At 65.2% G+C, this 52,480-nt stretch carries 56 protein-coding genes, 2 tRNA genes and 1 pseudogene (1 of these 59 only partly in view); 25 read left to right on the forward strand and 34 right to left on the reverse strand.

What is annotated here, in order from left to right:
- Window positions 1-13: the 3' end of an alpha-galactosidase gene (locus AVW09_RS00545; protein WP_063256109.1), read on the forward strand. It extends 2,051 nt beyond the left edge of the window; only the last 13 of its 2,064 coding nucleotides appear in the window; its start codon lies beyond the left edge, outside the window; its stop codon occupies window positions 11-13.
- Window positions 14-83: 70 nt separating this feature from the next.
- Here the strand turns inward: AVW09_RS00545 and AVW09_RS00550 are convergent, their stop codons facing one another.
- Window positions 84-1,031, reverse strand: coding sequence for a phytanoyl-CoA dioxygenase family protein (locus AVW09_RS00550; RefSeq protein WP_063256111.1), 948 nt, complete (start codon window positions 1,029-1,031; stop codon window positions 84-86).
- A 73-nt stretch (window positions 1,032-1,104) separates the two neighbouring features.
- On the opposite strand from AVW09_RS00550, the gene AVW09_RS00555 reads away from it, so the two are divergent.
- On the forward strand, window positions 1,105-1,914 hold the full coding sequence (locus AVW09_RS00555) for a helix-turn-helix domain-containing protein (protein ID WP_197462526.1): 810 nt from the start codon (window positions 1,105-1,107) through the stop codon (window positions 1,912-1,914).
- A gap of 76 nt (window positions 1,915-1,990) precedes the next feature.
- On the opposite strand, the gene AVW09_RS00560 is transcribed toward AVW09_RS00555, so the two are convergent.
- Together AVW09_RS00560 and AVW09_RS00565 are read right to left on the reverse strand one after the other, a co-directional pair.
- Window positions 1,991-2,338, reverse strand: a complete 348-nt coding sequence (locus tag AVW09_RS00560) for a hypothetical protein (protein ID WP_156495896.1) — start codon at window positions 2,336-2,338, stop codon at window positions 1,991-1,993.
- Window positions 2,339-2,432: 94 nt separating this feature from the next.
- Window positions 2,433-2,819, reverse strand: a complete 387-nt coding sequence (locus AVW09_RS00565) for a DUF7882 family protein (protein WP_063256122.1) — start codon at window positions 2,817-2,819, stop codon at window positions 2,433-2,435.
- Window positions 2,820-2,904: 85 nt separating this feature from the next.
- Here AVW09_RS00565 and AVW09_RS00570 point away from each other — a divergent pair, with 85 nt between their 5' ends.
- Entirely contained in the window at window positions 2,905-3,333 is a 429-nt protein-coding gene (locus AVW09_RS00570) for a MarR family winged helix-turn-helix transcriptional regulator (protein ID WP_063256128.1), read from the forward strand.
- On the opposite strand, the gene AVW09_RS00575 is transcribed toward AVW09_RS00570, so the two are convergent.
- Window positions 3,305-4,219 carry a LysR family transcriptional regulator gene (locus AVW09_RS00575; RefSeq protein ID WP_063256131.1) on the reverse strand — a complete coding sequence of 305 codons (915 nt, stop codon included), beginning with the start codon at window positions 4,217-4,219 and terminating at the stop codon, window positions 3,305-3,307. The two genes, AVW09_RS00570 and AVW09_RS00575, sit on opposite strands and share 29 nt — an antisense overlap.
- 99 nt (window positions 4,220-4,318) lie before the next feature.
- Here AVW09_RS00575 and AVW09_RS00580 point away from each other — a divergent pair, with 99 nt between their 5' ends.
- Window positions 4,319-7,753 carry a bifunctional proline dehydrogenase/L-glutamate gamma-semialdehyde dehydrogenase gene (locus AVW09_RS00580; protein ID WP_063256133.1) on the forward strand — a complete coding sequence of 1,145 codons (3,435 nt, stop codon included), beginning with the start codon at window positions 4,319-4,321 and terminating at the stop codon, window positions 7,751-7,753.
- A 23-nt stretch (window positions 7,754-7,776) separates the two neighbouring features.
- On the opposite strand, the gene AVW09_RS00585 is transcribed toward AVW09_RS00580, so the two are convergent.
- Complete coding sequence (locus tag AVW09_RS00585) at window positions 7,777-8,451, reverse strand: pyridoxamine 5'-phosphate oxidase family protein (RefSeq protein ID WP_063256135.1); 675 nt, start codon at window positions 8,449-8,451, stop codon at window positions 7,777-7,779.
- 94 nt (window positions 8,452-8,545) lie between these two features.
- On the opposite strand from AVW09_RS00585, the gene pdxR reads away from it, so the two are divergent.
- Window positions 8,546-9,958 (forward strand): MocR-like pyridoxine biosynthesis transcription factor PdxR, encoded by a 1,413-nt coding sequence (pdxR, locus tag AVW09_RS00590; protein WP_063256137.1) that lies wholly within the window; start codon window positions 8,546-8,548, stop codon window positions 9,956-9,958.
- A 499-nt stretch (window positions 9,959-10,457) separates the two neighbouring features.
- Here the strand turns inward: pdxR and AVW09_RS00595 are convergent, their stop codons facing one another.
- A complete protein-coding gene (locus tag AVW09_RS00595) occupies window positions 10,458-12,023 on the reverse strand; it encodes an HNH endonuclease signature motif containing protein (RefSeq protein ID WP_156495897.1) in 1,566 nt (521 codons plus the stop codon).
- Between the two features lie 63 nt (window positions 12,024-12,086).
- Entirely contained in the window at window positions 12,087-13,757 is a 1,671-nt protein-coding gene (locus AVW09_RS00600; protein WP_063256142.1) for a phytoene desaturase family protein, read from the reverse strand.
- Window positions 13,758-13,822: 65 nt separating this feature from the next.
- On the opposite strand from AVW09_RS00600, the gene AVW09_RS00605 reads away from it, so the two are divergent.
- The 6 genes from AVW09_RS00605 (at window position 13,823) to AVW09_RS00630 (ending at window position 17,498) form a co-directional block, all read left to right on the forward strand.
- Window positions 13,823-14,620 carry an inositol monophosphatase family protein gene (locus AVW09_RS00605; RefSeq protein WP_063256144.1) on the forward strand — a complete coding sequence of 266 codons (798 nt, stop codon included), beginning with the start codon at window positions 13,823-13,825 and terminating at the stop codon, window positions 14,618-14,620.
- Between the two features lie 228 nt (window positions 14,621-14,848).
- Window positions 14,849-16,297, forward strand: a complete 1,449-nt coding sequence (locus AVW09_RS00610; RefSeq protein WP_063256146.1) for a M23 family metallopeptidase — start codon at window positions 14,849-14,851, stop codon at window positions 16,295-16,297.
- A 55-nt stretch (window positions 16,298-16,352) separates the two neighbouring features.
- Window positions 16,353-16,424 (forward strand) — tRNA-Thr (locus tag AVW09_RS00615).
- A gap of 30 nt (window positions 16,425-16,454) precedes the next feature.
- Window positions 16,455-16,531: transfer RNA gene (locus tag AVW09_RS00620), tRNA-Met, on the forward strand.
- Between the two features lie 112 nt (window positions 16,532-16,643).
- Window positions 16,644-16,997: a hypothetical protein gene (locus AVW09_RS00625; protein WP_063256148.1), complete on the forward strand. Its 354-nt coding sequence runs from the start codon at window positions 16,644-16,646 to the stop codon at window positions 16,995-16,997.
- 9 nt (window positions 16,998-17,006) lie between these two features.
- Entirely contained in the window at window positions 17,007-17,498 is a 492-nt protein-coding gene (locus tag AVW09_RS00630) for a hypothetical protein (RefSeq protein ID WP_063256150.1), read from the forward strand.
- Here AVW09_RS00630 and AVW09_RS18400 read toward each other — a convergent pair.
- The 11 genes and pseudogenes from AVW09_RS18400 to AVW09_RS00685 form a co-directional block, all read right to left on the reverse strand.
- Window positions 17,391-18,383, reverse strand: a pseudogene (locus AVW09_RS18400) (recombinase family protein); the annotation flags it as partial. The gene AVW09_RS00630 and the pseudogene AVW09_RS18400 overlap by 108 nt on opposite strands.
- 101 nt (window positions 18,384-18,484) lie before the next feature.
- Entirely contained in the window at window positions 18,485-18,631 is a 147-nt protein-coding gene (locus AVW09_RS17435) for a hypothetical protein (protein WP_156495898.1), read from the reverse strand.
- A gap of 5 nt (window positions 18,632-18,636) precedes the next feature.
- Window positions 18,637-18,879, reverse strand: a complete 243-nt coding sequence (locus AVW09_RS00645; protein ID WP_063256156.1) for a hypothetical protein — start codon at window positions 18,877-18,879, stop codon at window positions 18,637-18,639.
- Window positions 18,880-19,022: 143 nt separating this feature from the next.
- Window positions 19,023-19,475: a hypothetical protein gene (locus AVW09_RS00650; protein WP_063256158.1), complete on the reverse strand. Its 453-nt coding sequence runs from the start codon at window positions 19,473-19,475 to the stop codon at window positions 19,023-19,025.
- Window positions 19,472-20,326, reverse strand: coding sequence for a replication-relaxation family protein (locus AVW09_RS00655; protein ID WP_063256160.1), 855 nt, complete (start codon window positions 20,324-20,326; stop codon window positions 19,472-19,474). Before AVW09_RS00655 ends, AVW09_RS00650 begins: the two co-directional genes overlap by 4 nt.
- Window positions 20,327-20,492: 166 nt before the next feature.
- Entirely contained in the window at window positions 20,493-22,649 is a 2,157-nt protein-coding gene (locus AVW09_RS00660) for a type IV secretory system conjugative DNA transfer family protein (protein WP_063256162.1), read from the reverse strand.
- Window positions 22,646-22,867: a hypothetical protein gene (locus AVW09_RS00665; protein WP_063256164.1), complete on the reverse strand. Its 222-nt coding sequence runs from the start codon at window positions 22,865-22,867 to the stop codon at window positions 22,646-22,648. The genes AVW09_RS00660 and AVW09_RS00665 overlap by 4 nt, the downstream gene beginning before the upstream one ends.
- Window positions 22,868-22,877: 10 nt before the next feature.
- Window positions 22,878-23,078: a hypothetical protein gene (locus AVW09_RS00670; protein WP_063256166.1), complete on the reverse strand. Its 201-nt coding sequence runs from the start codon at window positions 23,076-23,078 to the stop codon at window positions 22,878-22,880.
- Window positions 23,079-23,116: 38 nt separating this feature from the next.
- Window positions 23,117-23,767 carry an MT-A70 family methyltransferase gene (locus AVW09_RS00675; RefSeq protein ID WP_082822732.1) on the reverse strand — a complete coding sequence of 217 codons (651 nt, stop codon included), beginning with the start codon at window positions 23,765-23,767 and terminating at the stop codon, window positions 23,117-23,119.
- A gap of 193 nt (window positions 23,768-23,960) precedes the next feature.
- Window positions 23,961-24,233, reverse strand: a complete 273-nt coding sequence (locus AVW09_RS00680) for a hypothetical protein (protein ID WP_063256167.1) — start codon at window positions 24,231-24,233, stop codon at window positions 23,961-23,963.
- Window position 24,234: 1 nt separating this feature from the next.
- Window positions 24,235-24,525 (reverse strand): hypothetical protein, encoded by a 291-nt coding sequence (locus AVW09_RS00685; protein WP_156495899.1) that lies wholly within the window; start codon window positions 24,523-24,525, stop codon window positions 24,235-24,237.
- A gap of 493 nt (window positions 24,526-25,018) precedes the next feature.
- On the opposite strand from AVW09_RS00685, the gene AVW09_RS17075 reads away from it, so the two are divergent.
- Window positions 25,019-27,259 (forward strand): NB-ARC domain-containing protein, encoded by a 2,241-nt coding sequence (locus AVW09_RS17075; RefSeq protein ID WP_197462528.1) that lies wholly within the window; start codon window positions 25,019-25,021, stop codon window positions 27,257-27,259.
- On the opposite strand, the gene AVW09_RS17440 is transcribed toward AVW09_RS17075, so the two are convergent.
- On the reverse strand, window positions 27,256-27,705 hold the full coding sequence (locus AVW09_RS17440; protein WP_156495900.1) for a hypothetical protein: 450 nt from the start codon (window positions 27,703-27,705) through the stop codon (window positions 27,256-27,258). The genes AVW09_RS17075 and AVW09_RS17440 overlap by 4 nt on opposite strands.
- A gap of 989 nt (window positions 27,706-28,694) precedes the next feature.
- Between AVW09_RS17440 and AVW09_RS00695 the strand changes: the two genes are divergently transcribed.
- From AVW09_RS00695 to AVW09_RS18405, 3 genes are all read left to right on the forward strand, one after another.
- Entirely contained in the window at window positions 28,695-29,333 is a 639-nt protein-coding gene (locus tag AVW09_RS00695) for a DUF6875 domain-containing protein (RefSeq protein ID WP_156495901.1), read from the forward strand.
- 20 nt (window positions 29,334-29,353) lie between these two features.
- Window positions 29,354-29,851, forward strand: a complete 498-nt coding sequence (locus tag AVW09_RS17080) for an aminoacyl-tRNA deacylase (protein WP_082822734.1) — start codon at window positions 29,354-29,356, stop codon at window positions 29,849-29,851.
- 152 nt (window positions 29,852-30,003) lie between these two features.
- A complete protein-coding gene (locus AVW09_RS18405) occupies window positions 30,004-30,360 on the forward strand; it encodes a DUF6907 domain-containing protein (protein WP_442922726.1) in 357 nt (118 codons plus the stop codon).
- A gap of 15 nt (window positions 30,361-30,375) precedes the next feature.
- Here the strand turns inward: AVW09_RS18405 and AVW09_RS17085 are convergent, their stop codons facing one another.
- On the reverse strand, window positions 30,376-30,600 hold the full coding sequence (locus tag AVW09_RS17085) for a helix-turn-helix domain-containing protein (protein WP_082822735.1): 225 nt from the start codon (window positions 30,598-30,600) through the stop codon (window positions 30,376-30,378).
- A gap of 129 nt (window positions 30,601-30,729) precedes the next feature.
- Here AVW09_RS17085 and AVW09_RS00710 point away from each other — a divergent pair, with 129 nt between their 5' ends.
- The 3 genes from AVW09_RS00710 to AVW09_RS17090 all read left to right on the forward strand — a co-directional run bounded on the left by AVW09_RS00710 (window position 30,730) and on the right by AVW09_RS17090 (window position 32,855).
- Window positions 30,730-31,944 (forward strand): LPXTG cell wall anchor domain-containing protein, encoded by a 1,215-nt coding sequence (locus AVW09_RS00710; protein WP_063256177.1) that lies wholly within the window; start codon window positions 30,730-30,732, stop codon window positions 31,942-31,944.
- Between the two features lie 44 nt (window positions 31,945-31,988).
- On the forward strand, window positions 31,989-32,429 hold the full coding sequence (locus AVW09_RS00715) for a hypothetical protein (RefSeq protein WP_156495902.1): 441 nt from the start codon (window positions 31,989-31,991) through the stop codon (window positions 32,427-32,429).
- 81 nt (window positions 32,430-32,510) lie between these two features.
- On the forward strand, window positions 32,511-32,855 hold the full coding sequence (locus AVW09_RS17090) for a histone-like nucleoid-structuring protein Lsr2 (RefSeq protein ID WP_082822736.1): 345 nt from the start codon (window positions 32,511-32,513) through the stop codon (window positions 32,853-32,855).
- A gap of 14 nt (window positions 32,856-32,869) precedes the next feature.
- Here AVW09_RS17090 and AVW09_RS00720 read toward each other — a convergent pair whose 3' ends face one another.
- The gene (locus AVW09_RS00720; protein WP_156495903.1) at window positions 32,870-33,175 is read right to left on the reverse strand and encodes a hypothetical protein; all 306 of its coding nucleotides are present in this window, start codon (window positions 33,173-33,175) and stop codon (window positions 32,870-32,872) included.
- Between the two features lie 135 nt (window positions 33,176-33,310).
- Here AVW09_RS00720 and AVW09_RS00725 point away from each other — a divergent pair, with 135 nt between their 5' ends.
- Window positions 33,311-33,598: a DUF7882 family protein gene (locus tag AVW09_RS00725; protein WP_063256206.1), complete on the forward strand. Its 288-nt coding sequence runs from the start codon at window positions 33,311-33,313 to the stop codon at window positions 33,596-33,598.
- Between the two features lie 29 nt (window positions 33,599-33,627).
- Here AVW09_RS00725 and AVW09_RS00730 read toward each other — a convergent pair whose 3' ends face one another.
- The 3 genes from AVW09_RS00730 to AVW09_RS00735 form a co-directional block, all read right to left on the reverse strand.
- A complete protein-coding gene (locus AVW09_RS00730) occupies window positions 33,628-33,810 on the reverse strand; it encodes a hypothetical protein (protein ID WP_063256180.1) in 183 nt (60 codons plus the stop codon).
- 593 nt (window positions 33,811-34,403) lie between these two features.
- Complete coding sequence (locus tag AVW09_RS17445; protein WP_156495904.1) at window positions 34,404-34,886, reverse strand: hypothetical protein; 483 nt, start codon at window positions 34,884-34,886, stop codon at window positions 34,404-34,406.
- A 59-nt stretch (window positions 34,887-34,945) separates the two neighbouring features.
- Complete coding sequence (locus AVW09_RS00735) at window positions 34,946-35,419, reverse strand: hypothetical protein (RefSeq protein WP_156495905.1); 474 nt, start codon at window positions 35,417-35,419, stop codon at window positions 34,946-34,948.
- A 748-nt stretch (window positions 35,420-36,167) separates the two neighbouring features.
- On the opposite strand from AVW09_RS00735, the gene AVW09_RS17450 reads away from it, so the two are divergent.
- The 3 genes from AVW09_RS17450 (at window position 36,168) to AVW09_RS00745 (ending at window position 38,550) form a co-directional block, all read left to right on the forward strand.
- Entirely contained in the window at window positions 36,168-37,055 is an 888-nt protein-coding gene (locus AVW09_RS17450) for a hypothetical protein (protein ID WP_156495906.1), read from the forward strand.
- A gap of 475 nt (window positions 37,056-37,530) precedes the next feature.
- Entirely contained in the window at window positions 37,531-37,878 is a 348-nt protein-coding gene (locus AVW09_RS00740) for a hypothetical protein (protein ID WP_063256182.1), read from the forward strand.
- Window positions 37,879-38,049: 171 nt separating this feature from the next.
- Window positions 38,050-38,550 carry a DUF3846 domain-containing protein gene (locus AVW09_RS00745; protein WP_063256183.1) on the forward strand — a complete coding sequence of 167 codons (501 nt, stop codon included), beginning with the start codon at window positions 38,050-38,052 and terminating at the stop codon, window positions 38,548-38,550.
- A gap of 122 nt (window positions 38,551-38,672) precedes the next feature.
- On the opposite strand, the gene AVW09_RS17455 is transcribed toward AVW09_RS00745, so the two are convergent.
- The 3 genes from AVW09_RS17455 to AVW09_RS00760 all read right to left on the reverse strand — a co-directional run bounded on the left by AVW09_RS17455 (window position 38,673) and on the right by AVW09_RS00760 (window position 41,224).
- Window positions 38,673-39,401, reverse strand: coding sequence for a hypothetical protein (locus tag AVW09_RS17455; protein WP_156495907.1), 729 nt, complete (start codon window positions 39,399-39,401; stop codon window positions 38,673-38,675).
- Between the two features lie 76 nt (window positions 39,402-39,477).
- A complete protein-coding gene (locus AVW09_RS00755; RefSeq protein ID WP_063256185.1) occupies window positions 39,478-40,107 on the reverse strand; it encodes a hypothetical protein in 630 nt (209 codons plus the stop codon).
- A gap of 61 nt (window positions 40,108-40,168) precedes the next feature.
- Window positions 40,169-41,224 carry a hypothetical protein gene (locus AVW09_RS00760; protein ID WP_063256186.1) on the reverse strand — a complete coding sequence of 352 codons (1,056 nt, stop codon included), beginning with the start codon at window positions 41,222-41,224 and terminating at the stop codon, window positions 40,169-40,171.
- A gap of 85 nt (window positions 41,225-41,309) precedes the next feature.
- On the opposite strand from AVW09_RS00760, the gene vsr reads away from it, so the two are divergent.
- Both vsr and AVW09_RS00765 read left to right on the forward strand, forming a co-directional pair.
- Entirely contained in the window at window positions 41,310-43,001 is a 1,692-nt protein-coding gene (gene vsr, locus AVW09_RS17095; RefSeq protein ID WP_082822737.1) for a DNA mismatch endonuclease Vsr, read from the forward strand.
- Window positions 42,994-44,613, forward strand: coding sequence for an Eco57I restriction-modification methylase domain-containing protein (locus AVW09_RS00765; RefSeq protein ID WP_156495908.1), 1,620 nt, complete (start codon window positions 42,994-42,996; stop codon window positions 44,611-44,613). The genes vsr and AVW09_RS00765 overlap by 8 nt, the downstream gene beginning before the upstream one ends.
- A gap of 6 nt (window positions 44,614-44,619) precedes the next feature.
- Here the strand turns inward: AVW09_RS00765 and AVW09_RS17460 are convergent, their stop codons facing one another.
- From AVW09_RS17460 to AVW09_RS00785, 6 genes are all read right to left on the reverse strand, one after another.
- A complete protein-coding gene (locus AVW09_RS17460) occupies window positions 44,620-45,369 on the reverse strand; it encodes a hypothetical protein (protein WP_156495909.1) in 750 nt (249 codons plus the stop codon).
- Window positions 45,366-46,598 (reverse strand): hypothetical protein, encoded by a 1,233-nt coding sequence (locus AVW09_RS17465; protein WP_156495910.1) that lies wholly within the window; start codon window positions 46,596-46,598, stop codon window positions 45,366-45,368. The genes AVW09_RS17460 and AVW09_RS17465 overlap by 4 nt, the downstream gene beginning before the upstream one ends.
- Entirely contained in the window at window positions 46,583-48,916 is a 2,334-nt protein-coding gene (locus AVW09_RS17100) for an ATP-binding protein (protein WP_082822738.1), read from the reverse strand. The genes AVW09_RS17465 and AVW09_RS17100 overlap by 16 nt, the downstream gene beginning before the upstream one ends.
- Window positions 48,917-49,309: 393 nt before the next feature.
- Window positions 49,310-49,675 (reverse strand): helix-turn-helix domain-containing protein, encoded by a 366-nt coding sequence (locus AVW09_RS17470; RefSeq protein ID WP_156495911.1) that lies wholly within the window; start codon window positions 49,673-49,675, stop codon window positions 49,310-49,312.
- A 128-nt stretch (window positions 49,676-49,803) separates the two neighbouring features.
- Window positions 49,804-50,289 carry a GNAT family N-acetyltransferase gene (locus AVW09_RS00780; RefSeq protein ID WP_442922727.1) on the reverse strand — a complete coding sequence of 162 codons (486 nt, stop codon included), beginning with the start codon at window positions 50,287-50,289 and terminating at the stop codon, window positions 49,804-49,806.
- Between the two features lie 20 nt (window positions 50,290-50,309).
- Complete coding sequence (locus AVW09_RS00785; protein ID WP_197462529.1) at window positions 50,310-50,657, reverse strand: ArsR/SmtB family transcription factor; 348 nt, start codon at window positions 50,655-50,657, stop codon at window positions 50,310-50,312.
- 92 nt (window positions 50,658-50,749) lie between these two features.
- Between AVW09_RS00785 and AVW09_RS00790 the strand changes: the two genes are divergently transcribed.
- On the forward strand, window positions 50,750-52,069 hold the full coding sequence (locus AVW09_RS00790; protein WP_063256191.1) for an NAD(P)-binding domain-containing protein: 1,320 nt from the start codon (window positions 50,750-50,752) through the stop codon (window positions 52,067-52,069).
- 56 nt (window positions 52,070-52,125) lie between these two features.
- On the opposite strand, the gene AVW09_RS00795 is transcribed toward AVW09_RS00790, so the two are convergent.
- The coding region (locus tag AVW09_RS00795) for an arsenate-mycothiol transferase ArsC (RefSeq protein ID WP_063256192.1) at window positions 52,126-52,480 on the reverse strand (355 nt) is incomplete at its 5' end.

Below are 52,480 nucleotides of genomic sequence, written 5' to 3' on the forward strand. Positions count from 1 at the left end.
GACGACGGAATGAGATGACAGCGAAAACCCCGCCCCGAGAAAGGGGCGGGGTTTTCCTGTTCCCGGTTCGGTCCTCGTCGGGTTCAGTCCTCGTCGGGGGTGAACGGCACGCTGCCGGCGCTGCAGTACGAGCCGGGGGAGTGCACGAGGTGGGCGATGCGCAGCTCGGCGTCGGCGTCGCCCGACATCTCGGGTCGGAGCTGGGGCGAGGCGTTCCACTGGAACTGCTCCTGACCGGGGAAACGGCGGGCGTGGGCCTCGAGTCCGAGGGGCAGCAGGCGCATGCGACGGTCGACCCACTCGGCATCCCACGGTCCCTCCGCCTGGATCTGCTCGGCGGCGCGGAATTCGTAGTAGATGGTGCGGCGCAGGCGGTTGCCGGTGACGGCCTCGGAACCGTGCACCACCATCACGTCGTGGACGAGCACGTCGCCGGGCTCGAGCTCGACCTGGACGACGCCGGGTGCGTCCCACCCGTACTCGTCCTGCAGCTGGCAGACGTCGACGGGCGCGAGGTGCGAGCCGGGGGCGACGCGGAGGGCGCCTTCGCCGGCCTTGGAGGCGTCGAGGTAGACGTCGACGTTGAAGATGCGGTGCGTGCGGGGGTGCACGGCATCCTGGTGCCAGTCGATCGCCGCGCCGTCGCCGGTGTCCTTGAAGACGAGCGACTCGTAGGTGGGGACGAGGTCGGGACCGGCGAGGCTCTCGGCGATGCCGAGGACGGCGGGCGAGCCGAGCAGCTCCAGGGAGGCCGCGGAGCCTTTGCCGTGGAGGTAGTCGACGCGGAACATGCGCTGCGCGCCGCCGCGGGTGGCCCACTGGTAGTCGGGACCGTCGGGGTGGTCGGGGCCGAGGGCGCGACCGGCGGCGATCCACTCGTCGGCGGCGTCCTGCAGACGCGCGAGCAGGTCGGGCGGGATGCGCCCGGGCAGCACGACGTAACCGTGCGCGTCGAAGTGCTCGATCTGCTCGGGGGTCAGGTGGTACGGGGCGGTGGACACGGAGGTCGGTGTCGGGGTGAGGGTGCTCATGACCTCACCGTACGATCGGATGAACGCCGATTTCCTCCTGCGCAGACGCACATACTTCCGGGATACTCGGATCATGGATGCCACCCCCTCGTCGTTCGATCTCGCGTGTTGGCGGGGCGCCGTGCCGCGGATGTCCGTGGCGCACACCCACGACGACCTGGAGTTCAACACCGCCCCGGTGGAGCTGGAGTACCTCGTCGACGGGCGGCAGGTCGTCATCCCGGCGGGGGCGCTCGCGGTGTTCTGGGCGGCGCGGCCGCATCAGCTCGTGCGCGACTCCGGCGGCAGCGAGCTCACGTGGCTCACGGTGCCGCTCGCTCAGGCGCGCGGGTGGCGCCTGCCGGGGGAGTTCCTCGCGCGGATGTTCGCCGGCGACATCGCGGTGGCGGAAGCGGCTCGCGGGCCGCTCGACCTGGCCGAGCGGGTCGGGTCCTGGGGCGAGGAGCTGCGTCCCGGGCATCCGCTCCGGCGGGCGGCGGTGGGGGAGGTGCAGGCGTTCGTCCTGCGCGCCGCGCAGGCGACCGCGGCGGGGGTGGCCGCGGGGAGTGTCGCGGGAGGGCTGCGGGCCGACGTGGCCGACATGGCGGCGTGGATCGCGGAGCATGCCGCCGAGGACGTCTCGGTCGCCCAGGTCGCCGACCACGTCCACCTGCACCCGCACCACGCGATGACGGTGTTCCGGGCGGCGCTCGGGGTCACGATCGGCGAGTACCTCGCGCAGTGCCGGATCGCCCGCGCACGGGAGCTGCTACTGACGACGGACGAGGCGATCCCCGACATCGCGGTATCCGCGGGATTCGGTTCACTCAGCCAGTTCTACGCGCGCTTTCGCGACCACACGGGCGAAGCCCCGGCGGCCTATCGACGGCGCCACGAGGTGTGAGGTGTGGCCGGCAGGCAGCGAGGAGTCCGCGCGACTTCGTCTCGAGGAACGACGCGGCGCCACGGGGGATGACGTCTCAGCAGGCGGCGAGGAGTTCGCGCGACTTCGTCTCGAGGAACGACACGAGCGCGCCGAGGACGTTCAGCTCGTTGCCGAGGTTGACGATCTCGACGGCCGTGAGCACGATCGTCGTGTCGCGGGCCTCCATGGTCGCCGACCAGCGTCCATCGCTCCCGGCGATCGGCTGCAGGTAGGTGATCGTGGCGGCCTCGCTGAGGTCGACGACGATCAGGCCGCGGTTGACGTCGGTCTCGTCCTGCTGTTCGAGCACGCGGATGTCGCTGCCGGTCAGGTAGCCGAGGCCGCGGAACTCTTCGAGCCACTCCTCGAGCAACTGCATGTCCAGCAGATCACGTACAGGCACAACACACTCCGTCTCGGGCGCGCGACATGCGCTCGAGCCATTATCCCGGCTGCCACCCGGGAAAGGGCGTGTGCGGCGGGCTTATCCGCGGTTTCTATGCGGCGCGCACCGCGCGCACCGCGCGCACGGGGCGACGGGCCGGCGCCTGCGAACTCGACGCGCGCGAGACCAACTGCTCGTCGTTCTCCCACGTGCGCAGGTCGATGACGAGACCGGCGGAGGCGTTCGCCTGGTCGGCCAGCGCGCGGAGGTATTCGCCCACGAGCTGTTCGGGTTCGGTGGAGATGAAGACGAAGCGCATCGGGATGGAGGGGTGCAGCCAGATCGCTGAGCGTCCCGCGGTGTCGGGGTCGCCGGTCCAGGTGAGGGTGAAGGACTCGTTGCGTCGGAGCTTGGTGGCGGTGATCACCTTGACGTAGGCCAGCAGACGGTCGGGGAAGGTCACCGGAGAGGCATCGGTGCCGTAGTAGAGACGGGCCATGTCGCGACCGTAGCACTATTTAAACGAGTTAAATAACCCTCTGAAATATTCACAGGTTTAATCAGCTCTGACTAGGGTGGATGCCATGTCCCCCCGGCCCGCTCTCTCCACGGCGCTCGACGCCTACATCGAGGCGCGGCGCTCCGCCGAGGCCGCCACCCGCGCCGAGCTGCGCCTCAGCGAGACCGAGGTGCGTGCGCTGCTGCGGATCCGCGAGCAGCCCGGCATCCGTCCGTCCGCTTTACGGGATCATCTAGGGGTCACGTCGGCCGGTGTCACGACGCTCGTCGACCGACTCGTCGAGCGCGGCCTTCTGCGCCGCGAACTCGACACCGAGGATCGCCGGGTCAACCACATCCACCTCGAGGTCGACCTGTCCGCGATGCCGTGGGCGCAGCTCGACCGCTTCGCCCGTGACCTCGACGACGCCATCGCGGCGGAACCCGCGGCCGCGGCGAACGCCTTCGCCGAGACGCTGCAGCGGATCACGGGAGAGGTTCTGGCCCGGCACTGATCCCCGGGATGCGGGCGAACGCGTCCTCGAGTGCCGTGCGCACCGCGCGGATGCCGGGCCGGTCGGCCGTCCCCCGCCGCACCGCGGTGAAGATCTCGCGGCGCGGCTGCCCGGGCAGGTCGATCGAGCGGGTCGTGGGTTCGTCGCCGCCGAACACCAGGGCGGGGATCATCCCCACGGCATGGCCGGATGCCACGAGCCGGACGTGCGCGGTGAGATCGGCGAGCTCGAAGCGCACGTCGGGCTCGAATCCGGCGGCGCGGCACTGCTGCGTCGCCCATTGCCGGGCGGCGGTGCCCTCGGGTTCCATCACCCACGCCCGATCGCGGAGGTCGGCGAGCGAACGGGCGGGGTCCCCCGGGCCGACGGCGAGGCGGATGGCATCCCTCCCCAGGGCGCGGCGGTCGAGGAGCGCGCGCTGCTCGCGCGTGTGACCGGGGTACTGCTCGGCGACGGCGAGGTCGAAGCCTCGCGCGGCGACCTCGAACAGCCCCTCCTCGGGTGCGAGCTCGGAGATCTCCACGCGCAGGCGCGGCTCCGACTCGGCGAGAGCGTCGAGGGCGCGCGGAACCAGGCCGTGAGCGGCGGACTGCATGACCGCGAGGCGGACGGGCGCGAGCGAGGGCTGCAGGGACTCGAGTTCGGCCCGTGCTGCCTCGTCGGCGGCGAGCATGCGGGCCGCGTGGGCGGCGAGCGCCTCGCCCTGGGCGGTGAGACGGACGCGGCGGCCGTCGGGTTCGAGCAGAGCGACGCCCGCGTCGCGTTCCAACTGAGCGAGCTGCTGCGAGATCGTCGAGGGGCTGAACGACAGGGCCTCCGCGACGGCGGCGAGGGTGCCGCGCATCGACAGCTCGTGCAGCAGACGCAGACGGCGGAGATCGAACATGGATGCCCCTTCGGTTTCATCGAGCGATACCCGTCACAAATCATCGCTTTTCTCGAATCGTACGCCACCGCACACTGAGGTCATCGAGGAAGGAACGCCATGTCGCTCACCGATGTCACCCGTTCCGAGGTCGCTCCCGCCGACCTCGCCGACGAGGCCGTCGCGCTCGTCCGCCGCTGGCTCGCCGAGAGCCGCGACGAGCCCGTGGATGCCGCCGCCACGCGGTTGGCCGGGGTGCTGCGCGATCCGAACGGACTCGCGTTCACCGTCGGCTTCGTCGACGGGGTCGTACGGCCCGAGGACCTCCGCGTCGCGGCGGCCAACCTCGCGGGGCTCGCGCCGCTCGTGCCGGGCTTCCTCCCACTGCACCTCAAGGCCGCGATCCGCCTCGGGGCGCTGACGGCGCCGCTCCTGCCGCGGGTCGTTGTCCCGGCCGCGCGGGCGGCGCTGCGCTCGATGGTGCGGCATCTCATCGTCGACGCGAGCGACCGCCGGCTCGGCGACGCCATCGCGGCGATCCGCGGGCGCGGTGAGGGGATCCGGCTCAACGTGAACCTCTTGGGTGAGGCCATCCTCGGCAAGAAGGAGGCCGCGCGGAGGCTCGAGGGCACCCGACGGCTGCTCGCCCGCGACGACGTCGACTACGTCTCGATCAAGGTCTCCTCGACGGTCGCGCCCCACACGCCGTGGGCGTTCGACGCGGCCGTCGCCGATGCCGTCTCGGCCCTCCGGCCGCTGTACCGCGTGGCCAAGGAGACCGGCACTTTCCTCAACCTCGACATGGAGGAGTTCAAAGACCTCGACCTGACCCTCGCCGTGTTCGAGACGCTTCTCGGGGAGCCCGAGTTCCACGGGGTCGAGGCGGGGATCGTGCTGCAGGCGTACCTGCCGGACGCCCTCGCCGCCATGATCCGCCTGCAGGAATGGACCGCCGCGCGGGTGGCATCCGGGGGTGCTCCGATCAAGGTCCGCGTCGTCAAGGGTGCGAACCTGCCGATGGAGCGCGTGGATGCCGACGTGCACGACTGGCCGCTCGCGACCTGGCCCTCGAAGCAGGCGACGGATGCCTCGTACAAGGCGGTGCTCGACTACGCGCTGAGGCCCGAGCACACCGCGCACGTGCGTATCGGCGTGGCCGGGCACAACCTCTTCGACGTCGCGCTCGCGTGGCTCCTCGCCGAGCGGCGCGGGGTCACGGGCGGCATCGACGTGGAGATGCTCCTCGGCATGGCGACGGCGCAGCAGGCGGTCGTGCGGCGCACGGTCGGGTCGATCCTGCTGTACACGCCGGTGGTGCACCCGCAGGAATTCGACGTCGCGATCGCGTACCTGATCCGGCGCCTCGAGGAGGGCGCGTCCAGCGAGAACTTCATGTCGGCCGTGTTCGACCTCGGCACGCACGAGGCGCTGTTCGCGCGCGAGCGCGACCGGTTCCTCGCGTCGCTCGCCGATATGCCGACGGGGGTTCCGGCGTCGCACCGCGTGCAGGACCGCACGGCCGCGCCCGAGCCGGCGCCGCGCGACGGATTCCGCAATACGCCCGACTCCGATCCGGCGATCGCGGCGAACCGCGCGTGGGCCGGACGGATCGTGACGCGGATGGCGACCTCACGGCTCGGGGCCGACACGATCGCCGCGCACACGGTGACCGACGAGTCCGTGCTCGATGAGCGGATCCGCGCGGCTGCGGCCGCCGCCGTCGCCTGGCGAGAGCTGGGCGCCGACGCGCGCGCCGAGATCCTGCACCGCGCGGGCGACGCGCTCGAAGCGCGCCGGGCCGAGCTCATCGAGGTCATGGGTGCCGAGTGCGGCAAAGTCGTCGAGCAGAGCGACCCCGAGGTGTCCGAGGCGATCGACTTCGCGCACTATTACGCCGAGCAGGGGGGACGCCTCGAGCGGGTCGACGGCGCCCGGTTCACGCCCGCAGGACTGACGGTGGTGACACCGCCGTGGAACTTCCCCGTCGCGATCCCCGCCGGGTCCACGCTCGCCGCGCTCGCCGCCGGGTCGGCCGTCGTCATCAAGCCCGCGGCGCTCGCCGAACGCTCCGGGGCGGTGATGGTGGAGGCGCTGTGGGAAGCCGGCATCCCGCGCGATGTCCTGACGCTCGTGCAGGTGTCCGAGAACGACCTCGGCCGGCAGTTGCTCACGCACCCGGCGGTCGATCGCGTGGTGCTCACGGGCGCGTACGAGACCGCGGAGCTGTTCCGCTCGTTCCGTCCCGACCTGCCGCTGCTCGCGGAGACGAGCGGCAAGAACGCCGTCATCGTGACCCCGAGCGCCGACCTCGACCTCGCCGCGAAGGACGTCGCCCTGTCGGCGTTCGGCCACGCGGGTCAGAAGTGCTCGGCGGCCTCCCTCGTCGTGCTCGTCGGTTCCGTCGCGACCTCCCGCCGCTTCCGCGACCAGCTCGTCGACGCGGTCGAATCCCTGGAGGTCGGGATGCCGTGGGACGACGCCGCGCGCGTCGGACCGCTCATCGAACCCGCGCAGGGCAAGCTGCTGCGCGCGCTGACGACCCTCGAGCCCGGGCAGCGCTGGGTCGTCGAGCCGCGCCGTCTCGACGAGGACGGGCGCCTGTGGCGTCCCGGCATCCGCGAGGGCGTGCAGCCGGGGAGCGAGTTCCACCGGACCGAGTACTTCGGGCCGGTGCTGGGGATCATGACGGCCGAGACCCTCGACGAGGCGATCGACATCGTCAACGCCATCGAGTACGGCCTGACGTCGGGCCTGCACGCCCTCGACGAGACCGAGATCCAGCGCTGGCTCGCGCGGATCGAGGCCGGCAACGCATACGTCAACCGGGGCACGACCGGGGCGATCGTGCAGCGGCAGCCGTTCGGCGGCTGGAAGAAATCCGCGGTGGGTGCCGGGACCAAGGCCGGCGGCCCGCACTACCTCTTCGGGTTCGGATCGTGGACGGATGCCGAGGCATCGGCGCCGCGGCTCGCCGACGCCCTCGCGGGGCCGGCGTGTGCGGCCGTGCCCGCCGCGGATCGGGAGTGGCTGGCATCCGCCCTCGCCTCCGACGCCGCGGTGTGGGCGTCGGAGTTCTCCGTGGCCCGGGACGTCACGGGGCTGGAGTCGGAGCAGAACGTGCTCCGCTACGGCGCCGTGCCGGTCACGGTGCGGCTCGAGGACGCGGCCGACGTCGCGCTCGTGCGCGTGGTCGCGGCGGGCGTGCGGGCGGGGTCCGCGGTCACCGTGAGCGCCGGCCGCGAGCTGACCCCCGCCGTGCGGGCGTGGCTCGAGGGCGCGGGCGTCGCCTACGACATCGAGGACGCCGCCGCCTGGGCGCGGCGCGCGGCGCGGCTCGCGCGCACCGGCGGCCGGGTGCGGTTGCTCGGGGGCTCGGTCGAGCGCTTCGCCGCGGACACCGCTGGATCTCCCGCGGTGGCGCTGTACGCCGGCGATCCGACCCGAGCCGGGGAAGTGGAGATGCTCCCGTTCCTGCGCGAACAGGCCGTCTCCATTACCGCCCATCGCTTCGGGACGCCCCGCCGGTACGTCGTGCCGTCGTTGGTCAGGGCGTGACCCGGCTCAGGGCCTGACCCGGCTCACGTCGTGCCGCGGGACGCGACCCGTTCCGCGGCACGGCCGACCGACGCAGGAGCCGGGGTTCCCGGAACGGTCTGCGGCGCGGTGACCGGGTCGCCCGCGACGACCCGCAGCGGCAGCTCGCCCGCCCAGACCGCGCGATCCTCGCCGTCGCCGTCCTCCTCGACCTCGGATCCGGCGTTGTCCTTGACGCTGGCCTCCGCGAGCGGCAATCGCAGCACGAGCGTCGCGGCCAGTTCACGGGCGGTCATCGGCCGGACCTCGGCGGCGCGTCCCGGCAGGAGGCGCTCCGACAGGGCGAGCAAGGCATCCTCCTTCTCCTCCGCCGGAACGACGGATGCCACCCCGTAAACGACCGCGCAGCGGTAGCGCATCGAGCTGTCGAACAGCGAGCGGGCGTACTTCAGGCCGAGCAGGTGCGTCACGGTGAGGCACACCGGCGCTCCCGCGGCGATCCGTCGGAAGAAGTCGCTGCCCGTCGATCCGTGGATCAGGACGTCGTCGCCGTCGCGGCCGATCCCGACCGGGAGGGCCACCGGCCGTCCGTCGCGCACGATCGCGAGGGTCGCCGAGAGCGCGCCGTCAATGATGTCGTAGAGGGCTGCACGGTCGGTGACCTGGTACTGCGGCAGTCGCCGGACGCGGGTGAGAGGGGTGACGGGAAGGTCGGTCATGTCCCGATTTCACCGCGCGGAGTGGTCTGATCCATAGGCCGATTCCTGGAGAACCGGGTGGACCAGTTCCCGGGCCGATGGGAGGCTCGCATCCATGATCTCCGTCGGCATCCTGGATCGGTCGTCGCCCGTGCCGCTGCACGCGCAGTTGACGCAGGGGCTTCGCGTCGCCGTCGTGGAAGGGCGACTGGCCGCGGGGGAGACGCTGCCGTCGACGCGCGCGTTCGCCGATGACCTGGGTGTCGCGCGCGGCACCGTCGTCGCCGCCTACGAGACCCTTGTCGGGGAGGGATACCTGCTCGCGCGCCCGGGTGCCCGGACGGTCGTGGCCGAGCTTCCGCGGTCGCCGGTCGTGAGCGCCGAGGTGCCCGCACCGACCGCCGCGGTGGCGTCGTCGGTGGTCGACCTCCGTCCGGGACGGCCGGGATCGCGGGGACTCGCCGACGCCGCGTGGCGGTCGGCGTGGCGGCGGGCCAGCGCCGTCGACCCCGCGTCCGACGTCGAAGACGAGCGAGGCCTGCCGGCGCTGCGGAGCGAGATCGCCCGGCATCTCGGACGCACGCGCGGCGTGACGGTCGACCCCGGCGACGTGATCGTGACCGCGGGGACGAGCGACGCCCTTCTCCTGACGGCGCTCGCGCTGCCCTCGCGACGGTCGGTCGGCGTCCGGCGCGTCGGCGTCGAGAATCCGGGGTATCCGCGGGTGCGCACGATCCTCGGTCGGCTCGGGATCGAGATGATCCCGCTGCCCGTGACCCTCCAGACCGGATGGGACCTGGATGCCATCGAGCAGCACCACGATCTGGATGCCATCGTCGTCACGCCCCACCATCATTACCCGCTCGGAAATCGGTGGGATGCTGCGGCCCGCGCCCGTCTGATCGCCTGGGCCCGCCAACACGGGACCGTCGTCATCGAGGACGACTACGACAGCGAGTTTCCCCACGGTCGCGCGCCGCTGCCGCCGCTGAGACTGCTGGATCCGGGCGGCGTGGTTCTCGTCGGGACCCTGTCCAAGGTGCTGACGCCGGCCCTGCGGTTCGGATGGATCATCGCGTCCGGGGAGATGCGGGAGCGTCTGTGGGCGGCGCGGGCGGATCTCGATTCCTCGGTGTCCTCGGTCACGCAGGAGGCGCTCGCCGTGTACCTCGCCGATGGTTCGCTCGCCCGCCACGTGGCTCGTCGTCGCCGCGACTACCGCCATCGGCGGCACCTCGTGCTCGAGGCGCTCGGGGCGACCGCCGGGGTGACTCTCACGGCTATGAACGGCGGGCTCCACGCCGTCGCGCTCCTGGTGGATGCGTCACCGGATGACGAGTCGCGGATCGTGGCGGAGATCGCGGCGCGGGGAGTGCTCGTCGCCGGGCTCGGCGACTACGCCTTCCCGGGTGTGCCGACGGACCTTCCGCCGGGCATCGTCCTCGGCTACGCCGAGCCGCCCACCGTTCGGCTGACGGAGGCGCTGTCGGTGATTGCCGAGGTGCTCGGACGCCGAGGGAGTCCCTGACGCCCTGTGACTGGGTGATGACGACTGGCGGGGTGATGACGACCTAAAGAGGCAGACGGAGCAGAGCGAACGCCGCGCCAGGACGGCCGCGGTGGGAGGCCCGCAGTGGAAGGGTCGCCGCCGAAGCGGGCCAGGCCACGGAGGGTGCCGCCACGGAGGGTGCCGCCGTGGAGCACGCGGCCGCGGAGCACGCGGCCCCGGCGTACGCGGCCAACGGGGTACGGCCACGGAGTGCGGCTACGGAGTCCAAGGAGGATGCGGCCCCGGAGCACGCGGCCCCGGGGCACGGCCGCGGAGGGTGCGTGCACGGAGTGCGCTGAAGAGTGGCGCTCAAGGGGGAGTGGCGCTGAAGGGGGAGTGGCGCTGCCAAAGGAGTGGTGCTGGAGGGGGTTGGGTACTGCAAAAGGAACGGGCGCTGAAGGGCGGTCGTTCAACAGCGGTCGCACGTTACAGGGGGGCGGACGATCAAACGCAGCGGTCGGACAGCCGAGCCGGTCGATCAGAACGGTGGGGGGTCGGCATCCGGGACGAACATCACTCGCCCCGCGAGCTTCTCGTGGTGGTCCTGCCCGAGTGGACTGTGAAACTTCAGGCTGCCGTCGGGTTCCTGCGTCACCGTCCACTCGGTCTCGGTCTTGAGCGTGTGATGACGCACGCAGAAATAGGAGAGGTTGCTCAGATGGGTCGGCCCACCATCGTGAGCCTCGTGGTTGTGATCGAGCTGGCAGCGGCCGATGGGCGCTCGGCATCCGGGCGCGCGGCAGTGTCGGTCACGGGCGGCGAGGAATCGGCGTTGCGACGTCGTGGGGGAGTAGCGGTCGACTTCGAGCACGGTTCCCGTCACCGGGTCGCACAGCACGCGATCCCATCCAGGGGCCCGAGCCGCGAGATGACGGGCCGTCTGGGGGTCGATCGGTGTCAATCCGTCGAGGCTGGCGCCGACATCGGCGTGACCGATAAGCGTCATCACGGGCACGGTGATCTGCACGTGCCCACGGATCGCCCCCAGCCCTCCGGGACATGTCGCATCGGTGGTCGGGTCGACCGCCGGCACCGCGGTGAGAAGCAGATCCGCGCACAGGTCGGCGCCGATCTGCGCGAGAGTCCGGGTATCGCGCGGAGGGCTCTGCGGGTCCTCCGCCACGGATGGCCCGTCGAGCGCCGTCACTTCGGCCGGAGTGCCGACGGAAACGAAAGCAGCGTGAGCCGGGGCCTCCGGCGTCGCCTCCCCACGCTCGTCGAGGGTGGCGGGTGCGTCCGATCCTGCATCTTCACCGACCGCCGCCGTGCCGTCCATCGTCGTTGGCTCCGTTTCCGCGGCGCGGCCGGTGTGTGCGTCCGAATCCGAGTCGGCCCCGCTTGCCTCCGGTGCTTCTTCGGTCGGTGCCTCCGCGGCCATCGCGCGAATGGCCGCGGCTTGCCGCCGAAGACGGTCACGGATGCCGTAGGCCACCGTCGCCGGGAGGACCACACTCAGCTCCGCCATGCCATCCGCCAGATCTCGGACGCTCACCCCGCGGGTCGCCGCGGCACGCGCGTGCCGCTCGGTCATGCCTACCGGGTGCACGCTCTCGGCGAGCTCGCGCCCGAACGCGCGCACGCGCCCGGGGGAGTCGCGCTCCGCGCGTGCGAGGACCACCTGTTCCCACCCCGCCCGCGTGCCGTCGTCGTCGAGGACGATGCCCGTCTCGAGGATCGCCTGAGCGTGGCGCATGCCGATGCGTCCCTCGCCGAGCGCATCGACCGTCGCGGCGAACTTCTCGGTCAGCGTGTGCGCATCGGAGAGCTCTTTCTGGACGGTGAGGTCGTGACTTTGCGTGGCCACCGCGATCTCGAGCGCGAGAGAACGGACGGGCATCTCCCGTGCTCGCGTGTCACGGGAGCGAACGCGTGCCATCTGGTCGAGCGCGATCCGCAGCGCCTCCGCACGGAGCCTGACGAGCGAGGCCTGCACGCGCGCGACGCGAACCGACTCGTCGCGAATAGCCTCCACGAGCGCCCGCATCCGCTCCGGCTCCCGCTCGTCGGCGGGAGGCTCGGAGTCCGGAGGCGGCTGGGAAGTCACGATTCCAATCTAGAACATAGCTTCGAATGTGCGTTTGATATCTCACCTGTACCAGTCCGTGATTCACCCGATCCGGGAACGCCCGAGAATCTCCAGGGCCGCCATCGCGGCATTCTGGCCGCCGATCCCGCTCACCGCTCCGCCGCGCCGGGCCGACGAGCCGCACACCAGCACGCGCGCGTGCCCGGTCTCGACGCCCCACCGCTCCGCGGGCCCGAAGCCTGAGCCGCCGGCGCCGGCCGCCACCGCACCCTCGGCCGCACCGGTTCCACCACCCGCCCCCGCACCGCGTCCACCGCCGTTCCCCTCGCGCCACGGCCACGACAGTCCGCCGTGGAAGATGTCGCCGCCCAGCATCCCGAGTGACCGCTCCAGGTCGGTCGTCGTGCGGGCCTCGATGCACAGCCGCCCGTCGGGAGCCTCCATGATGCAGTCCCGCAGCGGCTCCGCGAGCACCGAGTCCAGCGATCGCTGCGCCTCCGCGAGAAGACGCGCCCCGGCCGCCACGGGGTCTTCCCCGTCGATCAGTCGGTGCGGCACCTGCAGCCCGAACAGCGTGAGGGTCTGCGCCCCGCTCGCGCGGAGTTCGGCGCCGAGGATCGACGGGTCGGTGAGCGAGTGGCAGTAGATCTCGGCCGGAAGCGGCGCGGGCACGAGACCGGCGGATGCCGCGACGTAGGCGGCATCCAACTGGGTCATCGTCTCGTTGACGTGGAACGTTCCCGAGAACGCGGCCTCGGGAGCGACCGCCGTGTCCCGGAGCCGGGGCAGTCGGGACAGCAGCATGTTGACCTTGATCTGCGCGCCCTCGGGCTCGGGCGCGGTCGTCGGTGCGCCACCCGCGGTGAGCAGCCGCGCCAGGACGGCCCGCCCCACCCCGCTCAGCACGACGTCGCCCACGTACACCTCGGCGCGGCCGGTCACGGCGTGCACCTCACCCGACGGCGAGACCGAGATGACCTCGACGCCGGTGCGGATCTCGGCGCCGGCGTCGCGCGCGGCGCGTTCGAGCTCGGCGGTCACCGCCCCCATCCCGCCGACCGGGACGTCCCAGTGCCCGGTCCCGCCGCCGATGACGTGATAGAGGAAGCATCGGTTCTGCGCGAGCGACGGGTCGTCCGACGACGCGAAGGTCCCGATGAGGCCGTCGGTCAGCGCGATGCCTCGCACGAGATCGCTCTCGAGCGATGCTCTCAGAAGCTCGCCGAGCGGCCGCTCCGTCAGCGCCTCCCACAGCTCGTCGTCGCCGAGCCGCGCCCGCACCTCGTCCGCAGTCGGCAGAGGCTCGGTCATGGTCGGGAAGACCGCGCGTGCGAGCGGGAGGAGACGTTCGCCGAACGCCGCGAACCGCCGCGCCTCCTCGGCGTCGCCGAGCGTCCGCGCGAAGGAGGCGGCGGTCGCCTCGGCATCCGCGGTGTCGATCAGGATGCCGCGCGTCGGATCGGCCGGATCCGGCGTGTACGACGAATACCGCCGACGTCGCAACTCCAGCCGGAGGCCGAGGTCGTCGATGATTCTCCGCGGAAGGAGACTCACGAGATAGGAATACCTCGAAAGGCGGGCATCGACCCCCGGCCACGGTCGCTCGGACACGGCCGCGCCGCCCACGGCATCCTGTTTCTCGAGGATCACGACCGATCGGCCGGCGCGCGCGAGGTACGCCGCAGCGACCAGGGCGTTGTGCCCTCCGCCGACGATGACGACGTCGTATCGAGTGGTCTCCGGGGGGTTCATGCGCCCACGCTAGCCACCCCGTCCGACATCGCCCAGGGGGTGGCATCCCCAGTAGCGTGGATGCCATGACTCTCGCCGCAGATCTGCTCGACATCGCCACCCGCATCGCTCGCGAGGCCGGCGATCTGGCCGCCCGGCGCCGCCGCGAGGGGCTCGAGATCGCCACGAAGTCCGTTGCCGCCGACATCGTCACGGCGGCCGACAAAGAAGTGGAGGCCTTCGTCCGCGCCGAGCTGGAACGGGAACGCCCCGACGACGGCTTCTTCGGCGAGGAGTCCACCGCGCAGGAGAGCCGCAGCGGCGTCACGTGGGTCGTCGATCCGATCGACGGCACGGTCAACTACGCGTACGGCATCCCGGCGTGGGCCGTGAGCATCGCCGCCGTCGAGGGGTCGGACGACCCGGCCACCTGGAGCGCGCTCGCGGGTGTCGTCTACAACCCCGTCTCCGGGGAGATGTTCCGCGCCTCGCGCGGTGGTGGCGCGTGGCTCGGCGACCAGCGGCTCTCGGTCACCCCCGAGGTGGGCGCCGCCGGGGGACTGGTGGCCACCGGCTTCGGCTACGACCCCGCAACCCACGCCCCGACGCTCGAGCGACTCGCCCGCGTCATGCCGATCGCGCGCGACATCCGCCGCATCGGTGCCGCGTCCCTCGACCTGGCATCCGTCGCCGCCGGACGAATGGATGCCTACTACGAGAAGGGCACCAACCCCTGGGATCACGCCGCGGGAGTGCTGCTCGTCGAGGAGGCCGGCGGCATGGTCGGGGGAGCACCGGGCGGGCGTCCGGGCAAGGGAATGGTGATCGCCGCAGGTTCGGGGTTCTACGAGCGTCTCGAGGAAATCCTCGAACCGGAACTGTAAATATCGGACCCCTCATGGCATTCCCAGTGATGCCGGGTTAGGGTAGTTACCCGTTCGTTATTTTCGCGACCCGAACCTGCGGAAATGGCAGAAGCCCGAAAGCCCGAAGCCGTCGCGCCCGCGACATGAACCGAGAGCCCCCGCGCGTTGCCGTCAGAAGCCCCCGAGACTGAGCCCGCCCGAACGCGGCGATCCAGTCGCCCCTCCATTACGACCGCCGCGACCGAGTTGACGCGAGCCGAGCGTCGCCGCCTCTCCGCCTCCGTCGCGGAGACCCCGAATGATGAGCACGGCGAGTCGGTCGCCCCGGTCGACGCGGATGTCGCGTCGCAGCCCGAGATCGTCGAGCAGGTGGCCGCCGCCGTCGTCGAGACCGTGATCGCCGCGACGATCCAGCCGACCCTCCCCGCTCCGCGCCGCCGCTCGTCGCGTGCCGCTGCGAGCTCCGCCACCCCCGCGGTGACGGAGCCCGAAGCGATCGCGACGACCGAGGACGTGGCATCCACGACTCCGGCATCCGATGCCCTCGACGTCACCGTCGTCGATGAGCGTCGCTCCGACGACGATGTGGCCGTCATCCTGCAGAGCGCCGACGCGACCGAGGCGACGACGCCCGTCGCGCTCCCGACCTCGCCGATCACGCTCCCGTCGACGCGCCGCAGCCGCCGTCGCCCCGCGGCGGTCGAGGGCGAGGAGTCGCCGCTCGCGGCCGAAGCGCCCGCCCCCGCTGAGTCGATCGCAGCCGAGACCGCCGCGCCGAACGACACGAGCACCACGGACGAGCTCGCCGACGAGTTCGAGGCCGCCGCGCGCCTGTTCGCCTTCACCGGCGAGAACCCCGTGCAGCAGCCCGCCGCCGAGCCCGTCGCCCCCGCGACGCGTCCGGTCACGCGGGGTCTGCCCGTGGATGCCACGCCCCAGCGCCGCAGCGGGCGTCGCGTTGCCGCCGCTTCGTTCTCCGTCGGTGTCATGGGCCTCGTCGGACTCCTGACCGTAGGGATGACGATGCCGGTGAGCGCCCTCGCCTCCGCGAACGGCACGACCAACGTCGCCGCCCCCGAGACGGCTGTGACGCAGAATCTCGCGGTGGCCGGCGGCGATGCCGGGAACGGCGCCATCCAGGCCTACGTCGCTCCGGCCCAGTCGCAGTCGGCGATCGTCGACCGCGCCGACGGCTACTCCGCGGCCACGTACGCGCAGGTCGCCGCGGACAGCGGCATCCGGTACCCGAGCGACTTCTACAAGAACGACACGTCGGCCGCGATTCAGTGGCCCTTCGCCGTGGGTGTCGGGATCACGTACGGCTTCGGCATGCGCGACGGCGTGATGCACGAGGGCGCCGACTTCGTCCCCGGCGAGGGTGCGCCGATCCAGGCGATCGCCGACGGCGTGGTCCGCACCGCGACCGAGGACGGCGGCGGCTACGGCGTCATGATCATCATCGACCACAAGATCGACGGCCAGCTCGTCTCGAGCCGCTACGCCCACATGCTTCACGGCTCCATGCAGGTCAAGCAGGGCGACGTCGTCCACGTCGGCGAGGTCATCGGCCACACGGGCAACACCGGTCGCTCGTTCGGTGCTCACACGCACTTCGAGATCCTGATGAACGGCACGGTCGCCATCGACCCGATCACCTGGCTCCGCGCGAACGCCGGACGTCACTCGCTCGATTAGAAGAGGCTGCCAAGCTCTGATATTCTCTTCTAGTTGCCCGGAGCGATCCGGGTACGCCCCGATAGCTCAGTGGCAGAGCACTTCCATGGTAAGGAAGGGGTCGTCAGTTCAATCCTGACTCGGGGCTCACAGCATCTCTCTCAAGGGGATGCCGCGCGGCGGGGTAGCTCAGTTGGTGAGAGCGCACGACTCATAATCGTGAGGTCGCGGGTTCAAGCCCCGCTCCCGCTACCAAACTAGTGTTACTCGAACAAATGACCTTGAGATAAAGGTCCAGGCGTTCGGCAGAGGAAGCGTCGGAGATTTCTCCGGCGCTTCTTTCGTTGGTCGTCACGGATAGCGCTGCGTGGCGCACAGCGGCGGGGAGCGGCTGCAGTTCGTGAGCGACGGACATGAGGTGCCCGTCGTCGTCGACCCAGATCCGCTGGAAGAAGGCAGCGAGCAGCTTGCGCTTAACGGAGCCGGGTACCGACGTGAAGAGCGCATCGGGTCGAGCCATCAGATCGAGGTAGCTGAGCACCATCTGGGTGCGCTGCTCAAGAGACTCGACCGTGGTCTCGAGGCTGGCGCGCACCTCGTGCTTCTTGATCTGCAGGTCCCTCAGGCGGGCTCGAAGCTTGTCCGTTGCCAGGGCGCCCTCGGCAGCGAGGTCGACCAGGCGTTCTTCTTGGACATCGAGCTTCTTAAGTTCCTTCTGTAAACGAGCCCGTTGCTGGGCTTGATCCGCGAGTACTCGCTCAAGGGCGGCGCCGACCTCCTGCTTGGCCGTGGCTATGCCCTCGGGGGAGAGGATGACTGTCCGAAACTCCTGCTGGAGCGAGCGCTCGAGTTCGGCAGCCGGAAGGTACGGCAGGTCGCAGAGGCCATCTTGACGGCCGCGGCAGAGGAAGTACTCGTAGATCTCGTCTGCATGGTTCTTGGCTTCGACGAAGATGAGGCGATGTTCTCGCCCTGCCGCGTGGCATCGCCCGCAATGGAGCAGGCCACGCGCGAAGTGGTTGTGGACGCGGTCGCGCTGTCCTCGCTTCACGCGAGCATCGATCACCTGCTGGACTCGGTCGAACAGCTCCGGCGTGATGAGCGGTTCATGGCGTCCCGGATAGACGTGGCCTTTGAAGGTCACCATGCCGATGTAGTACGGATCGCGCAGAATCTGCCCCAACTGACTCCGCGACAGCGGACGCTCCGGCCACTTCGATGACTTCCGAGTCGTCAGCCCCTGCTCCGCGAGGAGTGCAGCCAGTCGGGTGGTGCTGTAGTCGCCAGTGGCGTATTGCTCGAACGCCCAGCGGATCAGCGGGGCGCGAGTTTCGTCGATGCCGATGGTGTTCACGAGTCGACCATCGAAGTCTTTGCGATCGTTGAGATAGCCGAGCTTGGCGCGGCCGACCGTACCGCCGTTCTTCGCCTTGTTGAGCAGCTTCTGCTTGATGTCCTCCCCGCTCTGGCGGACCTGGACCTCGTTCATGATGTCGGTGACGGCTTCCATGGCCTCTGCCATGTATCCGTCGCCAAAATCTTCCTTGGCCGAGATGAGTTTGACTCCCATACCGGCCAGGATGCGTTTCGTGATCGCGGCGTCGCCAGCGTTTCGGAAGGCGCGGGAGCGCATGTAGATCACGACGTAGGCAACCTCAGGGTGTTCCTCGACGTAGCGCAGTAGATCTCGGAACACGGGCCGTTTGCCGATGGACTGCGCCGAGTTACCCGGCTCGAGGAACTCCTTCACTACGGGAGCTTTGGATCGCTTCGCGCGCGCGAGGCACATCTCTCGTTGCGTTGCGATGGAGTTGCCGTCGGCGTCGATGTCGATCGCTGTGAGCATCTGGCGCGGCGTCGATACGCGCAGGTACAGGACCGCTTGGCCCTGAATCCCAAGGTCAAACTCGGGAGGCGCCGAGCCGTCGAGTCCGAGCAGGCTCTCCCAACCAGAGAATGAGGTACGGCGACGCGCCGCTTGTTGTTGAGTCATGAACTCCTCCTTTCTGCCCATCGTTCGGGCGGACTTAGCTCCTTGATTTACGCTCACTTCACCTCTTAAGTCGAGATGTTTTGCGACTCGGATGTGATGTGGAATTTGCATCATCACCTGGGGAAAACTTCCGGCTCCCACTGGTCTCGCTGGTGATGGCGTTGTGGGTGTGGGGCCAGGCCGCTGGCTGCGCGTCTGGCCCCACACGATGACGGTTAGTACTGCTTCCACCGGTCGATGGCGGGGTTGAGCGTGATCTGACTGTTCATGAGCGTCTCCATGAACAGTCGGAAGTCGCTCGGCCGCCGGGCCAGGTACTCTTCGCGGGCGACGAAGAGGTCTGGGACTCCGGTTTCCGACATGAAGGTCACCGCGCTGGTGAAGGCGGGCCGGTACCCCTGTGGTCGCCGTACTCGATGTATTCGGCCGCGATGATCACGCCGGTAGCTCTGGCGGCTTTGGCGATGAGCTCTCGTTGCCGGGCGATCGAGTGGTCGCCGACGTGCCGGGGTGCCCGGTCGTCTTCCTCGTTGCGGGCCCTCAGGTAGGTGACCCCTGTCCGGTAGGTCTCTCCGAGGTAGTGCTCTTTGTAGATTGACGTGATGTGCATGGTGCGCCTCCTTTCGGCTGAAGCACCGAAGCCGTCCCCTACCGTCTAGGAACGTCCCCGGTCTGTTTGGTTGTAGTTCTCCACCTGTGAGGGTGGAGCCTGTGTCGCCTCGCGCGGAGGCGGGGCGAAGTATGTGACTGCGGCTACTTGTTGAAGACGTGCCACCAGCCGTCGAGGTGGACGACGTCGTAGGTGTTGAGGATGTTTTGGTCGACGGCGGCGTGGTTCCAGGTGAGGTGGTCGTCGGGGATGCCTTGCTCGCTCATGACCTTCTCGAGCGCTTGGAGCCAGCCGAGGCCTTCGAGGACGTCGTGGCGGAACTCGGCGAACGTCTCCCACGCGTCGGCGTAGCTGTTGTAGAAGCCCTCGAGGATGTCCGTGGCCGCGAGGTTGGTGTCAGGGAGCAGCAGGTAGGCCGCGAACGAGGCACCGGCTTCTTCGATGCCGTGCAGAATGCGGAGGCCGTCGTCGGGGTCGCGCAGGGTGGAGAGGGAGCGTTCGGCGGAGGCAGCCGCTTCCGGGCCGAACGGCGCCTGCCCGCCCGGGCGTGATGGTTCGTTTTCAGGTTGCGCTGGGGGTGGGGTTTCGGGGCTCATAGTTCCTCCTTCCTGGGTTCGGTTGTTAGCGCGCTATCGGGGTCCGCCATCGTGGCCGGCAGGTCTTTGGGGGTGATGACGGTGAAGAGTCGGTCTGGAAGTCGGGGGTCAGCGCGGATGGCGGCGGTGAGGCGGTCGGCGCGCCGCTGCGTGGGTACGATCCACAGCACCCTGGGGAACACACCGTGTTCGGCTTGGGCGCGACCGGTGGCGCGGTAGGCGGCGTAGGCGGCGCACTTGTCGCGTAGGACCGGGACAACGCTTTCGGTTCCGAGGTCAACTTCGATGTACCAGTGGTCGTCGAAGTCAGGTGTGGAGAGTGTTGCGAACAGGTCTGGCTTGAGAATGGTGGCCGTGCCATGCCGGGTAAGGAAGCTCCTCCAGGCTTCGGTCTCGATCTGGAGCTTCGTGAGGCGCAGGTCGCTGGTCTGGGTGAGTTCGCTCAGAACGAGCGCGGTCTCGGTGATTTGAAGGCAGTGTTCAAGGAACGGCAGGCTCGGGTCGATAAAGCGTCGACGTGGTCCGCCGTCCCGTCGGGTGAGGCGCTCGCCGGCGGCGTCGAGGTGCCAGATGTACGACGCTGAGCCGCGGGTGTGCCCGCCGATCTTTCGCTCCAGCCGGGTCACCAGTCGCTGCTGCAGGAGCCGGTCGAGGACGCGGACGGTCGCACGAGTAGCGGCACTGGGCGTGGCGTGGCCGGTGAAGAACTGGCGCTGCAGCTGCCTAGTGGTGGCGTAGCAGTGGCGGCTCAGGAACCGCAGCAGCGCCCAGTCCCGCTCCGACAAGTCGCTACGGAGCCGTTCCAGCTGGACGGACGTGACGTAGCGGGAGGGCCGGATGGTGGGCGTCATGCCGTCCCCCTGCCGGTGGCGGAGTTGGGGGTGTTGGTTCCCGCCATAGGCGGGACAGTCGATCCCCAAACTGTCTGGGGATCGCAGTTATGACGGGCTATGAGGGCGACACTTCTGCATCGGACAGGTCGGTCGATCGGACAGCCGTTCACTTCTTCGCGTCCGCTCATTTCGGGCTCCGTTTCGTGCGCCCGATAGGCTCGTCATCACCCTCATCACCCCGTCCGTCACCCTCTGCCATCACCCTTGACGAGGACTGGGGAGGTTCCGGGGCGTAGCGGCGGCCATAACGGGCTTCCGCTTCAGCCGTGACCGCCTCGACGGAAGAGACCGCTTTCGGTGGTGGGAGAACTCGGCCGGAGAACCAGCCCGTGCGAGCACCACCGGACTGGAGGCTGGTGTAGATCTCGTAGGGCGGAAGTCGGGTGAAGTCCTCGGGGTCGAGCCCAGTGGTGCGGGCGGCAAGTTTCGCGTCGTCGTCTTCGAGGCCGAAGATGATCTTGTTGCGGGCATTCGCGTCGATGGTGCGAAGGAGCTTGTCTGGCATCTGAGAACGGCTTTGGTGGGCTATGTGCCAGGACGCTGCCAGCGACCTGGACTGCTCGAGCGCTTCGCCGAGGTCGCCGATGTGGAGGAAGTGCTGGGCCTCATCGATGTAGATCGACACCGGCCTGCGCTTCTCGGGCGCTACGGCGGCGCGGGCGAGGATGAGTTGCCACAGATTGCTCACGACGAGGGAGCCGAGCAAACTCGCCGCCTGGGTTCCGAGCATTCCCTTGTTCAGACTGACAATGAGGATGCGAGGCATGGTGAACAGGTCGGCGATGTCGAAAGCGGGATGCGTCTGCTCCAGCACCGCCTTCACGCCGGGGCGGAGCAGGAACTGGCGAAGCCGGGTCATGACCGGCCCGACGGCGGCGGCCTGCTGGCCGGGGCTTTTCGCGTCGTACTGCGCCCAGAAACTTTGCAACGTCGGATCCGAGATTTGAGCGACGACCTTGCGACGGTAGAGGGGATCCGTGAGGAGCTTCGGCAGCGCGGCCAGACTGGCGTCTGGTGTGTAGGTCGCGGTCAAGAACGAGGCATGAAGGGTATCGGCCGTTAATGGGCCGAACGCGTTTGGGAACAGACCACGGAACAGGTCGAGCATGATCTCGGCCACCAGCGGGCGCCGATCATCGCCCTCGGGGCCGGTCAGGCCAGCGAACGGGTTGATGCCGGCCGGGCGCTTGAGGAGCGGGTCGATGATCGCGACCTCACCCATCCGCCTCTCGGGGATGAGACTCAGCACGTCCTGAGCAAGGTCCCGCTTCGGGTCCACGACCACAACCGACCGCCCGGCATCGATGTCGGCTTTGATGAGGTGTAAGAACAGCGTGCTCTTACCCGACCCCGTTGGCCCATAGACATGGCTGTGACGCAGCGCGTCCTCCATCCCGATCCCGATCGCCGCGCTCGAGCCCGGCGCGGTGGCGGTCGCGAACACCCGCTGCTTCGGCGGACGGTACGTCGCGGGAGGGGCCAGGCGGCGCGGGTGCCGGTCCGGCAGGCCCGGCAGGTTACCGTCCTGGATCGGCCAAGCCAGCAGCGGCAGCAGCTCCTCGCTCGTAAGCGCCAGTGGTTGGCGCAGCGGGATGAGACCGGCGTCGAGGTTGGCCGGGTTCTTCGTCGTGAGGGAGATCTTCACGCCGCTGGTCTGCAGGGTGCGGATAGCCGCCAGCAGGCCGTGGACGAGGAGGCGCCGACGCACCGGCGAGGGGCTGGTGACGCCGATGCGGATGACGGCGCGGAACCGGTACTGGGCGAGCTTGTCCTGCATCCGGGAGCGCACCGCCGACGATGCAGGTGGTGCGCCGCGAAGGAGCAGCGCCCCGACTGAGGTCGCGGGGTCCGGCACGGCGCTCTGCAGAAGCTCTGGGGCCAGTGCCCGCCCGAGCACGACCTGGAGCACGAGGACGTCGTCCTTCCCCGTCGCGCCGGATAGGGCTGCGAGCACGGCCCGCAGACTCTGCCCATGCCCGTCGACCGAGAGCGCCAGGTGACGGCCGCTCATGCGGATTCGCCCCGCCCGCTCCACCGAAGCGCGCGGCTCAGCGGGGGTAGCGACGGTGCCGGGGATGAGGCGGCGCAGCGTCGATACGGCGGCCGAGAGGTCGGTGGCGTCGCCGCCGAGGAGGTGGCGGGTCTTCCCGGCTTCGGTGCGGGCCTCCCAGACCAGGCCGCCTCGACCCGGGTCGGCGGCGAGGGCCTGAAGGAATCCGAGGAGTTGCTGCTCGTCGATGGGCGGCTGGAAGTGGAGGTCACGCCAGACGGTGCTGATCATGAAGCGCCTCCTTCCTCGTCCTCAGCGGTCGCGTCCGCGGTGGGCTCATCTTTCAAGGCGGCGTTGGTTTCGCGGCGTTCGCGTTCTTGCATGGCGGCGTGTTCGAGGAGGGCGCGGGCGAGCTTGTCGTAGTCCGCGATCTCACGCCGCTCTCCGCGGACACGGATGCGGTACTCGCGCTTCGGGCGACCGCGACCGCGCCTGCTGGGTGCGCTCATTGACGGCCTCCTATCGAAACCACCGGTCGCGGCAGAACCGGACGACGACCACCGTCACGGTGATTACCCCGGCGAGGACGATGGCGATGAGGAGCCACACCCAGATCTGCTGGATCAGCCAAACGGCCAGCCAGAGCAGGAACGCGGCGACCGCGACCATCGCGCAAGCTGACACGAAACGGCCGAGGATGGTCTTCTCGGATGAGGACATGCGGAACCTCCGAAGGGATGATTGAGAGCTGGATGAGGTCAGGCACGTTCGACCTCCGAGCGCGGATCGAGATCGCGAGGCGGCAGCGAGTCGCTCGGGACGGGGTACCCGGAAATCGTGATGTCGGACTCGACCTCGTTGCCCCAGATGTCCCATCCGTGCGTGGGCCGGCGGGCGAAGAGCTCCAGGTACGGGCCCGGGCTGAGGCGCGGGATCATCGCGCTGACGATCTCCTGCGGTTTCACGGAATGTGCCATTCGGGGCAGCATCGTGAAGGAACGCTGCCCGCGGAACTTCACGGGGAGCTTCCCCTTCACGCCGAGCAGGAGTGTTTCGTGGGCGTGGCGGAAGTACTGGCCGAGGCCCATCTGGTCTTTGCCCCAGACGAACTCGTCCTTGAACTCGAACCCCCACGCACGCATGACGTCTTCGGCGACGTAGCGGGTGGCCGGGTAGCACCAGAGGTAGAGGTGGGCGTTGTCGTCTGCGAGGTCGCCGACGGGCATCGCTTTGATGCGCTCGAGGCTCATTAGGTCGTAGTGGTGCTCGGCGCCGTATTTCCCCTGCTGGCCCGTCGGCCACGGCGGGTCGGCCAGAATCGTGCGGTAGCGGTGAAGGCAGCCGGGCGGAGAGCCCTCGCTGTCCTCGGGTGCGTCGGCGGTGACGCTGATGGTGTTGGTGGTGTGCATGGAACCCTCCTTCCTGCAGCGGTCTTGTTCGTTCGCCGGACGCTCGACTGGCGGCCCGGCGGCTGCCCCATCACGTATGAGGCATGAGAGCGGAATCGCCAAGTGTCCGATCGGGACGACTTGGGGTCGAAGAAGCCCGGGGCGGTGCGTCGGAGGAACGTCCTGACGTCACCGCCCCAGGCGCGGGGTGGGATTAGTCCTTGGGGATCTCGCCGCGGGCGAGGAAGGACTCCCGGATGAGGGCCTTACGAGCCTCGTGAGCACTGCCGTTCAACTGCTCGGACAGGCTCAGAATGGTGGCGCGCAGCTCGGCTTGGGTGCGGTCGAGCTCCGCCTCGATGGCAGCACGCTTCCGCTCCCGTCGGTCGAGGAAGTACCTCACGAGCCACTCGCCTCCCGTGGTAAGGACGGAGATGATCCAGCCGGCGAGCACGAACGGCAGCGCGAGCAGTCCGAGGACGACCATTTCACGACCACCGCCGGATCGCTGCGGAGGCGCCGAGGGTGTAGCTGTCGACGATCTCGCGGTAGCGGGCCTCGCCGAGAGGCGCAACCGTGATCAGGTGCTGCTCGAGTGCGGTCAACGCACCGACGTGCTCGAGCGCGGTGTGCGTCAAGAACGCCCGCCCGTCCTCGGTCAGCTTCGCGATGATCGCGCGGGACTGCACCTGCTCAACCTCCCGCCGCGTCTGACGCTCCACGCCGGTGCTCAGCTGCACCGCCCCGGACGAACCGAAAGCGCTACCGAGGGATCGCATGATGTCTGACATAGTGTTTCCTTTCTTAGAGGGGCGGATCTCCTCCTGTGCGGTGGAGTTGGCCCGAGGTAGTTAGTTCTGGTAGGGCTCGAAGAAGGCCGCGATCACCTCCTCGGGGGTTCCGTATCTGCGGAGGATGGCGATGATGGCCTGGCGTTCCTCGTCAGGTTCCGGTCCGGTCCGGCGCATCTTTGTCTCCTGTCGGGGATTTGGGTGAACTTTGTGCGTACCACCAGCGTCTGCAGCGGACCCGCGCATGGGGACGTGAAACCCGCTTCAGACCCGTGCGGTACCGTCAGGCATGGAACGTGATCACGGAGCGGACACGGTCAGGCTTCTATCGCTCGATCTCGCCAAGGTCCGGACCCGGGGTGTGCGCAAAATCGACGGAGAAGGGCGAGTTCCGCCGGTAAGTGTTCCTGCGCTCGAGGAGTACTTGTCCGTCTCTCCGTGGGGCGGCGGGGAGTTGAGGCGTGCAGAGGCCTTACGTCGGATGCTGCTCGCCACACTGGCGTTCGTCGATGATGATCTACCGGGCGAGCATCGAAGGATGCGGTTACGCCTAAACATCCTGTTTGGTCTCGATGACGCATACCGCCTTTACCAGGCTGGTGCACTGTTCCAGAAGGCGACCGACGACATTCCGCGACTGAGGCGGCAGCCGCACGAAAACTCGAGCATGTGGGAAGGTCGCGAACGACCGTGGCGGCGAAGGGCAATAAGTGCCTTCGCGGAGGCATTGGTGCTTGCGGCCGAGCGTGACTGGGTGTTGCCGAGTCCCGAACCGAAGATCGATCGTGTGTTCGATCTCGATCCTGCCACCAGGGTGCTCGTCGGACGCGATGAGGAGGTGCGTCAGCTCGAAGGCTCGACGCGGCGAGTTCTCCTGATCACCGGCCCGCCTGGGGTTGGGAAAACTGCCCTAGCTCGGACCTTGGCTAATCAAATGGCTGCGAGGTTTGGTGACGGTTGCTTGCAGATTGACTTTCACGCGTATAGCGCCAGCCCTGAGATCTCCGTTGCGGACGGTTTGCGTAGTCTACTTCAGAGGCTTGGCCATCGTGAGGAAGATTTGCCCTATGACGAAGTTCTTCTCACGAGCATGTTTCGCTCAATCGCTGAGGCTCAAGAAATCCTGATATTTGCCGACAACGTTAAGGACAGCCGAACGGTCCTCGCGTTAGCTGGCGGGCGCCGATCAATAGTGATCGTCACGAGTCGTTCAGAGCTTCCCGCCCTTTATGGCGAGATCGATGTCGAGCACGTTGCTTTGGATATCCTGGACCTCGACGAGTGTCTCGATCTGTTTCGAATCTACCTCGAAGAACGTGTTGATCGCGAAGAGGAATACGCCGTCGAACTAGCGAAGATGTGCGGCAGATTGCCCCTTGCACTGACTATCGTTGCCGCATCAACATCAAGGCGAAAGAGGGTTCGGTTATCCACCGTGGTAAACGAGTTACGTGCCTCGCGTGCCGGCGTGCTCGACCTCTCTTTACCCGAGTCCGAGGTGACGATCGCGGCAGTGCTGGGTTGGTCATTGCGGCGATTATCCTTCGATCAAGTACGCCTTCTCGCGAGCCTAGCGATGGCCAAAATGTACCTTATCGAAATTGATGCGGCTTTAGCTCTCCACTTGGGATCGCGGCATGACTTGGACACCTTGGCCGAAGATAAGTTGCTTACCCTTAATGGTGAAACCGAGATCATCGACATAGCCGACCTTACCCTCAACTTCCTCGACGTCTTCCCGGCACTCGAACATGTGCGGGGGCGTTTTGGCGAGCGCAATGAACTGCGCGTGATCGTGAGCGACGTTCGGATCCAAGCTCATGAGGCGCTGAAGTTGATCGATTCCCGCCAAAGAGCCGTGGGGCATTCGCTAGTTTCCGAACCGTGGAAGTTCACGCAAAAGCTGCCGGACCAATTCGAGCGGCACCGTCAAGAGATGACTATCTACAACTTGAGGCACTTCGGACATGTGCAGCAGCGTTGGGGTGGATACGAGGATGCATTTGGCGATCTCCTTCAATCAGCCAACATCGCACGCCGAAGCGGCGCCTTCGACCACTCCGTAGCCGCAATCCGGGATCTGTATGCACTGATTGGCCGGTGGGAGGCCACATCGGAATCTGAACTGCCGGTAATAGGAGGGGTAGACGATCTCGTCGCTCTAGTGTGGGACAGTGTTTGCATGGGTGCAGCTCGCACAGGGTGGCGCCTGAGGTTTGCCCCTTTGATTTCGGACCTTACAGATCTTTCGCGCTCGCGCGAACTCCAACTCGAACGGGACCCCGAGTATTGGGAACAGAACTTCTACGGAAGTGATTCCACCTCGGATTTTCTCGAGATTGTGGCATCGTTTGGCGAGACGGCCCGCCGCAGCTCGGTCGCCGAAGTATCAACTACATGGCTCGAACGAAGAGACTCTCTCCGAGATGCGGAGCGCGAACTTCGATCACACTTTGAAGCCGGTTCTTTCTCGCTATCGCAAGTGGAAGCCTTCCGCGTCGAGGTCGTCGCGCAGGCGCAATCAGTGCCGACAATTGAAGTCTTGTGGAGCGTGGAGCCAACGCTAATTTGGAGCGCCATCAGGTGTCGCGAACTTGGGTCTTTGGAAGTTTCTCACGATCTACTAAGGCTGGCGCACGAGATTTACGTCTCACGCCGCACGTTTATCGGCCATGAGGATGCGGTGCTGGACGTCCTCCAAGAGAGAGCGAGACTTATCTAGAGTGAACGTGACGCTACGTGTTCAAAGAAGGTCTGCCAAGCGATGACGCGTTGCGGTGGAATCTCACGACCGCGTATTGTGACGTCTTCAATTCTTCCTTCGATGTCGCTCGCGGCTTCCATTGCCAACCAGTCGCCGCGTTCATTGAGCTGGCGCCATAGGTCGCTAGCGCCCTGTAAGTCAATCTCGGCTACATACATGGTGAGAACCCCGCCCAGTATGGCAAGGTCTTCGTTTTCCGAGGCGATTAGTAGGGCACTCATGCGCTCAGCGATAGCCGGGCTTTTGGTCAGGGCCTCATGTATTTCTTTAAGACTGAGGAGTGAGAGAAACGCATCCTGGCCGGGGATTGCTTTTAAAATGTCACTTTGCGCGAATATGTCGACCAGCCGTTCGGCGGTTTTCGCTTCGATTCCTGCGGGAGTGTATTCATATTCGCTATTCACTTATATTCTTAGCTTAGCAGGCCTGCTGGTAATTGCAACGCGGTGTGTACCTGGTTAGCAAAGTCGGCGAGAACTTCATTCTGCTACTTTCGTGCAAGATTGGCCGCCCTCGTGAACCGAACGGGATGTGTCGAGTTGCGGGTCAGGCTGATGTTGGACGTCTCCGGCGACGCCTGCGGGCTGGCGTCGCCCCGACGAGCGGTCGGCCCTCAGCCCCGAGTTCGCGTAGACGCGGTCGACCCTCGCGTGGCTCGACATCTTTATGAGCCCAGCGTCGACGCAAGTCGATGACCGGAAGTGAGGCTGGTACTGAGTCGGCTCCGCGGAGCAAGAAGATCGGTAGTGAGCTGTCGAGATTGAGGGTGACGGCTTCACCAGAGCTGTCCTCTGACTTTCCCGTCATCAGCGCGAGACCGGATGCTTCAAGGCGCACGCTGAGACGCACGTACCAGGGTCCCCACGTCAAAGCGAGGTCGTGCTCCCTGCCGACGTTGGTCGTGGTGGGCTTGAGGGCGAGCCATACGATGCCGTCATAGAGGGCGGGCCAGCGAGGCGAGTGCTGAAGGCGGGCGACCCCGTGTTGCTCGTTCCACGGATCCCACGTCGCTCCATAGAGCGACCTCACTGCCAACGACACCCACCCGTTTGCTCGATACAGCTCGTCGAGGTGGTCCGCGTACGGGAGTTTGGGGCGGGATAGCCCAGCTTCGTATCGCTGGAGCTGTGACCTCGAGATGACGACACCTCCTGGAGCCGCTGTTTGCTCGGTTTCCATTGCCCGGAGGCTGGTCTTTCGAAGTTGGCGCAAACCCACGCCGAATTCCGCCCACGTCTTCGGGATTGATGCCAACGGGTTCGTGTCACTGCTCACGGTGTCTCACCTTGTCCCAGCCCGGCTTTCGATCCCGATTGTCTCTCAGGATTGCGGAACGCAGGCACCCTGCCCGCGCTTCCGCCCCATCGGGTGGACCGTACTCGGAAGGAGCATCATGACCAACACATCAGGGCCGGCGGTATCTCTGGCTCCGATCTCAGACGCAGGCGCCTTTGTCGGCATGGCCGCCGAGATGATCCCGACCATTCACGAGTGGGCGATCAGCTTCCTGACCCGCCCGCACGAGATGCTGGGACGCGCGGGTGCCGTGTGCCCGTTCACCAAGCCTTCACTCGACCGCCAGATGTTCTGGGCGGGCGTTGATGACGCGCACTACACGACGCCCGACCAGCTCGTGGGCCTCATGGAGGGGATGGCGGACCAGTTCATCGAACTGCCGGGCGAAGCGGGTAAGGACGCGATCTTCAAGGTCGCTCTCGTCGTCCTGCCGAACGTCACGGACTACGCACTCATCGACAGGGCTCACGCCAGCCTGAAGGATCGGTTCGTCTCGCAGGGATTGATGATCGGTCAGTTCTACCCTGGATGCACCGTCGGTGGTCTATGGAACCCCGAGTTCAAACCACTCGACGCCCCGCTGCCGATGCTGGTCATTCGCCACATGGTCGTGACTGACTTTCCATTCCTTGTCGGCTCGCGCGAATGGATGGACATCTTTCTGCGAAAGTTCGCGCCATCCATTCCTTCGCCGGTGCGCGCGGCGATGGTGCAGCACCTGGCTACTGCCGCATGAATTTGATAAACTAAGGGAAGATGACAAAGAAGATGAATCAGCTTCACCCTCGCGTGGCACGGTCAATCGCTGGTGTTTCTGACGTGGTTATTCATGATCATGCCGCACTCGGCCAGGCAATCCGATCACCTCAAGATTTTTCAGATGCTATCGGTGTCCCGCTCGATCGGATCACAAAGTCGCTGTTTCTTCGAAGCAAAACGGGCGCAGGGCACGCAGTCGTCGTACTCGGGATGAACCACAAGCTGGATTTCGCTGCTGCCAGCGAAGCTGCCGGGGTCGGGCGACTCGAGGTCGGCAAGCCCGAGGAACTCGCCGAAGTTCTCGGCTATCCGCGCAATGGTGTCTCCCCGCTCGGCATCCCGGGCGAAGTTCCCGTCCTCATCGACGCCGAACTACACAACTTCCCGACGATCTTGATCGGCGGTGGGGCAACTGGCATCGAGATCGAGATCGCGCCCGACACGCTCGCGCATCTAACGGGTGCCGTCGTCGTGAGCCTCAGCGCGCTGCCCTAAGCCGCTCACCCGCCCACGAGAACCGCAACGTCATACATCTCGACCGCGCGCGAGGACTTTCGGTAGACCTGACCGTTGCCGGACTGGACTCACAGTTCGGCGGGGCTGACCTGTGCGATCTACCGGCTGGCCCTTCGTTCGATGGGACCGCCATGTCGTTAAAAAACTCTTCCGCCGCTGGCTATGCATGCCCTTTGTGGTGCGCCGCCGATCATGAGGGTCAGGAACACCCCACCGACCGCTATCACGCAACTCCTCACGTTCTCGTGCCCGTTCTCGTGCCCGTTGTCGTTCCGGATCGAAGTCCGAGAGTGGGCAAGGCGGAACGCGCCGGTGAGAGCGTGGAGGCAACCGAGTTCTCGGTGCAGGCATCGCAGCGGGTCTTGGGCGACAGCACAATCTGGGTAACCATCGCCGGCGAGAAGCAGTACATCGACGTCACGGTCGAAAGTGCCGCTCGACTTCACGATGCGTTGTCCCAGCTCTTGGATCGGCTGCGGCGCCCCTAGCCGGAGCGACCTCCGTCAACCCTCCGAAACTTCGCGCAGGAGTTCCAGCGGATCGAGTTCAAGATCTGCTGCCAGGCGTTCGAGTGATCTCAGGCTGAGGTTTCGGAGACCCTGCTCCATCCCGCCGATGTAGGTGCGGTGGTAGCCGAGCCGCTCCGCTAACTGCTCCTGACTGAGCCCGAGCGCATGGCGGTGTGCTCGTAGGTTCTGCCCGAGTCGGCGCTGAAGCTCTCCTTCCACCCCTCAACGGCATCACTTGGCTACTTATCGGTCTACAGACTTATAAGTCGCTTACTGGTGCAGTATGTGCTACTTATGAGTAGCGTTCACGCCTTCCTGCCCGAAATCCTGCCCGTGAGGACCCTCGCCATGCTCCGACTCACTCACCGTCCACGATCGACCGGCCGCTTTCGCGCACGCCTGGCGATCCTCGCCGCCGCGTCGCTCGCCGTGCTGGGTGCGTTCGCTGGAGTGTCCGCAGCATCTGCTGCTGACACGGAACCGCCCACGACGGTGTCGATCAGCGAGGTGAACTGCTCGGGCTCGACGTACACGGTCAACGTCGATGTGCACGACACCAGCGGCTCGTTCGGGTCAGCGAAGGTGACAGTCAACACGGTGGAGGTCAACTCTGCGCCCTACGACAGCGACGATCGCTACCACTACACCGTCGTCTTGCCCGGACCGGGGCAGTACCTCGTCGCGGTCTTCCTCGGCGGCGGATACTTCGCGGGGCAAGAGCACTACACCGTGCCCGAAGACTGCACCGGCCCCACTCCAACGCCGAATCCCACTTCAACTGGGTTCATCAGTCCGACGGGAAGCTTCGGTGACGCCTACTGCACCGACGACGGCGGAGCCGCGGCCGACGTCACCATCTCGACGAGCCCCGCAACCCGCGATGTCCCCACGTACGTCGTCGTCCAGAACGGGAGCAACACCGAGTCCTTCGACGGAGTGACCGGCAGTGACGGCACCTACACCAGCTCGGTTCCCATTCCGAAAGACGGGGTGACCAACGTCACTGCGGGGATCAAGACGGCCAGTGGCGAATCGGTCTACGCGGGGGACCGCGACTACACCTTCCCGGAAAACTGCGCCACGCCGACGCCTACCCCGACACCAACAACCACCTCGAGGCCGGAACCCACCTCGTCACCGACTCCGACGGACACGCCTTCTCCGTCCCCGACTGAGTCCTCGTCGCTGAGCCTGTCGCTCTCGACCAACACGGTGTCGCGAGGCAACCAGGTCACGGTGACGGCGAGCGGTTTCGCTCCCGGAGAGACAGTGGAGATTTGGCTTCACTCCACGCCGATCAAGCTCGTGACGGGCACCGCTGACGAAAATGGCGCGGTCCGCCAGACCGTCACCATTCCGTCTGGCGCGGACATCGGCGCGCACAAGATCGAGGCTCGCGGGGCGACGAGCGGTTCTGTCTACGCCTCCCTCACTGTCACTGACGGCTTGGCCGTGACGGGCTTCGACAGCACCAGCATCGGGGCGGTCGGGATCGGGGCAAGTGTGCTGCTCGTCGGAGGCATCGCCTTCCTGCTGGTGGCGCGCCGGCGGCAAGCAGCATGACCCGGTCAAGCCGTCGTCTCCCACAAGTCCGGGCATTGGCGCTGGTGGCGGTCAGCACATTGCTGCTGGCGGGTTGCGCGGCCCAGGGGCACGGTGCCCCGCCGACGGTCAGTGCAGAGTGCCAGGCGCACATCGACCTGACGGCGAAAGTGCAGGCCCAGTACAACAACACGGTAAAGGCCATGTCCTACAAGGATCTGCCCATCTCGGACCCCATCTTTAATGACCAGACCTGCGTCGCTGCCTATACCGATGACAAGACTGGCGACACCCTCGCCTACGGCGTCGCCATCCCCGAGAGTGTCATCTACTACACGGACGCAGTCGCCGAGATGGATGGCAAGGTCGGAAACGAACTGTCGCACGGCCAGAACTGCGAAGCGACGGTCTTCTGTGGCAAAGATTTCATCCTCACTGTGGCACGGTCCGAAGAGCCGGGTTTCGAGACGCAACTCGTCTTCCAGCTCCAAGGCGGCCGTCGCTGATCATCAGGCTCAGAGGGATATATCCACGCGACACCCATGCAATCAGGCGCTGAGCAGACCATGATCCGTAGAGTAGGCAGTATGGCTACGCGACAGATCTCCCAGGTAATTGACGACCTCGATGGCACCACCCTCGATGAGGGAGAAGGAAAGCAGATCAGCTTCTCTATCGAAGGACGCTCCTACGAAATCGATCTGTCTGCGAAGAACGCGGACAAGTTCTACTCCGCCCTCGCTCCCTACGTTGATGCTGCTCGTCCGATCGGCTCCCCCTCGCGTTCCGGAAGCCCTCGCCGCAGCCGATCAACCAGCCCCGCAGACCTGAACGCCATCCGAGAGTGGGCTCGGGCCAACGGTCACACCGTGAGCGACCGAGGTCGGATCCCGGCGAGCATCGTGGATGCCTACAAGGCGGCGAACGGCTAAGGAAGACGCCGCCTTCAGAGGAGGTCGTACGGCGTCTCGCCTTCGGTAGTCACGTCGAACTCTGGTCGCCACGTCTCTGCGGTGCGGTCGGCCGTCTCGGTAGCTATAACGACGGTCTCGACCGCGATGACGACGGGCGTCGTGGCGGTGATGAGGAAGCTCAGACGCTGCCCAGCGTCGAGCGACACCTCGACGAAATCGCCGCCGGTGCGGACCGCGTGGAGGACGGCACTCTTCAGGTCGCCCGCGTCCTCCAGCGGTGAGAGATGGTGGGTGACACCAGCGACGGTGAGATGCACGCGCTCAATCGTCTGCTGCATGAGGCGACCGTACCCTTGCAACATCCTCCTCGGGGCCGGATCTCGCGTTCCGGCCGTCGGGCGCTGCGTTCCTTCATACGAGTGGTCGTTTCGCGCATGCTCAGGCCAGGCCGCTTGGAGCCCTACAATCACGACATGGGCAGGCTGAACTACGACGCGAGTGCGGCTTTCGACATCGATGACCGCCTTCTCGCGCACCTGCGAATCGTCGCGATGAACAAGCTTCGCCGGGGTGAGAGCTTCATGCTCCAGCTCCCCGGAGCCAACGGCGGGCACCTCTCCATCCTGATCAGCCCTTCGATGCCGCTCGTGCTGCACTTCTATGGCAGCCGACAGCCACAGCTTGACGTTGAACTGCTTAACGACATGATGCGCGCCGCGAACGGGCCCGACGGCCTTACCCTCGCAGCCGCCAGAGTCTGATCACGCTCGTAAGGTGCTGTCCGCCCAACTCAGATCACGCCGAGCGCATGGAGGTACTGCGCCGTGCGCTCATGTTCCTCGGCGCTCACCGGCACCCCGTTGGCGCGCTGAACACTTTCGAGCAGCATCAGCGTCTCTCCGGTCATGCCGAATCGATGCTCGGTGAGCGCGACAACCACGAGGCCCACTCCCGGGACGTTGTAGCGCGTCATGGCCGGAAGCGTAGGCGGCCCGCGAACGGCGAGCAACGCCGCCGTAACGCGGCCTATGCATCTGGCACGTCAAGATCCACAAAGACCGACTTGAGTAGAGCAAGTTCGACGGGCCTCTAGGAGAAGCCGTCGGCCGCAGGGGCATTGGGGGCAGTCTGCGGCCGACGGCGAGCGGGAGATGACGTCACCGCTCAGAGGAACTGTTTCGGGGTGACGGCGCTGATTTGCCCCCGCCCGCCGCGAACAACTCATCGGCTCCCAGCAAACCTGGGCCGTCGTCGGTCGTTACGAACCATCGGGAGCTCAACCCGGTCGTGTGGACACCTGATCTGAGCGGCGAGAGTCGTTTGTGAAGGAGTCATCATGCCTGTAGCACCCCCCGGCATCGCAGTCGTTTGGGTAGCGATGTAGAGACGAGTCCTCGGTCGCTCTCGCCAGGATGACCGAACGGTCTCCCGTTGGATTGCCGCACGGCCGAGATGACCCCTTCGGCTGCCCCGGAAGACACCACCAGGCCTGGATTGCACAACCCGTCGTCTGCGAAAGATGCGCCTCGCAGCGCAGGAACCGCTCCCGCCGTTACTCTCGTCAGGTCAGAAAGAGGGAGGCTGAGTGGTAGCTTCGCGGAGGATCGCGACCGGCGTTGCAGTGCTGCTTCTGACAGGAGCGACGAGCAGTACCACGCCTGCTACCGACAACAGGGCTGCGGTCCAGATCCCATTGCCCGGGATCCCGTCGGCGCTGCCCCATTCGATCCAGAAGGACCCGGGATCGAGGAGCGGGCAGGCGAGCACGGCGGCCAGTCCCGCTATCAGGCCGTAGGGAATGCGAGGCACTGCTCGAAAGAGAACGAGAGCGATCACAAACGCGGTCAGAACAGCCCACAGCTCGACGATTGGCGCTGACGCATACGATGACATCGCCTCAGCGCAGGCCCCGTTCATGTTCGTCCAGTCGGCACCGACGCACGGCGCCCAATAGGTGGCTGAGCGCCACGTCACCCACAGCGAGGCCGTTACGAGCAGTACCGCACAGACGACGAGAAGGAACCGACGAATACGTGCGCGTTGCCCCATGCTCGTGATGCTAGAGGATTCGAGCATGGGGCAACCAGTCCTTCTCGCGAGTTGATCGGTCAGCAGGAGCGCAGGGCGCGGACGTTCGCACCGAGATTGTTTACCTTGTACCAGACGCCGTAGGTGCGAGTGTTTCTGTAGTCGAGGGTGGTGCCCAGACCCGGCCCCACCTTCATGTAGAGGCAGGAGCTCGGCGGGACATAGACGGCATCCCAGTCGTAGAAACGACCGTTGGAGTCCTTGAAGATGTTTGAGTTGCGGTTGCCCGGCAAGGTGGCGGTAACGCCGCTGATCGTGCCGACGTCGGCGCTGTACGTCGGGTGGAAGTTCGTTGCGATGCGAACGTCGACGCCGGAGGTGTTGTAGATGACCCCGCAGTCGATTGCGTTGCTCTGCGTGCATCGCGCATCCGTCGCCTCCGCCGGTGCTGCGCCCAAGACCCCCACCGATGCAGCCACGGTGAGCGCAACAACGGTGGCAACCAGCCGGCCGCGTCGACGACGCGCGATCCCGAGCATTTCCTGTGCAGTCATGATCCCTATCTCCTGTCAGAACGCCGGGGCGGCGCTCACCACGAGCGAAACGCAGGAGCAAGCGGCAATCGAGCGCAATCAAGGCCTTGACGACGGCTGCGATCGTGTGCGGGGTGCCCTTGCGGGACAGGAGCAGGCGCTAGATGCTGGATATGCCGTGAGGCGACGTGCCGGAGTCGGAAGCTCAGGGGGGCATATGGATCGAGAGTTGTGGGGTATCTCAAGTCGGCTGTTTCGTGCCAGGGCGAAGGCAGGCCGCTCGCAGGAGCACGTGGCGCTCGAAGCAAACCTCGCCGTACGCACCTACCGTCGCCTCGAAACCGGGTTCGCGGGGTCCTCACTCGATTCACTGCTCCGGGCGATGACCGTCCTATCGGTGGACCGAATCGACATCCGACGCACACCGAACAGGGCGGACAATGAGACCCCGGGTGTAGCCGGTGAGTGTGCGGCATGCCATCTCCGCAGTCCAGGGCGCGACGCTGTTCACGAGGAGTGAGCTCGCGGGCATCTGTAACAACGGCCAGGAACTATCGCGGCGACTGCGAAGCTAGAGCTCCTGGTCTCCAGGACTGCTTCTTTCGCCTAGCCTGAATACCGCCCCGGTGCCGGCGAACGTACCGCAGAGAAGTGTGGGACCGTCGTGGCGCAACTCGCCTAGCACCTAACGATCTGCCATGCTAAGCAGACGCCACGACGCCCGTACCTGCGAACCGTGCGCCTGGCGAGGGTAATTTCTGGGGGCGACATGGGAATGCGTGAAATTGTCGAAGAATCCGCGCGGCCAATTTTCGTGCGAATCGAAGAAGAGATTCATCGGCAGGGAGCTGTTCGGTTCCTTGGCACTGTAATCGTCGTGAGCCTAGGCCTGTTCGCCGCAATCTCTCCCTTCGGTGTGACTCCGGCATTAGTGAGCGTCGGGTGTTTTCTTGTAGTGGTTCTCTTGATCGTTGCAATTAGCGCGTCCTCCGGCACACGCCAACTCAGAGAACGCGAGCAAGACCTAGTGCGCGAGCTTGCGAAATTTGGAGAGGTGCTTGAGCGCCTGCAGCTCAGCACCGCTCTTATTTTCAAGGAGCAGAACGATGTGATCACTATTGCCAAGAACGGCGATCTTCGTTATGCACGCGTCGTTCGCCTTGGCGCTTCATCTGCCGAAATTCCCCATTACGTCCGATCAGGATTCAGCGCTCAGACCATCATGACCGAGCACTCCCAGCGCAGAGTGAAGATCGTCGCCTACCATCTCTCGGGTTCGACAGAGGGCGTCCGGATCATGCTGACGACATCATGGACTAAATCGACCGATGGTGATCCTATGCTCGTCGCTCATGCATACATCGGCGAGGAGGTGCGGGATGACGACGAAGTCAAGTTTGAGCTCACATGGCCGCGTGCGTGTCGTGATCTCAGGGAAAAGAAGCGCTCCGAGCCGTTTACAATGCGATTCAAGAATCGTGCCTATCCTCTAAAGTATTCTGTGACGCTTGAAGACCAGGCCGTCGCACCGGTGGTCAACGCAATCGGCCCAGCGGCGGTGAACAGTAGACGAGATGGCAACAACTGGGTCTGTGAGTACCTTCACGCCGGCGCGAACGTCGGAGACCGTGTCGGATTCGTCCTGGATCTGCGGTAACGGAGAAGGGGCCGAGGATATCCTCGGCCCCTTCTAAGAATTGTTTGACGGTTAGTTGCCGCCGGATTCAGAGTCCCCCATGCACATACTTGTCCTTTCGCGCCAGCCATGCTGACTGAAGAAGATTATGATACACCCGGGCAGGAGAGTCAATCACCACCGCGCGTGTCGCAGGTGTTCGGATCGTTCGTGTCTGAGCCGTGGGGCACAGTCCGAACATTATCCCCAACAGGATAGACGCAAGCGGCTCACGCACGCCGCACGAATACAACTTTCGTGGGCGCACCATTGAGCGCTTCGATCCGCGCAGCTCCGATCGGACGGTTGGCGGGGCTCGCGTTCCGTCGTTCACTAGAACTACCGGGTGCTGCAGTTCAGCCCTGGCGCCCGCCCCAAATCCTCGTTGCCGGCATGCGGTCTCGTAGAGAACCACGTGAGTTCTCGGCCGCACCCGTCAAGGAGGTGACCCGCCCACATGAGCGAGTCCAACGTCAACACCCCGCCCGCCTCGGCTGCGTCCGCCAATGGACTTGGCTACGGCCCGATCAAGCCCCTCGCGGTCAGACTCAACGAGTCCACCCGCACCCAGCTGGACATCATCGCCCAGCTCAACGACCGGACCGTCACCGACGAAGTCCGCCTCGCCATCGAAGCCTGGATCGACAAAACCAAAGCCGACCCAGCCATCCAACGCCGCGCGAAAGACGTCCGCGACGAAATCGAACGCGAAGCAGCAGGCAAACGCGACGCCATCGCCGCCATCTTCGATGCCGCACCAGCAGCGAAGACCCCGCGCACGTCGACGAAGCCCCAGGCCACCTGACGGCCCCACCCGCACGGCGGCCGGCTTGAGCGACGTCCCATTCGGACGCTTGCTCGCCGGCCGCCCCGCCTCACCCTCGCCCCACGCGATGAACGCCCCCTCGTTTGTGCTCTGCGATTCCACGAGAACCATCCCGGTTCCCGGTCGCACACACAAAGGAGGAACACCACCATGGTGCAGGGCATCATCATCCCGGCAGACAACACCGCACCCCTCAGGGCCAGCGCGTTGGATTCGCTCGCGGACTACCAGCGGGCCGTCGGCGGCTGGTTCGAAGCGGTCGACATCCCGGACCTCGGCGTCACGATGTACGTCAATGAGGAGGGGCTCATCCGTGACTTGCCCTACAACCGTCGCGTTACGTTCCTGTGGCGGTTCCATGTTCCGCAGGCTCGCGACGCCCGGCTCGTCGGCGACGTCGCGGTCGTCGGACTCACCGACAGCCACGGCGAGACTACGGAGCTGCCGAACGAACTTCGGGAGCGACTGCTTGAGCCCGGGGTTTATCGAGTCCGGAGCCGCGAACGTGGCAAGGACCAGTGGCACGAGGAGCCGATCGATCGAAACGACTACGTCGAGACGGTCATCTGGGCGGCGCTGTTGCTAGAGATGTCGCCTGCGCTCGAGGTTCGGATCGAGAGCGTTGAAGACTTAGGCGAGGCTAGCGAATAAACTTGACGGAAGCGGTGATCATCGACCGGTGATCACCGCTTTCTCACATTGACCGCTCAGTGCTGGACGTTGGCGGAGCTGTCCTTGGCCACGAATCTTCCAGACTCGACATCCTCGTCTTTCTAGTGGTCTGCCGCTTGATCGAGCACGAAGTCGACGTCCGCAGTACTTGACGTGGCAAGGAACGAGACCACGAGTGCGAGCGTGTCCTCGTCGAGTGCGGGCGCCGGGGTGCGCAGCGCTAGGTGGATGGCCTCGCGTACATCAGCGGGCAGGGCTTCATCGGATACGTTGACGTCCCGGAGCAGTCGCTTCTGCTGTTCAGCGTGTCGCTCGGCCGCTAGGGCTGACAGGAGACGAGCGCGATACTCCTCGCCGCTCATTTCCGGGTTGTCTCGCGGTTCGGTCTCATCGCCGCCGTGTAGCTCCTCCGATTGGTCGTTCTCTGCATCGCTCGTGGCTTCAGCGACATCAGCGAAGGGTCTGGGGCCGGCGTCGCTGTGCGTGGTGGCTTTGTGCATAGACCAGGAAACCAGGTCGCGGACCTTGTCGACGGCCACGTCTACTCCCCAGTCCACAACGCGCCGGATGTACGGGTCAAGTGAGCGGAGCGCAATGTCAACAAGGTGGAACCGAGCGAGGTCACCTAGCGATGGCGCTGTCGAGGCGATCGGCGAGTGATCGCGAACGATATCCTCGATGTTCGCGGGGCGCGATTCCGTGGGGCCGCGAAGTTCACGTGACTCCTCTTCGTACAGGAGGTCACGCTCGTACCCAGGTGTGTGACGTGAGTTCGGTCGTTGCGTACCAGGGCGTCTCCGGACCCAACGCAGCTCTTCATCCTTGCTCATTCGGTTCTCTCCTCAGGGGCGAGACTAGGCCCAGTCCATCATCGCTATTGGCAACTCTTCCGATCTGCTCGCTCGCTCAATGTTCGACTTGGGCGAAGCTTGAGGCAGCCCGCAAAACGGACGACGCCAGCTCGGTCATGTCGAGAATCGAACTTGCCACGACTGCGAGAAGCTTCGGGCGATCGACGTCATCTACCTCGAATCCGCAACCAGCAGATTCAACGAGAGGTTGCAAGGCATCTGTTTGCGGACGATTCGCAGCGAACACGACGGTCGGGTAATCGGCCCGGGGCTGGTGCCCCTTATGGTGGCTGCGGCAGCTCGCCGCGGTGACGATTCCGACCGCGTTCATCGCGTAGACCAACCCTGCCACCCCGACTTCGAGACCATTGAGTCCGTACCAGGCATCTTCCTGATCGAAGAAGTCCGGAGCCTCGTCGCTCGGTATGTCTGGCGTCTCCCATTCGATTGCGTCCGCGAGATCGTCGAACTCCCGCGGAGTCGATGAGTTGGCATCCAAGTACGCAATCGCCTGTCGCTCCGCGTCGATCACCGCGCGGGCCTCTTTCAGGTTTGTGACGATGCGCTCTGTGTCGTGGAAGTCACCGATGCCGCCGCTCTCTTCTAGCTCTTCAGGCGCCGGAACCCAAAACGATGCGGTGAGCGGGACTGTCGGGTCGACGTCGACGTCGTAACGAGGAATCATGTGTCGAAGCATGCCGCAGCCCGGACATCATCGCAGCAGCGGATGACATGGTTGCGGCCTCTCAGCGAGGCGACGGGGCAACTGTCGCCTCCTCGAGAAGACGTCGAGCCTCCTCGTGTCGCGTGATTGGTGAGTTGTCTAGAACGTGGCGGACCATATGGCCGAAGAAGCGCCTAGCAGAAAGCTCCTCGGGCACGGCGTCCAGGTCGAGCTCCACTGGCGGACTGGTCTGCAGTTGATCAAGGAGGTGTCCCAGCGCTTGGTCGCTCGTGGGTAGCGGTTCGACCTCGGTGGGTGGGAGAAGCTCAACTTCTGTAGCCTCCTGAAGTGCCTCCGGCTCGTCATCGCCGCCAGGTTCCGACGTCTCTGGGTCGCCTACGCCCGTTGACCCGTAGCGGGGCACAATCAGAGCGACCGCGTCGTACGCGTCGTCCTCACGGCCGAGCTTGGCAAGGAGGTCGAGGATCCACGCAGCTGCGCGCGGCGCTTCATCGAATGCATTGCTCCTCAACGAGAAGACAAAGCCAAGCGCGGCGCGGGGGTGTCGGCTCCGCAGATTCTTCGCGTCGCCGTAGCTCTCCTCCATCCGGTTTGGTGCATTGTTGGTGTACGAATCGTCCATCCGCTTAGTCGAGATGAGCAGTTCGGGGCCGGTGTCCCAGTCGGACATCACCACGTCGACTTGCTTCATGTAATTCTTGCCGAGTACCTTCGCGCTCGCAGCCACCGTGCCACCAAAGGTATTCCCGGACGCCAGAAGTTGGCGCAGCCGGGCGGCGTCGGCCTTCCCCATGTTTTGAAGTAGGCCGGCGATGGGTCCAGGGAGGATGCGCGGGACGTCGTCGCGAGGCCACACGGCATCCGGCTCGAAACCAGCGCGACGCAGCTCGTAGGCAACCCAGACGTCAAGCGCCAGCGCGGGAAGGCCGGTGGTCGATGACGATCCAAGGAACGCTGGGACCCGCAGGAGCATCTTCAGCGTGTCGTAGTCGGGTTCGTAGACTGGACTATGAGGGTGATGGTGCCAGGGCGTCACGCCGCGGAGCGGGGCTGTCCGGACGACCCGATCGAACAGTGCCCAGCCGTCGGACTTGACCGATTTCTTGTGTCCTGCCACGCTCACCTCGGTTCACCACGAACTCACAGGCTATCGCGCCAAACCTGCCCTTATCCTTGCTCGCCTCGAGTAAAGTCGTCTCGACATGTCGAGCCCCGTCCCCACCCTCAAGCAGCCAGACCAGGGGCCCGTGGATCAGAGCCCTTCGTCTCCGCTGAAATTTGTGAGCCTCTTCAGCGGCATCGCTGGACTCGATACGGGTCTCACCGCAGCAGGGGCTCAAGCGGTTGAGCTTTGCGAGTACTGGGATCCCGCCCGCCGAGTGCTTCAAGCCAGGCTGCCAGACCTACCGCTAGCGAGGGATGTGCGCGAGTTCATGCCCACGGTGAACCATGACCTGATCGCCGCGGGATTCCCTTGTGTTGACCTGTCTCACGCAGGCAAACAAGCCGGTATCTTCGGCGAGCAGTCAGGTCTTGTGACTGAGGTCTTCCGCATCGCCGCGGCTACCGGACCCGAGTGGCTGGTGTTGGAGAACGTTCCGAACCTGTTGAGGCTGGGGCGAGGCGCTGGCATCAAGTTCATCATCGAACAAGTCGAGGCGCTCGGTTATCACTGGGCGTATCGTGTGCTGGACTCCAGGGCTTTTGGGGTTGCCCAGCGTCGCAATCGCGTGATCTTCCTTGCTTCCCGGACGCCAGGCGCAGCGGCCTCGGCCCTGTTGGCGGAGGATGCCGGCCTGGAAGGCGAGTTCCAGGACGCCGGTGCCGCCTCGGCATCAGGGTTCTACTGGACGGAAGGCCGCCGAGGCGTTGGCCTCGTTCGTGGAGCGCTTCCTACTCTCAAGGGAGGATCAACCGTAGGAGCTCCCTCCGCTCCGGCGGTCTGGCGTCCGAACGCGCCGGTCGGGCAGCGGATTGTCCTTCCTTCGATCGAAGACGCGGAGGAGTTGCAAGGTTTCGATCGCGGCTGGAGCGAGGCCGCAGATGTACCGGGGGAGCCGAGCGCTCGCTGGAAGCTGATCGGCAACGCCGTCACGGTCGGATTAGGCCGCTGGGTTGGCGAGCGTCTGTTGGCTACGGCTCAGGGAACCACTGGGGACACGCCCGCTGGTACCACCCGAGACGAGCGACGCCCGTGGCCTGACGCTGCTTTTGGCGGCCCGTCCGTGACGGTGCATTCCGTCGCTGCATCCCGATGGCCGGTAGCCATCGCTGCAAGGCCTCTTGACGAGGTCCTCAACCATGAGTCCCTGCGGCCACTGTCGCACCGTGCCACGAAGGGGTTCCTCTCCCGAATCGAGGAATCGGGTATCAAGCTTGACGACGATCTTCTCGGCGACCTTGAGACCCACATGTCATACATGCGGTCCAGCGTCGAGAAGGCCGATTCATGGGCGTCAACAGAATCCGTTCGTCGTCGGATGCAGGCGACCAAACAACGGAACACCACCCCTGAGATGAGATTGCGGCGCGCCCTCAGCGACCGAGGCCTACGCTACCGGCTGCAGGTTCGTCCGGAACCGGATCTGCGGTGGCGGTCTGACATCGTATTCATTGGGCCGAAGGTGGTTGTCGACGTTCGCGGCTGTTTTTGGCATGTCTGCCCCATCCATCAGACGCACCCGAAGGCCAACGCCGACCGATGGGCGGAGAAGCTGCGCGGAAATCAGGAGCGAGATCTTCGTATGGAGGCCGACCTCACGGACCGAGGCTGGATGGTTGTCACGGTGTGGGAGCATGAGGACGCGATCGAAGCCGCGTCACGTGTAGCTGCGGTAGTAGGAATGCGGCGCGCAGACCATCGACTCGACAAGAAGGCTCGGGTCAGTGGCTAGGCCCCGGGCCGAACGCGGTGCGGGCGTCGTGTACACGAAAGACTGGGTCGTCGACCTGATGCTCGATCTGGTCGGCTACGACGAGAAGGCAGACCTAGGGGCCGACACAATCGTCGAGCCGGGGTGTGGAGACGGCGCCTTCCTCCGTCGGATAGTCCCTCGCCTGGTTCGCTCCGCGGAGACATACGGGCGTCCTATTCGAGATCTCTCGGCGGCTATCCGTGCGTTTGAGCTCGACACACGTGTCGCCAGCATCGCTCGGGAATCCGTTGTCGAGACGCTAGTAGCTCATGGCGTGAGCGACAAGGATTCTGCGCGCCTCGCGGACAGCTGGGTGGTCGAGGGTGACTTCCTACTCGGTGACGTCGGAGATCAAGTGCAGTGGGTCGTCGGGAATCCTCCATACGTCCGTGTCGAGGAGACCTCCGCCGACGAGTACACAAAGTACCGAGCCAAGTGGAAGACAATGACAGGTAGAGCTGATGTATACATTGGCTTCTACGAAGCGGGTCTCTCGCTCCTTAAGTCGGGCGGTCAGTTGTGCTTCATCTGCGCCGACCGGTGGATGCACAACCAGTACGGGGCGGGGCTACGGAAGCACATCATTGACGGATTCGCGCTTCGAGCGTTGATTGAAGTTCACGACGTCGACGTCTTCGACGTGCCCGTTGCTGCCTACCCTGCCGTCACGTTAATTCAGCGCGCCGAGCACTCCAGTACTTCTTTAGCAACCGCAAACTCCCAGTTCGACGACGCGGGAGGTCAGAGGCTTCTCCGATGGCTTAAATCCCATGACCGTTCGGACTGCGCGGACGAGTCATTCAGCGCCTCGCTGCTGAGCGGACAGTTCAAATCCGATACGAGTTGGCCATCGGGACCTCCCGAGCGACTTAGGCTTATCGCGGACCTGGAGCATCGCCTGCCTTCGCTGTCAGAGGTGGGGATCTCTGTGCGTGTGGGGCTGGCAACCGGAGCCGACCGAGTGTACGTCGTCGATGACACGGGCGAAATCGAGCCGCAGTTCTTGAAGATGGCCGTTGGTCCGGCCGACCTCAAGGATGGCGGAATTCTCTGGTCAGGTCGTTACCTCGTGAGTCCATGGGATGGAGATTCCCTCGTGACTCTCGGACAGTTCCCCGGACTGCGAGACTACTTTGAAAAGCATCGCGAAGCACTGAAAGCCCGGTACGTAGCTAAGAAGAGTCCAGATGCGTGGTGGCGCACGATCGATCGGCCGCCGGCCGATGGATACATGCAACCCAAGCTCCTTGTGGCCGATATCAACGACCGAATCGAGCCCGTGCTCGATGAAAGTGGCCACTGGCCTCTGCACAGCGCCTACTACATCACCAGCACAGATTGGGACCTTGAGTCCTTAGGCGGCTACCTAATTTCAGATATTGCGGGTGCGTTCGTTGAGGCATACTCGGTCAAGATGGCTAATGGACACCTCAGGGTAAGCGGCCAGTATCTCAAGAAGATACGTATTCCATCATTCTCAGACTTGCTTCCCGAGCAAGCTGAAGGCCTCAAATCTGCCTTTCGCAACCGCGACAGAGCGCTCGCGTCAACGGTTGTTCAAGGTATTGTTGGGCGCGAATCGATGAATTGAATACTTTCAACCTAAGCAGAGTCGGTCAAAGTCGTCACGAATAGGCTGAGGGACGCGCGAGAATACGGTACCGCTGTCTAAAACTTTTCTCGCATCATTGTTCCCGTAGAGCGTAGATATGACACTGAAGGCCAGTCCTGTCATCGTGGTCATCCCTAAGGGGAACGCTGGGTGCTTGACCAGTGTCAAGTCCCGCTGTGCTTTCCTGTCCGTATCCAGGTCCGCAGTGCCCGATTCATTTATCCCAGTGCAGCTACTTCCGAGATCGTGGGGAGGATGAAGTAGACAGTCTGAATGCTTCACCCATCCGATGATTGCTTGAGCATGGGCGTAGGGATGTGCGGGCGGCTCGTCTTCGATTTCTCCTTGCTCGAATCGCCACCCTTCCGCCACGATCGTTTCGTCTTTCCGCTCGTGAAGAAGTGCCACCCGAATAGCGAGTCCTTCACTTATGCCGTCGTGTGCGGAACCGACTGAAACCGTTGCCACGGGTAGGACGTGGTTTTCGCGTCGTATCGGCGCGCCAATAATCCAGCCAGTCGTGCGGGAGTAGAGCGGCGTGGCAGCCTTCGCCAGCGTGATCGCGATCGTCTCCGGAGCGAGGACGCGCACGTAGTTTCGTCGGACCCACGCCTCAACCAACCGGGCATTTGTTCCGCGCACCTCCTTGGGGGCGGGAAGGACCTTGGCCCACCTCGACAACGCATGCCACATCAGATTTGCGTCTTCCTTGCTGTACGGTCGCCAATCCGTCATTGAAACATCCGATGCCGAGGTGTGTAGTCAACGTCGCTGAGCTTAGCTACGTACCGCGTCGAGAAAAGGCCCTCCAGGTCGCTTTCAAAGCTCGTCGCGGTGTCGGCGGACTCGAACCGTGAGGTGTCTTCGCAGAATACAGGATCATCATGCTGAACACGATGACCTGAAGAAGCCTCAGGCTCCATCAGGGCAACATTCCACACCTGTCGTCCCAATAGGTCGCTCGCCGGGGTATTTACAGATTCTTCGAGAAGGCCGTCAACTCGTCGAGCCCAAATCCTCTGATCGGCATTCCACGAATCGAGGTTCCCTCTCTCGCGCGCATGCCATGGTCGATCTTGCAAGAGGTGTGGCGTGTCTATCAGAACATTCTGTGCCGGAAGAACTACCCGCTCAAGCCATCGTCGGAGACCCCACACGCCGATGGAGAGTAATTGTTCCGACGCCTCGTCATCCTTCGGAAGTCGACCAATCCCGAAGCTAGGCGACCTGGCCACGTCTCGAATGGTTATCGCTGCGGGATCATCTACGTCGAGCAGGAGTGCCTCAAGCTGGCGATACGTCAGTGAGCTATCGCCGTCGTGGATTAGGTCGAGACATTCGAGCACAGAGGTGTCAAGATCGACGGTTTTCGTGAAGTTTCCGACTGAAGAGTGAACCCGTGAAAGCACGGGCCATCCCCACGGGCGGTAGTCAGCAGCGCCGAAGCCGTTCCAAAGTCCAACATTATCGACGTCGTCGTGAGTGATGTACGCGTCAGCGGCTCCTGCTCGCCACCGGGTCATTGTCAGGTCGAAGGTTCGATGCTTGACTGACTGGTTGACCACCACGATCGAGCCCACGCGGCTATGGGCTCGAGCCATATGCGCCACGTCTTGGCCGACCTCGCCGACTAGATAGCTATCCACATCCCCATCGGGATCGTCTCCGGGCTGGGAGTCGGGGTCTGGGGTTAGGTCAGAATCGAGAATGAGGACGTCAGCGGTGTCGATTCGTCGCGCTGCGTCTGTCGACGAAGCCGCGGCGCTCTTCGCTGGGTCGTCCTTCGCCAGTCGCACTCGTTGATTAAGCGCATTGACTGCTCGCCCAAATTCTGCGGGCGAGAAAGCCTGAACTTCCCCTTGGTCCTGTAACACATGAGCGATGCGGGACCGCCAATCTTCGACTCGATCTTGATCGTTGTCGCAGATGAGGACTCTTAGCTTTTCGTTCATTTTGATCTCCACTCGATCCTTAAGGCGGTCGACCACCCATCTTCGGGAGCTACAAACCTAACCGTCGCGCCAATCTCGTCTGTAATCATCCGAACAATAGTTAGTCCTAGACCGCTCCCGCCTAGTCCGAGTATCTCTGCCCGTTCGGATATCGCCGCTCCTCGCTCGAAGGGCAGGAAAAGTCGGTGTGATTTCGAAAGGTCGACGCCGCCAGCCCCGTTATCCTGCACGCGTAGCCATGCGGAGCGCTCGCTGGTGCCCCCATCTATTTTTACGAGGGCGGGCTTCTTCTCTAGGGTCGCTCTGAAAGCATTGACTAGGAGATTCTGTAGAACGGCAGACCACGCGGTGTACGTCCCGTTCGGGAGCTTCAGGTCGCGCGGAATCTCTGACGTATCAACTTTTGTCGCTCGCGCGAGCACTTTCAGGCTTTCGACCACGTCTGCTGCCAGCTTTGACGCGCTGTAGATGCCGGTGGTTGTGCGACTCTCTTCGTCTAGAAGCGGGCGGAACAGCGCACGTATCCGGTCCGATCTTTGCTCCCACTGGGACAGCCGGTTTGCAAGCTTCGTAAGCGCGTCTGCGGACTCTCCAGTGCTGCGAGAGGCCAAGAGTCGCATTTGTCGAGCCACTTCGACAACCTCCCCCCGCTGTGCAGACACTTCGTGCTCGTAGGCGAGCGATGTCATCCCGGCTGTTGCAAGGGAACCCAGGAGCGACGCGTAGGCCCGAGTCTCACGCGTTCGCAACTCGACATCCGCCGCGAGCGTGTCAACTGCGTCGCGTAGTGTCAGGTAAGACTCCGGCCTCAGTTCCGTCCGAATGGCCTCAACGGTGTCCGACGCTGCACGGATGACCTGGACCGGGGATTCGCGGACGGGCCGATCCACTTCGATCGCGCGGATCACCTTCGACTTCGCGCGCGCGAGCGCGTACAGGTCGAGGCTTAGGCGAACTGTCCGTCGCAGCTGTTCGAAGGCCAGATTGTCCGTTAGGCGGTCACGGGTAATTTGGATGGACAACGCATCCGATCCGGATCGTCCCATCTCCGAGGCGCGCTGTTGTTCGCGTGAAGTCGAGATATTCGCCACGCCAAACACACGCTTGTTCGAGGGAAGATCGAGCATTGCATTACGAATCTGTAGCTCTTCGGGTACGAGTTGACTGCGCGATATACGGCGCGCATGGTCCAGCTCAAGTCTGAGCCAGTCTGTGTCGGGCCCATAGTAGGGAAGCCGGAAGCCGTTGTCGTAGATGTGTACGCCGCCGAACTGGGCGAGGTATTCGCGAGCGACGTCAACCGTGATCCCAAACGGTTGACGGCGCCTCAAATCGAAGACGCGAACCTCGAAGTCAAAGTTGTCGAGCTTGCAGTCTTGCACCTCCACTACAAATCGCTCACGGGTGCGTCCTGACATCTCCACTGTTATGAGTGCGTAACGAGAACCTAGCGCACTAGCACTAGCGACTTGTTCCGGGGTGGTTTCAGAAGAGGTATCGTTTAGCTCGCCATCTTCATCCTCTGTCTTCGTTGCGACTGGCAGGATGAAACGCGATGCTGATTGTGGTCCTTGGTCACCTGGCTCTAGAAGTCGGCCAACTATCGTTGCGTTAGCAACGTCCATGATCGCCGTCATTTGCTCGTCGAAGGTCCGCTGAATCTCCGGCGAAGGGGCTATGAGCTTTATCTCGAAAGACGAGGAATCTTTCTCGTCCACGGCAAACGGTGGTTGGAGTGCCCAGATCTCGCGCGCGAGATATTCGAAGCTCTGCGCGTCCCAAACCGAGTTGAGGCCGGAAAGTACGATCTTGGTTCCATGGCGCGCGCCGGAAGCGTAAGTCGTCTGAGCGTCGCGAGGAAGTTCAAACTCAACTGGAACGTCGGTGAGCTGGTCATGCTCGACCGCAGATCTCCAGTCGATACTTGCCTTGATCTCTGCGCCTATTGGGGGGTTGGGGGAGAGAATCTTGCGTTGATCGGCAAGCGGAGTGCTGCGAAGATCTAGGCGAGAGGCCAGAAGTTGTACCGAGAGGCGTCCCACACCTTTGGAGCCAGTCAGCACCCGGCCTAAACCGGGACTAGTACGCTCGCGGGCTTTGTGAGTCGTTCCGATTCGCATCCATCGACGTGTGAATGCCTTTTCTGACATGCCGTGGCCGTCGTCGGAAATGGAGATCGTCGCGCCGTCGAATCTAATTTCGACGTGGCGAGCGTCAGCGTCGTAGGCGTTTTTGATCAGCTCGCCGAGTGCAATGTGTGGTCGTCCTACGAGACGCTCTCCGAGTTCGCGAAGGAGCTTGGCATCGACGGTGAATTTGAGTGTTGTCATCGGGGGCCCATGTTGATGCCAGCTCCAACTCTTCGCGCAGTCTTGCAACTCATGATCTGAGCCGGGTCTCGCACTGGACTGGCGGGCAGTGACTGTCGAGACTCGGCATCGCAGGTGGTCATGTTTAGGCGTCCCCCAGCTTGATTCGAAACCGATATCGTGGAGCGCTCAGCGTCGAGCCACGTCCCCGAACCGACGACAACGTACCTAACGTAGGGCAGAGAGCGCCTTCGCGCGCGCTCGCCAGCCGGTACCTGGATGGAGCCTGCCTCGCACGACAGTCTTGCCACTGCGGCCGACTCGGTACACCTACGACGCTGGTGCGGTTGACGAATCGATCTGATGCGCGACGGTTGTGGGGATGGCTTGAGAACGCGAGGCGTCTCGCCTAGGTCAGCGTCGGCTTCCGCCACGCGGACGACGTTCGATTCCCTCCCTCGCCAAGGCTTGTCGGACGCCGTTGTAACTGACGCCGAAGCTTGCAGCGATAGCTGCGAGTGACTTGCCCTCCTCGTAGAGCGCAGCGGCTGAACGGATCTGCTCGTCGCTGAGCGGCTGGCAGCGAAGCTGGACGCCGTGATCGCGGAGTAGCTTCAGCAGACCACCCTTCGAGACGGAGTACTCCGCGCACAGAGACGGCGTCGTTGCTCCAGACCGATACTTCTCAACGATCTCGGTAACGAGGTCTGGACTGAGCCGTCGACGCAGGAGACGAGGCGTCTGCTTGAGGAGAGTGGTCGAGGCGCGCAGATCCAGCACCAGATCGGCCAGTCTCTGTAGTTCTAGTAGGGGTGGTGGCAGAAGTGCCGATTTGTTCGAGTAGTGGTGTACTGGCTCTACTTCGGGGATAGGACTCTGGTCTTACTCGAACCATTTCTTCGGGGGTTTCACCGGTCTGCGCGGCGTCGCTCTACCAGAATGGTGTCGCGCCATTGCCCAGCCCACGGACCGTAGATCATGAGCGCGATGCGTTCCCTGTGTCCGACGCGACGGAAGCCCGCCTGGTCGTGAAGCGCGAGGCTCGCTTGGTTCTCGGGGAAGATGCTCGACTGCACCGTCCACACTCCTGCGTTGTCCATCGCTTCGAGAAATGAACTCAGAAGCGCTCGACCGACGCCACCCCCGCGAACGCGCGTGGCGACGTACACCGAATGTTCAACAACCCCGCGGTAGACCTCACGGGTCGAAACAGCCGACGCAGCGATCCAGCCGATCACATCGTTATCGGTATCGACGGCGACGAGCCGGCCCGCCGTCAGCTTCCCGCCGTCGAAGGCGTCCCAGGTGGGTGGTTCCGCTTCGAAACTCGCGTTGCCTGTTGCGAGGCCCTCGCGGTAGATGGCTTCGATGGCGGGCCAGTCCTCGGGCTGCATCGTACGGATGCTGATAGTGCTCACGGGTGAAGTGCGTTCGCGGCCCGCTCGAGCGTTTCAGTGACGACGCGGTAGTAGGCCCAGCGGCCGCGCTGTTCGCGGGTGGCGAGGCCCGCGTCGACGAGCAGCTTCATGTGGTGGGAGACGGTCGGTTGAGATAGCCCGACGGGCTCGGTGAGGTCGCAGATGCATGCCTCACCGTCGCCGGATGCGGCGATCAGAGAGAGAAGTCTCACGCGGGTGGGGTCGCCCAGAGCCTTGAACGTGCGTGCGATTCGCTCGGCCTCGTCGGGCGTCAGCACCCCGCCGGTGACCGGCGCGCAGCACACCGCCGATTCTGCCGTGAGAAGAGGGAGCGTCGTGGGCATGCAACGATTCTGGCACGTCACATTGACATTCGTCGATACATCGAGGATTCTCGATCAATCGAGTTCTGTCGATGCGTTGAGGAGTGAGTGTAATGGAGAGCGTGTTGCCTGTCGTGGTGATCGGCGCCGGTCCGCAGGGGCTCGCGGCTGCCGCCCACCTGGTCGAGCGAGACCTGCCGGTCGTTGTACTGGAGGCTGGGACCGGACCGGCATCGGCGGTTGCCGGATGGGGGCATGTGCGCTTGTTCTCGGAGTGGTCGGAGTTGATCGACGCGGCCGGGGCGCGGATTCTCGAGCCCACCGGGTGGGCAGCGCCTACGACGGGGTATCCGACCGGTGCGCAGTGGATCAGCGGCTATCTCGCGCCGCTTGCTGCCGAGCTGGGCGATCGCGTTCGGTACGGCGCTCGGGTCGTCGGGGTGTCCCGTCTGGGCCGCGACCGTCTCGTTGACGCGGGCCGCGGTGATCAGCCGTTCACCGTGCACGTGCAGCCGAGCGAGGGGGAGGAGTACCGGTTGCAGGCGCGCGCGGTGATCGACGCTTCGGGCACATGGTCCTCGCCCAACCCTGCTGGTGCGGACGGTCTGCCCGCACTGGGGGAGCGGGCCGCGGCCGGGTTGCTGTCGTATCGCATCCCCGACTTCCGGGACCGCGAGGGGTTTGAGGGGAAGCACACGGTCGTCATCGGTTCCGGGCATTCGGCGGTGACGGCGGTCCTCGCGTTGGCCCGCATGGCGCGCCGCGACCCGAACACCACGGTGACATGGGCGTTGCGACGCGCCACCGCCGGGAACGCCTTCGGGGGCGGTGAGGCCGACGAGCTGCCGGCACGCGGGGCGTTGGGGATCAAGGCGAAGGAGTTTGTCAACGCCGGGCTGGTGTCGCTCGTGACCGGGTTCCGCGTCGAGCGCGTCACCACGGAGGAAGAACGGCCGGTCCTGGTGGCGGAAGATGGCCGCACGCTCACCGCCGATCGCGTTGTGGTGCTCACCGGGTTCCGGCCCGACCTGTCGTTCTTGTCGGAGCTGCGGTTGGAGCTGGACCCCACGTTGCAGGCCCCCGTTCGTATCGCTGCGGAGGTCGATCCGAACGTGCATTCCTGCGGTACGGTCGCCGCGACCGGCGCGGCCGACCTCGCCCAGCCGGAACCTGACTTCTACCTCGTGGGAGCGAAGTCTTACGGGCGGGCGCCGACCTTCCTCGCCCTCACCGGGTACGAGCAGGTGCGCAGCGTCGTCGCGGAGCTTGCGGGCGACCACGAGGCTGCCCGCCGGGTGGAGCTCGCGCTGCCCGACACGGGGGTGTGCGGCGGCGCCGGCCTGTTCGACGCTTCCGGGGCATCCCTGGGCGGTGCTTGTTGTGCCCCGCCGGCTCAGGTGCTCCAGATCGGCCGCGCGCCGGCCACCGTCTGATCGAACACAGGAAAGGGGGCGGGATCGCACCAGCGATCCAGCCCTCTTCTCGTTGCTCAGTGTGCGAGAAGCGTGGTCTGGATCTTGTCGGAGACGGCTTCTCGCAGCGGCCGCACAGCCTCGGCGTCCCACGCCTCCGGGTTCGGGAAGGACCACTCCAACACCTCACCACGCGGCGTGGACGGCAGATCGAGGCCGGGTTTCATCAAGACCACGACGTCCGCCGTATCGAGGTCTTCGCTGGTGACTGCACGGGGCACCCGGTCGGTGATGTCCATACCGAGTTCAGCAACCGTCGCAGCTACGGCGGGGTTCACTTCGCCCGCGGGCGACAGTCCCGCTGATGTCGCGGTGAACCGGTCGCCGGCCAGGTGCTCCAAGAGCGCGGCGCCAAGCTGGGAGCGGCCGGCG

Origin of the sequence: Microbacterium sp. T32 (assembly GCF_001619615.1) — a bacterium.
Classification (GTDB): Bacteria; Actinomycetota; Actinomycetes; order Actinomycetales; family Microbacteriaceae; genus Microbacterium.

Coding starts and splice junctions, on each gene's coding strand:
- AVW09_RS00740 (WP_063256182.1), top strand. CDS start 37,531: ATGAGCGAGTCCAACGTCAACACCCCGCCCGCCTCGGCTGCGTCCGCC.
- AVW09_RS00680 (WP_063256167.1), bottom strand. CDS start 24,233: ATGGTCGTCCTCGGACTGCTCGCGCTGCCGTTCGTGCTCGCCGGCTGG.
- AVW09_RS00785 (WP_197462529.1), bottom strand. CDS start 50,657: ATGCCCACGACGCTCCCTCTTCTCACGGCAGAATCGGCGGTGTGCTGC.
- AVW09_RS00720 (WP_156495903.1), bottom strand. CDS start 33,175: ATGCAGCAGACGATTGAGCGCGTGCATCTCACCGTCGCTGGTGTCACC.
- AVW09_RS00670 (WP_063256166.1), bottom strand. CDS start 23,078: ATGTCCTCATCCGAGAAGACCATCCTCGGCCGTTTCGTGTCAGCTTGC.
- AVW09_RS00585 (WP_063256135.1), bottom strand. CDS start 8,451: ATGACCGACCTTCCCGTCACCCCTCTCACCCGCGTCCGGCGACTGCCG.
- AVW09_RS00790 (WP_063256191.1), top strand. CDS start 50,750: ATGGAGAGCGTGTTGCCTGTCGTGGTGATCGGCGCCGGTCCGCAGGGG.
- AVW09_RS17090 (WP_082822736.1), top strand. CDS start 32,511: ATGGCTACGCGACAGATCTCCCAGGTAATTGACGACCTCGATGGCACC.
- AVW09_RS00685 (WP_156495899.1), bottom strand. CDS start 24,525: ATGCGATCCCTCGGTAGCGCTTTCGGTTCGTCCGGGGCGGTGCAGCTG.
- AVW09_RS00605 (WP_063256144.1), top strand. CDS start 13,823: ATGACTCTCGCCGCAGATCTGCTCGACATCGCCACCCGCATCGCTCGC.
- AVW09_RS18405 (WP_442922726.1), top strand. CDS start 30,004: ATGTCGTTAAAAAACTCTTCCGCCGCTGGCTATGCATGCCCTTTGTGG.
- AVW09_RS00600 (WP_063256142.1), bottom strand. CDS start 13,757: ATGAACCCCCCGGAGACCACTCGATACGACGTCGTCATCGTCGGCGGA.
- AVW09_RS00755 (WP_063256185.1), bottom strand. CDS start 40,107: ATGATTCCTCGTTACGACGTCGACGTCGACCCGACAGTCCCGCTCACC.
- AVW09_RS00575 (WP_063256131.1), bottom strand. CDS start 4,219: ATGTTCGATCTCCGCCGTCTGCGTCTGCTGCACGAGCTGTCGATGCGC.
- AVW09_RS17455 (WP_156495907.1), bottom strand. CDS start 39,401: ATGAGCAAGGATGAAGAGCTGCGTTGGGTCCGGAGACGCCCTGGTACG.
- AVW09_RS00695 (WP_156495901.1), top strand. CDS start 28,695: ATGACCAACACATCAGGGCCGGCGGTATCTCTGGCTCCGATCTCAGAC.
- vsr (WP_082822737.1), top strand. CDS start 41,310: ATGTCGAGCCCCGTCCCCACCCTCAAGCAGCCAGACCAGGGGCCCGTG.
- AVW09_RS17445 (WP_156495904.1), bottom strand. CDS start 34,886: ATGGGGCAACGCGCACGTATTCGTCGGTTCCTTCTCGTCGTCTGTGCG.
- AVW09_RS00675 (WP_082822732.1), bottom strand. CDS start 23,767: ATGCACACCACCAACACCATCAGCGTCACCGCCGACGCACCCGAGGAC.
- AVW09_RS00570 (WP_063256128.1), top strand. CDS start 2,905: ATGTCCCCCCGGCCCGCTCTCTCCACGGCGCTCGACGCCTACATCGAG.
- AVW09_RS00735 (WP_156495905.1), bottom strand. CDS start 35,419: ATGACTGCACAGGAAATGCTCGGGATCGCGCGTCGTCGACGCGGCCGG.
- AVW09_RS00710 (WP_063256177.1), top strand. CDS start 30,730: ATGCTCCGACTCACTCACCGTCCACGATCGACCGGCCGCTTTCGCGCA.
- AVW09_RS00665 (WP_063256164.1), bottom strand. CDS start 22,867: ATGAGCGCACCCAGCAGGCGCGGTCGCGGTCGCCCGAAGCGCGAGTAC.
- AVW09_RS00645 (WP_063256156.1), bottom strand. CDS start 18,879: ATGCACATCACGTCAATCTACAAAGAGCACTACCTCGGAGAGACCTAC.
- AVW09_RS17075 (WP_197462528.1), top strand. CDS start 25,019: ATGCTGCTCGCCACACTGGCGTTCGTCGATGATGATCTACCGGGCGAG.
- AVW09_RS00555 (WP_197462526.1), top strand. CDS start 1,105: ATGGATGCCACCCCCTCGTCGTTCGATCTCGCGTGTTGGCGGGGCGCC.
- AVW09_RS00745 (WP_063256183.1), top strand. CDS start 38,050: ATGGTGCAGGGCATCATCATCCCGGCAGACAACACCGCACCCCTCAGG.
- AVW09_RS00655 (WP_063256160.1), bottom strand. CDS start 20,326: ATGACGCCCACCATCCGGCCCTCCCGCTACGTCACGTCCGTCCAGCTG.
- AVW09_RS17080 (WP_082822734.1), top strand. CDS start 29,354: ATGACAAAGAAGATGAATCAGCTTCACCCTCGCGTGGCACGGTCAATC.
- AVW09_RS17460 (WP_156495909.1), bottom strand. CDS start 45,369: ATGACGGATTGGCGACCGTACAGCAAGGAAGACGCAAATCTGATGTGG.
- AVW09_RS00565 (WP_063256122.1), bottom strand. CDS start 2,819: ATGGCCCGTCTCTACTACGGCACCGATGCCTCTCCGGTGACCTTCCCC.
- AVW09_RS17435 (WP_156495898.1), bottom strand. CDS start 18,631: ATGTCGGAAACCGGAGTCCCAGACCTCTTCGTCGCCCGCGAAGAGTAC.
- AVW09_RS00650 (WP_063256158.1), bottom strand. CDS start 19,475: ATGAGCCCCGAAACCCCACCCCCAGCGCAACCTGAAAACGAACCATCA.
- AVW09_RS00730 (WP_063256180.1), bottom strand. CDS start 33,810: ATGACGCGCTACAACGTCCCGGGAGTGGGCCTCGTGGTTGTCGCGCTC.
- AVW09_RS17100 (WP_082822738.1), bottom strand. CDS start 48,916: ATGACAACACTCAAATTCACCGTCGATGCCAAGCTCCTTCGCGAACTC.
- AVW09_RS00660 (WP_063256162.1), bottom strand. CDS start 22,649: ATGATCAGCACCGTCTGGCGTGACCTCCACTTCCAGCCGCCCATCGAC.
- AVW09_RS00725 (WP_063256206.1), top strand. CDS start 33,311: ATGGGCAGGCTGAACTACGACGCGAGTGCGGCTTTCGACATCGATGAC.
- pdxR (WP_063256137.1), top strand. CDS start 8,546: ATGATCTCCGTCGGCATCCTGGATCGGTCGTCGCCCGTGCCGCTGCAC.
- AVW09_RS00550 (WP_063256111.1), bottom strand. CDS start 1,031: ATGAGCACCCTCACCCCGACACCGACCTCCGTGTCCACCGCCCCGTAC.
- AVW09_RS00780 (WP_442922727.1), bottom strand. CDS start 50,289: ATGCAGCCCGAGGACTGGCCCGCCATCGAAGCCATCTACCGCGAGGGC.
- AVW09_RS00580 (WP_063256133.1), top strand. CDS start 4,319: ATGTCGCTCACCGATGTCACCCGTTCCGAGGTCGCTCCCGCCGACCTC.
- AVW09_RS17450 (WP_156495906.1), top strand. CDS start 36,168: ATGGGAATGCGTGAAATTGTCGAAGAATCCGCGCGGCCAATTTTCGTG.